The 57,671-nt window shown below is 38.1% G+C and carries 47 protein-coding genes and 2 tRNA genes (1 of these 49 running past the window's edge); 26 read left to right on the top strand and 23 right to left on the bottom strand.

Annotation, left to right across the window (positions count from 1 at the left end):
- On the top strand, positions 1-511 hold the 3' portion of the coding sequence (locus B1C82_RS02265; RefSeq protein WP_086446003.1) for a glutathione S-transferase family protein. 107 nt of this gene lie to the left of the window's left edge; 511 of the gene's 618 nt are visible here — the last part of the coding sequence; its start codon lies off the left edge, out of view; the stop codon is at positions 509-511.
- A gap of 153 nt (positions 512-664) precedes the next feature.
- Here the strand turns inward: B1C82_RS02265 and B1C82_RS02260 are convergent, their stop codons facing one another.
- The 7 genes from B1C82_RS02260 to B1C82_RS02230 form a co-directional block, all read right to left on the bottom strand.
- Positions 665-2,566, bottom strand: coding sequence for a sensor histidine kinase (locus tag B1C82_RS02260; protein ID WP_086446002.1), 1,902 nt, complete (start codon positions 2,564-2,566; stop codon positions 665-667).
- 70 nt (positions 2,567-2,636) lie between these two features.
- Positions 2,637-4,748, bottom strand: a complete 2,112-nt coding sequence (locus tag B1C82_RS02255; protein ID WP_086446001.1) for an ATP-binding protein — start codon at positions 4,746-4,748, stop codon at positions 2,637-2,639.
- A gap of 147 nt (positions 4,749-4,895) precedes the next feature.
- The gene (locus B1C82_RS02250) at positions 4,896-5,624 is read right to left on the bottom strand and encodes a histidine phosphatase family protein (protein ID WP_086446000.1); all 729 of its coding nucleotides are present in this window, start codon (positions 5,622-5,624) and stop codon (positions 4,896-4,898) included.
- A gap of 3 nt (positions 5,625-5,627) precedes the next feature.
- Positions 5,628-6,023 carry a DUF6285 domain-containing protein gene (locus B1C82_RS02245; RefSeq protein ID WP_086445999.1) on the bottom strand — a complete coding sequence of 132 codons (396 nt, stop codon included), beginning with the start codon at positions 6,021-6,023 and terminating at the stop codon, positions 5,628-5,630.
- 10 nt (positions 6,024-6,033) lie between these two features.
- Positions 6,034-7,077: a phosphotransferase family protein gene (locus B1C82_RS02240; protein WP_086445998.1), complete on the bottom strand. Its 1,044-nt coding sequence runs from the start codon at positions 7,075-7,077 to the stop codon at positions 6,034-6,036.
- Between the two features lie 2 nt (positions 7,078-7,079).
- Positions 7,080-8,255, bottom strand: coding sequence for an acyl-CoA dehydrogenase family protein (locus B1C82_RS02235; RefSeq protein WP_086445997.1), 1,176 nt, complete (start codon positions 8,253-8,255; stop codon positions 7,080-7,082).
- A 21-nt stretch (positions 8,256-8,276) separates the two neighbouring features.
- Positions 8,277-9,497 carry an SMP-30/gluconolactonase/LRE family protein gene (locus tag B1C82_RS02230; protein ID WP_086445996.1) on the bottom strand — a complete coding sequence of 407 codons (1,221 nt, stop codon included), beginning with the start codon at positions 9,495-9,497 and terminating at the stop codon, positions 8,277-8,279.
- Between the two features lie 32 nt (positions 9,498-9,529).
- Here B1C82_RS02230 and B1C82_RS02225 point away from each other — a divergent pair, with 32 nt between their 5' ends.
- Both B1C82_RS02225 and B1C82_RS02220 read left to right on the top strand, forming a co-directional pair.
- A complete protein-coding gene (locus B1C82_RS02225) occupies positions 9,530-10,162 on the top strand; it encodes a Crp/Fnr family transcriptional regulator (RefSeq protein ID WP_086445995.1) in 633 nt (210 codons plus the stop codon).
- A gap of 3 nt (positions 10,163-10,165) precedes the next feature.
- The gene (locus tag B1C82_RS02220) at positions 10,166-11,365 is read left to right on the top strand and encodes an acyltransferase family protein (protein WP_086445994.1); all 1,200 of its coding nucleotides are present in this window, start codon (positions 10,166-10,168) and stop codon (positions 11,363-11,365) included.
- 30 nt (positions 11,366-11,395) lie between these two features.
- On the opposite strand, the gene B1C82_RS02215 is transcribed toward B1C82_RS02220, so the two are convergent.
- Both B1C82_RS02215 and B1C82_RS02210 read right to left on the bottom strand, forming a co-directional pair.
- Complete coding sequence (locus tag B1C82_RS02215) at positions 11,396-11,638, bottom strand: hypothetical protein (protein ID WP_086445993.1); 243 nt, start codon at positions 11,636-11,638, stop codon at positions 11,396-11,398.
- Positions 11,631-12,239, bottom strand: coding sequence for a zeta toxin family protein (locus B1C82_RS02210; protein ID WP_411550354.1), 609 nt, complete (start codon positions 12,237-12,239; stop codon positions 11,631-11,633). The genes B1C82_RS02215 and B1C82_RS02210 overlap by 8 nt, the downstream gene beginning before the upstream one ends.
- A 311-nt stretch (positions 12,240-12,550) precedes the next feature.
- Here B1C82_RS02210 and B1C82_RS02205 point away from each other — a divergent pair, with 311 nt between their 5' ends.
- Complete coding sequence (locus B1C82_RS02205; protein ID WP_234008512.1) at positions 12,551-13,204, top strand: response regulator; 654 nt, start codon at positions 12,551-12,553, stop codon at positions 13,202-13,204.
- On the opposite strand, the gene B1C82_RS02200 is transcribed toward B1C82_RS02205, so the two are convergent.
- Entirely contained in the window at positions 13,201-15,528 is a 2,328-nt protein-coding gene (locus B1C82_RS02200; protein ID WP_086445990.1) for a sensor histidine kinase, read from the bottom strand. The two genes, B1C82_RS02205 and B1C82_RS02200, sit on opposite strands and share 4 nt — an antisense overlap.
- A 104-nt stretch (positions 15,529-15,632) precedes the next feature.
- Here B1C82_RS02200 and B1C82_RS02195 point away from each other — a divergent pair.
- The 6 genes from B1C82_RS02195 to B1C82_RS02170 all read left to right on the top strand — a co-directional run bounded on the left by B1C82_RS02195 (position 15,633) and on the right by B1C82_RS02170 (position 20,509).
- Positions 15,633-15,706 (top strand) — tRNA-Ile (locus tag B1C82_RS02195).
- Between the two features lie 85 nt (positions 15,707-15,791).
- Positions 15,792-15,864, top strand: a tRNA-Ala gene (locus B1C82_RS02190).
- Between the two features lie 149 nt (positions 15,865-16,013).
- Positions 16,014-17,423, top strand: coding sequence for an SH3 domain-containing protein (locus B1C82_RS02185; RefSeq protein ID WP_086445989.1), 1,410 nt, complete (start codon positions 16,014-16,016; stop codon positions 17,421-17,423).
- A complete protein-coding gene (locus tag B1C82_RS02180; RefSeq protein WP_086445988.1) occupies positions 17,413-18,567 on the top strand; it encodes a multiheme c-type cytochrome in 1,155 nt (384 codons plus the stop codon). The genes B1C82_RS02185 and B1C82_RS02180 overlap by 11 nt, the downstream gene beginning before the upstream one ends.
- Before the next feature lie 74 nt (positions 18,568-18,641).
- Positions 18,642-19,898 carry a PQQ-dependent sugar dehydrogenase gene (locus B1C82_RS02175; protein WP_086445987.1) on the top strand — a complete coding sequence of 419 codons (1,257 nt, stop codon included), beginning with the start codon at positions 18,642-18,644 and terminating at the stop codon, positions 19,896-19,898.
- Positions 19,898-20,509, top strand: coding sequence for an FMN-binding negative transcriptional regulator (locus B1C82_RS02170; protein WP_086445986.1), 612 nt, complete (start codon positions 19,898-19,900; stop codon positions 20,507-20,509). The genes B1C82_RS02175 and B1C82_RS02170 overlap by 1 nt, the downstream gene beginning before the upstream one ends.
- On the opposite strand, the gene B1C82_RS02165 is transcribed toward B1C82_RS02170, so the two are convergent.
- Positions 20,506-22,050: a hypothetical protein gene (locus B1C82_RS02165; RefSeq protein WP_234008513.1), complete on the bottom strand. Its 1,545-nt coding sequence runs from the start codon at positions 22,048-22,050 to the stop codon at positions 20,506-20,508. The two genes, B1C82_RS02170 and B1C82_RS02165, sit on opposite strands and share 4 nt — an antisense overlap.
- 159 nt (positions 22,051-22,209) lie before the next feature.
- Between B1C82_RS02165 and B1C82_RS02160 the strand changes: the two genes are divergently transcribed.
- The 5 genes from B1C82_RS02160 (at position 22,210) to B1C82_RS02140 (ending at position 29,899) form a co-directional block, all read left to right on the top strand.
- Complete coding sequence (locus B1C82_RS02160) at positions 22,210-24,477, top strand: NAD(P)-binding domain-containing protein (RefSeq protein ID WP_086445984.1); 2,268 nt, start codon at positions 22,210-22,212, stop codon at positions 24,475-24,477.
- Between the two features lie 55 nt (positions 24,478-24,532).
- Positions 24,533-25,033 carry a TfoX/Sxy family protein gene (locus tag B1C82_RS02155; protein WP_086445983.1) on the top strand — a complete coding sequence of 167 codons (501 nt, stop codon included), beginning with the start codon at positions 24,533-24,535 and terminating at the stop codon, positions 25,031-25,033.
- 101 nt (positions 25,034-25,134) lie between these two features.
- Positions 25,135-25,494, top strand: a complete 360-nt coding sequence (locus tag B1C82_RS02150; RefSeq protein WP_234008514.1) for a hypothetical protein — start codon at positions 25,135-25,137, stop codon at positions 25,492-25,494.
- A 42-nt stretch (positions 25,495-25,536) separates the two neighbouring features.
- Entirely contained in the window at positions 25,537-26,826 is a 1,290-nt protein-coding gene (locus tag B1C82_RS02145) for a TolC family protein (RefSeq protein WP_234008515.1), read from the top strand.
- Positions 26,792-29,899 carry an efflux RND transporter permease subunit gene (locus B1C82_RS02140; RefSeq protein WP_086445982.1) on the top strand — a complete coding sequence of 1,036 codons (3,108 nt, stop codon included), beginning with the start codon at positions 26,792-26,794 and terminating at the stop codon, positions 29,897-29,899. The genes B1C82_RS02145 and B1C82_RS02140 overlap by 35 nt, the downstream gene beginning before the upstream one ends.
- A 28-nt stretch (positions 29,900-29,927) precedes the next feature.
- Here the strand turns inward: B1C82_RS02140 and B1C82_RS02135 are convergent, their stop codons facing one another.
- Positions 29,928-31,124, bottom strand: a complete 1,197-nt coding sequence (locus B1C82_RS02135) for a DUF3095 domain-containing protein (RefSeq protein WP_086445981.1) — start codon at positions 31,122-31,124, stop codon at positions 29,928-29,930.
- Between the two features lie 145 nt (positions 31,125-31,269).
- On the opposite strand from B1C82_RS02135, the gene B1C82_RS02130 reads away from it, so the two are divergent.
- The 5 genes from B1C82_RS02130 to B1C82_RS02110 all read left to right on the top strand — a co-directional run bounded on the left by B1C82_RS02130 (position 31,270) and on the right by B1C82_RS02110 (position 36,776).
- Positions 31,270-32,658: a proline dehydrogenase family protein gene (locus B1C82_RS02130; RefSeq protein WP_086445980.1), complete on the top strand. Its 1,389-nt coding sequence runs from the start codon at positions 31,270-31,272 to the stop codon at positions 32,656-32,658.
- A complete protein-coding gene (locus tag B1C82_RS02125; RefSeq protein ID WP_086445979.1) occupies positions 32,655-34,235 on the top strand; it encodes an aldehyde dehydrogenase family protein in 1,581 nt (526 codons plus the stop codon). The genes B1C82_RS02130 and B1C82_RS02125 overlap by 4 nt, the downstream gene beginning before the upstream one ends.
- A 67-nt stretch (positions 34,236-34,302) precedes the next feature.
- Positions 34,303-35,058 (top strand): alpha/beta hydrolase, encoded by a 756-nt coding sequence (locus B1C82_RS02120; RefSeq protein ID WP_086445978.1) that lies wholly within the window; start codon positions 34,303-34,305, stop codon positions 35,056-35,058.
- 63 nt (positions 35,059-35,121) lie between these two features.
- Positions 35,122-35,856 (top strand): hypothetical protein, encoded by a 735-nt coding sequence (locus B1C82_RS02115; RefSeq protein WP_086445977.1) that lies wholly within the window; start codon positions 35,122-35,124, stop codon positions 35,854-35,856.
- 68 nt (positions 35,857-35,924) lie between these two features.
- Positions 35,925-36,776: an alpha/beta fold hydrolase gene (locus tag B1C82_RS02110; RefSeq protein WP_086445976.1), complete on the top strand. Its 852-nt coding sequence runs from the start codon at positions 35,925-35,927 to the stop codon at positions 36,774-36,776.
- A gap of 1 nt (position 36,777) precedes the next feature.
- On the opposite strand, the gene B1C82_RS02105 is transcribed toward B1C82_RS02110, so the two are convergent.
- Positions 36,778-37,851 (bottom strand): winged helix DNA-binding domain-containing protein, encoded by a 1,074-nt coding sequence (locus B1C82_RS02105; protein WP_086445975.1) that lies wholly within the window; start codon positions 37,849-37,851, stop codon positions 36,778-36,780.
- 172 nt (positions 37,852-38,023) lie between these two features.
- Between B1C82_RS02105 and B1C82_RS02100 the strand changes: the two genes are divergently transcribed.
- Both B1C82_RS02100 and B1C82_RS02095 read left to right on the top strand, forming a co-directional pair.
- Positions 38,024-39,157 carry a DNA alkylation repair protein gene (locus B1C82_RS02100; RefSeq protein WP_086445974.1) on the top strand — a complete coding sequence of 378 codons (1,134 nt, stop codon included), beginning with the start codon at positions 38,024-38,026 and terminating at the stop codon, positions 39,155-39,157.
- A gap of 95 nt (positions 39,158-39,252) precedes the next feature.
- Positions 39,253-39,708, top strand: a complete 456-nt coding sequence (locus B1C82_RS02095) for a DMT family transporter (protein ID WP_086445973.1) — start codon at positions 39,253-39,255, stop codon at positions 39,706-39,708.
- A 146-nt stretch (positions 39,709-39,854) separates the two neighbouring features.
- On the opposite strand, the gene B1C82_RS02090 is transcribed toward B1C82_RS02095, so the two are convergent.
- Positions 39,855-41,351: an ABC-F family ATP-binding cassette domain-containing protein gene (locus B1C82_RS02090; protein ID WP_086445972.1), complete on the bottom strand. Its 1,497-nt coding sequence runs from the start codon at positions 41,349-41,351 to the stop codon at positions 39,855-39,857.
- A gap of 253 nt (positions 41,352-41,604) precedes the next feature.
- Positions 41,605-42,012, bottom strand: coding sequence for a GFA family protein (locus B1C82_RS02085; protein WP_086445971.1), 408 nt, complete (start codon positions 42,010-42,012; stop codon positions 41,605-41,607).
- Between the two features lie 516 nt (positions 42,013-42,528).
- Between B1C82_RS02085 and B1C82_RS02080 the strand changes: the two genes are divergently transcribed.
- On the top strand, positions 42,529-43,380 hold the full coding sequence (locus tag B1C82_RS02080) for a metal-dependent hydrolase (RefSeq protein WP_086445970.1): 852 nt from the start codon (positions 42,529-42,531) through the stop codon (positions 43,378-43,380).
- Between the two features lie 83 nt (positions 43,381-43,463).
- On the opposite strand, the gene B1C82_RS02075 is transcribed toward B1C82_RS02080, so the two are convergent.
- Positions 43,464-44,717: a hypothetical protein gene (locus B1C82_RS02075; protein ID WP_086445969.1), complete on the bottom strand. Its 1,254-nt coding sequence runs from the start codon at positions 44,715-44,717 to the stop codon at positions 43,464-43,466.
- Positions 44,718-44,862: 145 nt separating this feature from the next.
- Here B1C82_RS02075 and B1C82_RS02070 point away from each other — a divergent pair, with 145 nt between their 5' ends.
- Positions 44,863-45,369, top strand: a complete 507-nt coding sequence (locus B1C82_RS02070; protein ID WP_234008516.1) for a hypothetical protein — start codon at positions 44,863-44,865, stop codon at positions 45,367-45,369.
- A 50-nt stretch (positions 45,370-45,419) separates the two neighbouring features.
- On the opposite strand, the gene B1C82_RS02065 is transcribed toward B1C82_RS02070, so the two are convergent.
- Positions 45,420-46,844, bottom strand: coding sequence for an MATE family efflux transporter (locus B1C82_RS02065; RefSeq protein WP_086446320.1), 1,425 nt, complete (start codon positions 46,842-46,844; stop codon positions 45,420-45,422).
- A gap of 243 nt (positions 46,845-47,087) precedes the next feature.
- Here B1C82_RS02065 and B1C82_RS02060 point away from each other — a divergent pair, with 243 nt between their 5' ends.
- Positions 47,088-47,978, top strand: coding sequence for an HTH domain-containing protein (locus B1C82_RS02060; protein WP_086445968.1), 891 nt, complete (start codon positions 47,088-47,090; stop codon positions 47,976-47,978).
- 24 nt (positions 47,979-48,002) lie between these two features.
- Here the strand turns inward: B1C82_RS02060 and B1C82_RS02055 are convergent, their stop codons facing one another.
- The 6 genes from B1C82_RS02055 to B1C82_RS02030 all read right to left on the bottom strand — a co-directional run bounded on the left by B1C82_RS02055 (position 48,003) and on the right by B1C82_RS02030 (position 56,571).
- Positions 48,003-48,746, bottom strand: coding sequence for an ATPase (locus B1C82_RS02055; RefSeq protein ID WP_086445967.1), 744 nt, complete (start codon positions 48,744-48,746; stop codon positions 48,003-48,005).
- A 2-nt stretch (positions 48,747-48,748) separates the two neighbouring features.
- Complete coding sequence (locus B1C82_RS02050; protein ID WP_086445966.1) at positions 48,749-49,051, bottom strand: hypothetical protein; 303 nt, start codon at positions 49,049-49,051, stop codon at positions 48,749-48,751.
- A gap of 72 nt (positions 49,052-49,123) precedes the next feature.
- Positions 49,124-51,007 carry a restriction endonuclease subunit S gene (locus B1C82_RS02045; protein WP_157894090.1) on the bottom strand — a complete coding sequence of 628 codons (1,884 nt, stop codon included), beginning with the start codon at positions 51,005-51,007 and terminating at the stop codon, positions 49,124-49,126.
- Between the two features lie 26 nt (positions 51,008-51,033).
- The gene (locus B1C82_RS02040; protein ID WP_086445964.1) at positions 51,034-52,116 is read right to left on the bottom strand and encodes a Fic family protein; all 1,083 of its coding nucleotides are present in this window, start codon (positions 52,114-52,116) and stop codon (positions 51,034-51,036) included.
- A 76-nt stretch (positions 52,117-52,192) separates the two neighbouring features.
- A complete protein-coding gene (locus B1C82_RS02035; RefSeq protein WP_086445963.1) occupies positions 52,193-53,773 on the bottom strand; it encodes a type I restriction-modification system subunit M in 1,581 nt (526 codons plus the stop codon).
- Positions 53,773-56,571, bottom strand: coding sequence for a type I restriction endonuclease subunit R (locus B1C82_RS02030; RefSeq protein ID WP_086446319.1), 2,799 nt, complete (start codon positions 56,569-56,571; stop codon positions 53,773-53,775). The genes B1C82_RS02035 and B1C82_RS02030 overlap by 1 nt, the downstream gene beginning before the upstream one ends.
- 180 nt (positions 56,572-56,751) lie before the next feature.
- On the opposite strand from B1C82_RS02030, the gene B1C82_RS02025 reads away from it, so the two are divergent.
- Positions 56,752-57,537 carry a hypothetical protein gene (locus B1C82_RS02025; protein ID WP_086478633.1) on the top strand — a complete coding sequence of 262 codons (786 nt, stop codon included), beginning with the start codon at positions 56,752-56,754 and terminating at the stop codon, positions 57,535-57,537.
- Positions 57,538-57,671 lie beyond the last annotated feature (134 nt).

The following is a 57,671-nucleotide window of genomic DNA, read 5'->3' as shown; positions in this document are numbered from 1 at the left end:
GGAACAGAAAGAAGAATGGTATCTAAAAATCAATCCAAACGGCAGGATCCCCGCTATTATAGATAAGGACAATGGTGATTTCCCTGTTTTCGAATCAGGTGCCATCCTCATCTATCTTGCGGAAAAATACGGAAAATTTTTGCCTAAAGATCCTAAAGAAAGATCCATCTCAATCCAGTGGCTGATGTTCCAAATGGGTGGAGTTGGTCCAATGCAAGGACAAGCAAATCATTTCGTTAAGTTCGCTCCGGAAAAAATTCCGTACGCAATGAATCGTTATGTAGACGAAACAAAACGTCTATATTCGGTTCTGGAAAGACGTTTAAAAGAATCTGAGTATCTTGCGGGAAGCGAATTAACTATAGCAGATATCGCCACCTGGCCTTGGGTAAAAGCGAGATCTTATATTGATCTTTCACTGGACGATTATCCAAAGCTCAAGGCATGGGAAGAAAAATTAGGAGCAAGACCTGCTTTCATAAAAGGAAGCGAAGTCCCTAAAAAATCTTAAATAACAAAAGCCGCTCCTCGTAAGAGAGCGGCTTTTTAATCTTCAAGCGTGTTTGTCTATGGAAGCACCGATCGCAGCAGACACGAATAAGATCCAATTTTCGATCAGCCAAATCCCACCTATCAAAAGAAAAGTTTCGAATTAGGAATCCGTCTAAATCAGAATTTTTTCTGCCAAAGGTAAATAAACTCTGAATGTAGTCTTTCCTGGAGATGAATCAAAATCAATTTTTCCATGGTGTCTTTCTACAATTTTTCTGCAAATATCCAGGCCCAAACCACTTCCTTCTCCTTTTTCTTTTGTGGTAAAGAATGGTTCGAAGATCCGATCTTGGATCTCTTTCGGGATTCCTGGACCGTCATCAGTAACGGATACAATCAGATAATTATCCTTGATATGAGATTCAAGATCTAATCTTCCCTGATATGAAATCGCTTGAAATGCATTGTTGATCAGGTTCGCCCAAACTTGGGTCAATTGATCCGCTTGCCCTTTTACAAGTGAGTTGTCCGCAAAATTCCGTCGGATCTCCACTCCTTGCTTTACTTTATTATAATATATCGTTAAGACCAGATCCATTTGCTCTCGGATATCGATCAGACTAATACCCGCATGGTCTTGGTATACATAAGTTTTTAATGCGCGAATTACTCTGGCAGCCTTAGAAGCGGCCTCCCTTACCACATTACTATACCTTAAAATTCCAGAGAGATTATAGGCATTTGCTACTAAAGTAGGGAATTTTTCTTTATGAATCCCTTTCACTAAATCTGGAATGTCCTCTACCCTTATTCCTAATTCCGCAAGGTTTTCAGACAAAAATTCTGAAGACGGAAATCCAAGATTTTGTAAAGTTTCTCGGATGATCTTTCTATTCCTTCTTTCTTCAGAAGAATCATAGAAGTCCGGGAAAATACTTCCTTTTGTGAAAATTTTCTTCCATGTTTCTCTTTCTTGAGAATCTAAGTCTGCAAACTCGCAGAGTAATTTCTCCCAATCTTGGCGAAACACACTTTGTATTCCTTCGTTAGAAGAGATGATAGCACCTAATGGAGTATTAACCTCATGTGCAATACCTGCGATCAATTGTCCAAGTACTGCCATTTTTTCGGATTGAACTAGTTGTGCCTGAGTAGATTTCAATTCTTCCAATGCCAAAAGAAGATCTCTATTCGTATTTTCTAAATAAGTATTTGTTGCCTTTAACTCTTCAGTTCTCAGAACTACTTTTTGCTCCAGATCCTCATTTAGCTTTCGGATCTCTTCTTCCGCTCTTTTTCTGCCGGAGATATCTCTTACGATTGCTTGCAATAGAGCTTTTCCATTCAGAGTAACAGATGTTAAAGTCACTTCCGCATCGAAATTGGTTCTATCTTTTTTACAGTGTAGCCAATCGAACGTTTGAGGTTTGCCAGCAAAAGCAGCCTGGATTTTTTGAAATGCTTTTTGAGAAGAAGTGGAGCCGTCCGGTTGGAACTCAGGAGAAAAATCTACAGGAGAAGCGCCAATAATATCCCCTCTTGTACATCCGAACATCTCTTCTGTTTTAGGATTACATTCCAGAAAGATCCGATCGTCCATGAGAAAGATTGCCTCTCCCGCTGATTGGAATAATGTTTTAAATTTTACCTCGTGTTCTTCTAAAGCTTCTTGGGCAACACGGACGTCCGAAAGTGTTACCGCTAATTTTTCTTCTGTCTTTTTTCTTTCTGTCAGATCTTCAAAAATTAAAGTTACACCAAAAACTCCTGAGTCATCAAAAAGTGGATTCACTCTGATACGTACTTGCAGCAACAATTCGCTAACTGTAGTATTATAAGGCCCTTCATAATCGGAAGCTTCTCCCTTGAGACCTTTACCGATCAATGTGGAGACCCTTGTATCTTTTAAATTAGAATAAGAAAGTCCGATGATCTTGTCTTTTCCGGCTTTCAGAAAGCGCAAAGAAGCATCGTTTGCTTCTATTATTTTACCCTGCCTATCAAAGATCATGAGTCCGATAGGTGATTGTTCAAATAGATCGCGATATACGTTTTCGCTCTTAGGTCCGTTCATAAGAATCTGGAAAAAAAATTCGAAAGCTCACACAACTCTGTACGGGTAATTTTTCGCATCAACCTAATAATTAAGGTGAGGCAGGGAGGGTAACGTAGAATGTTGTGCCTGCCTCCGAACTGACAAATCGGATCGAGCCTCCATGTTCTTCTGCCACATTTTTGCAAATATCTAGACCAAGCCCCGTTCCTTCTCCAGGAGACTTAGTTGTGAAAAAAGGATCAAAAATCCTATCTTTGATATCCGAAGGTACTCCGCTGCCTGTATCTTGGACGGAAATTTCCCAGTATTCACCTTTTCGTTCCGCATCAACAAATATCCTTCCGGAATAATTCATAGCATGTAATGCGTTTGTGATAAGATTGGTCCAGATCAAATATAATCTTTCCGGATCTCCCATCACTCTTGCAGATTCAGGGATATTGATATCGACAAGAACTTTGTTTTTCATTTTAGAATAATATAATGTAATAATGTTTTCAATCTGCTCTTTAGGAGAAACGGATTCTGAATGAGGCTTCCAATCTCCTTCTCCAGAGGCATAACTTTTTAACGCCTGGATCACTCGAGACGCTTTGATAGAAGCATCCAAAATTAGCTGGCTGGATCTGGAAATACTAGAAAGTGCAGATGCATTACTCACAATTATCCACCCTCTTTCCCCTTTTGGAATCTTGTCTGCCAGTTCTGAAACTTGCTCGGGGGAAATACCTAAATCAGTCAAAGCATCCGCCATTACTAGAGAATTTTCTATTCCCGATTCTTTCAGAATAATATCCGATTTTTTTCTCTTAGATCGTTCTTCCTTGGAATCAAAATCAGGATTAACTGTTCCTCCCTTCTTGAATAAAATCCCCCAAAATTCTCTTTCCTCTTTGTTAAAATTTGAATATTCTGTTAATAGTTTCTCCCAAGGTTCGCTTAGAATAGAGCGAATCCCTTCCGTGGACGAGCGAATCGCGCCTAACGGAGTATTGAGCTCATGCGCAATACCTGCCATTAACCTTCCTAAGACTGCCATCTTTTCGGATCGGACCAGATTCTCCTGCGTTTTTTTAAGTTCGTCCATGGCGGATCTCAGTTTATCATTTGCAGTCACTAAATATGTATTAGTGGATCTTAATTCCTCTGTTCTTTCCGCGACTGTGACTTCTAATTCTTTATTTGCGTTTCGGATCACAAACTCTGCATTTGCCAGATCAGCTACAAGTAAACTTTGCCTAAGACTTGCGATCACAACCATTACTCCGGCAGAAAACCAAATAACTAATCGAATGATCTCAGGCAAACCTGGTAGAGTTAACGAAAGAACAATTGCTGCAGAACAAACGATAACTTCTAATAAAGGAAGAATTCTTAAGAGTCCACTTTCTGTTCCCGATTCTTTTTCTAAATCTCCCGAAGAACTTGGTACCCAGGTTAAGGTCCCATATCCTAAAAGAAGAAGACTCGCAGAAAATCCGGCATTGGTTAAGGTTCCATCTTCTGGAACAGCTATTAAAAATATAGAATTCCATTTCAACCAGCTGACCCCCATTCCTGCGAGTCCGATCACTAAACATAAAAAGGAGAAATCCGCCTTTAAACGTAGAGAAGGTTTCATCAAAACACCAATGCAGGCAGCAGAAAGAGTGAATACTGGATACGCAGATAAAGTCACCAACTGAAACCATGGCCTATCTTCTTTTTTAGAAAGATATAATACTAACGTAACTGCAAGAACTGCGATCGCTAGTCCTAAGGCGTCCATTACGGCCACCTTCATCCTGTTAGATGGAACTCTATCTTTTAAGAATCGAGCAAAGCCTATAGCGAAAAAAGGACCCAGCCAAGGATAGAATAAGTCGCTTGGTGCGGGAAAACTATAAAACTTAGCGATTGCTTGGATGTCCCAAACTACTTGGCCAAAAAAATATGTGAGAAGCCCTAAAAAAAACCAAAATCTAAATCTTTTAATTTCCCCTTCCGAGGACTTGTAACCAAACCAAGCGGTGATCGTAGCGATTGCGATAGATGAAGTCCAGTGTATATTATCGTAAATCCGTAATAATTCCGTTTCATCTGTGAAATATATGAGGATAAAGAATATAAGAACAAATGCTGATCCTAAGTATATAGAGAGAAATCCTAAATTTCTATCCTTTGAGGAACGAATTTCTAGTGAAGATACCAAGGAATTCATGCGGATCAGCGGGGCAGAATCCTACACCTTCAAAAATCGAAGTCCACACTTTTTTATTTCCAAACGGAGGGCCCTGCTGTTGGAGTTTCTGCAAGCGGATTACATAGAGGATCGAATAGACCTATCTATATTGGAACAAGTATGTATTTAATACAGTGTCCTATCAATCTTAGTCGGAATATGTGGAAGGAAATTTAAACTCACAGGTATATATCTACCTCTTACCCAACGAAACATACTTACTGAACTATTCCAGATCCAAGGCATCCAAGTAAAAACATCTTCATCTTGTCTAAGCATCTTCTTCAATATTAAAGAAATGGGAGTACCAGAAGTAAAAATAAAAAGTCTCTCGGCATCTGAAGGCTGGAAATACGTATCGCAAGCAAGATCCACTCTGGACTGAAAGTTTGCGAATGTTTCTATTCCTTCAGGAGTAAAATCTCCTTTTCTCCAAACAGATAAGATCTCTTCAGTCAGTTTAAAGAATAGAGCGGCAGAACGGATTCCTCCCTTCAATCGAACTTTAGAAAATTGTAATAATGATCTTTGGAATTCAGGCTTGATTCCGGAAAGATGTTCCGCATATTTTTTCCATAACTCAGAAGGAAATTCATTCCAATTTGCATCATACGAATGAAAATCAGATCCCGTCTTGAACTCAGAATGAATAGAACCAACCCCTTTCAGAAAGAATTCGGCGGTTTCCTTATGCCTTCTCATCGTCCCGGAGATGATCTTATCCGGAAAATCTCCATTCGAAGCCATATACTTTCCAAGGGCAAAGGCCTGTTCTTTACCCTTATCAGTCAATAGATCATAATCTTCTCCAGTGGAGTTCGCCTGCCCATGGCGAATCAGATATATTACGGACATATTTTATGATTCCGTAGTGAATCTTGGATTTACGATCTCTACTTTTTCGATAACGGATTCCTTTATATGTTTCCAGTATTCCGTATCTTCCAAAGATTTTTTATCCTTTCGGATAATATCTCTTAGTTCTTCGTTCCAAGAAGAAGTTAGATTCTTTTTTTCGTTCCAAGTTTTAGGAAACTCTGATTTTTTTTTAAGTAAAGAAGAAAGCCTCATTAGCTCTTTGTCTAAGGATTCTTCTCCGGAACGTATCTCCCTGGAAATTACTCCGAGCATATTCCAGCTTACTAATGTTTTATACGCGAGAAGGTCCTTATCTCTAAACTCAGGTAGGACTTCTTTCATTAGAAAATCCTGGATCGCTTCCAATAATTCCGTGGCGCTCGGTTTATCCTGCATTATGATTTCCTTATTTTACGGACTCTTCTATGAGTCTCATCGCCTCATATTCCATCTCGCAGGCCCTTCTTCCTATGGACGCGAGTTCTATTCCTTTATCCTTCCCAGAAAGATGACGTTCTGCTTGGCCAATACAACCGATCGCCCAACGAAGATTTCCCATCACTTCCCAATATCTAATCTTTATCGGATCTAATTTTACTCCGGAAGCTTTCTCGTAGATCTCATAAAACTCGGAACGATCTGCAAAGCCCCCCGCTTCTTTATTCAGTTTTCCGAATCTCCAATCTCTCATACACAACCAAGTCAGGTCTTCATGGCGATCACCCCAATGCGCAAATTCCCAATCCACAATTCCTTGCAGACCTTCCGAATTTACCATGAAGTTCCCTGTCCTAAAATCTCCGTGGATCAAGACAACTGCATCACTTTCAGGCGCATTCTTCTCTAACCAATTCAAAATGATTTCCATAGCTGGATAAGCTCCATCCATGGATTCTAATTGAGAACGCAAAGCTTGCACAGAACCCTGAGCTACTGTTTTGCCGCTCACATGTTGCCCAAGATTTAAAACTTCTTTTAGTTTTTCATCCTTACATTTTTCAGGAGTCACTGAATGGATACTCGCAAGATTTTCTGCAAGTTCTTGAGTAATTTGTTTACGAACCTTATTTAAACTTGGATCTTTTACTACGAATCTTCCCGTAGCTTTACCTTGGATCCTCTTCATAAAATAGAATGGATTTCCAGTGACTGAGTTATCAGACTCCAGCCAAAATGGTTCAGGAGTTTTAACACCCGCTTCGAATGCCATTCTACAAACTTTGAACTCATCTATTCTAGATAATGAAGCGAGTAAGGCTGCACCCTTGTCGGTTCTATAAACTGTTTGGTATTGGCCTGATTCAGGACCACCATTCACCTTGATATCAGCGGAAAAATTTTCCTGGCAGGCTCCTCCCGAAAGAGAAACCATATTAGCGATCTCTACTGTTCCTTGAAGCCTTTTTCCTAAATACGATTCCAGCCTTTCCTTCAATTCGGAATCTTTCACGATTAAAAGCTCTCCTTACCGGATATTAAATTCCTACCTATCACCATCTTATGGGTTTCGGTAGGTCCGTCGGCAATCCTTGCGGCCCTCGCATCTCTATAAAATAATTCTAATTTAAGATAACGACTAAAGCCGTGAGATCCGCAAATTTGAATAGCTCTATCGATACATTTATTCAATGTCTCGCTCACTTGCCATTTTGCTAAAGAGACAGCCTGTCTTGCGTCTCCACCTTTGCGAAGAATGTCGGCAGCCTTTAGTGTGAGCAGAAAACCTGACTCTATTTCTAAAGAGGATTCGGCAAACATCCACTGGATACCTTGGTGATCTGATAATTTCCCACCGAACAATTCTCTTTTGATCGCATATTCTCTTGCGATCTCCATAGATCTTCTGGCGAGACCAATCCATCTCATACAATGTGTAAGTCTTGCAGGCCCTAATCTTTCTTGGGAAAGTCTAAAACCTTCTCCAATTTTTCCTAATACTTGGGACTCATGCACTTTTACATTTTCGAATTTTAACTCGCAGTGACCGCCGGGGCCATGTGAACCTAAAACTCCAATTTCCTGCACCATTGTATATCCAGGAGCATCGGTAGGAACTAGGAACATCGAAGTTCTTCTGAAACTATCGTTTACCTTGGACATCACGATCAAAAAAGAAGCACCGTTTGCACCAGTGCAGTACCATTTATGACCGTTCAGAATATAATGGTCCCCGTCCTTCTCTGCGTTAGTCGAAAGAGTCGTAGGATCAGAGCCCGCACCTGGAGGAGGTTCAGTCATTGCAAACCCTGAGCGGATCTTTCCTTCCACAAGAGGATGATAATATTTCTTCTTTTGTTCTTCGTTTGCAGCTAAATGCAGAAGGTGCATATTTCCCTCGTCGGGAGCATCACAATTACAAAGATAAGGTGCGATAGGAGAACGTCCTAACTCGCTGAATACAAGTGCAGTTCCAACTAAGTCCAAACCGAGTCCGCCTTCCGACTTGGGAAGATGAGCGGTCCATAATCCTCTTTTTTTGGCTTCTTCTCTTAATTTTTGAACGATTGGCTCAGGCATTCTACCATGATCGTAATCGTAATGATCTTCTGCAGGAATGGCAACCTCGTCCACGAACGCCTTTGCTTTTGCCCTGATTCCGTCTAGTTCCTTAGGTATGGATAAATCCATGATATATTCAATTTTCCTTATTTATTCTTTTATTAATTCAGGAGGAAGTTTTAATTTTCCAATCCTGTCGTTATGAAGACTTCCTAAATAGATATACTCCCCTTTCCTTTTCACTGAGGTGATCTCTTTTAGATGTTTTCCTTTTGGCTCTTGGAAACTCGCTTCTACGACTCCATTTTCGTTCAGAATGACCGCAAAACCGTAAGGTTGAGGTTTAGGCCAAAGGAATTTTGGTAGCTTTGCTACGATTGATTTTGTCCAAGGACGAGGATGTAAGATCTTATCCACCATATTATTACGAACAGTGAATAACGCTAGATAGAAATGGCCCTTACGATCCGAAGAAATATTATCTGGAAAACCAGGAAGATTCTCCGCCCATATCTCGCTTGTCCCTGCCTTAGGTCCTTTGATCCAATATCTATGGATCCTATATTTATATGTTTCGTTTAATACTAAAAAATCCTCATTTTTAGAAAGAGCTACTCCATTCGGAAAGAAAAGATCCTTCATAAGAGTTGTGGTCTTTTTCGTATGAGGGTCGTATTTTAATAAACGACCATGAGGAACAGATTCCATTAGATCATACAAATATTCTGCTGAGCCGTATTTATCACTCGCATCTGAAAAATAGATCGTTCCATCTTTTGCGACATCTAGATCATCGGTGAATTTAAAAGGAATACCTTCCGATTCTGTGGTAAGAACTTCTACCTTTCCATCTTTGCTGATCTTTAATAAGCCTTTGATTGCATCCGCTACTACAATAGAACCATCTCCTAGTAATTTCATCCCAAGAGGTCTCCCCCCCGTGAATGCGTGCGCCTTCATTTCTCCGTCTTTGGAAATAAGATACACTTTGCCATCTTCACTCGCAGAGTAAATATTACCTTCATCATCCGGTTCAATATCTTCCGGGCCATGTATCTTTCCGAGTGCGATTAGTTCTGCGGATTCCAAAGCTTTGTTCTCTTGGAAGGCGCCGATTAACCCGGTATCAATAGGTGGTTGGTAGGCAATAGGTTGGATGGGAGAAGGTTTGAGTGCAAAACCTATTATAAAAATGATAATGAACGCTGCAGTGAGCAGGAGGATTTTTTTCGTGTTCACGATTCCCTCCTTAGGGAAAACGAATGAGACGCTACTTACGAAGGTCGGGCAGTCAACGTAAAATTCTAAGGTTCCAGCCTTCTTCCCAGAATAATTGATTGCGGCTCCCAACCAATCGCCGATATCGTACATGAGGACTAAAAACTTTTCCGGTCCGATTTAGCATGAAGATCTCTGAAGATATGGTAAACAAACACGGCCTCCGCTTTAAGGAATCCGCTGTTATTTTCGATGAGAATGAACCGGCGGATCAAATGTATCTGATCCTTTCTGGAAAAGTTGGAATCCATAAAAAAGTAAAAGAAGCATTCAAACTTCTTATAGAACTGAAAGAAGGGGACATGTTCGGCGAGATGGCACTAGTGGATCGTAAACCCAGAAGTGCAAGAGCCATTGCAAAAACCGATGTATTATTATTTGCGATCACTGAGAGCGTGTTCTATAACCTAATCCAGACAAATCCTTCTTTCTCTTTGAAGATGGTAAAAATGCTTTCTTCCAGATTAAGAGAGACCAACCAAACCATAGCTAGTCTTTTAAAAGGAGACAGAAAGAATATTGTAACTTCTGCACTGATCACTTTCGCACAAACGAGAGGAGAACAAGAAGACGGACAATACAAGGTACATTTGGCAGCATTTATGAAATGGGCCATTTTAAGAGTTGGATTAGAACATACGGATTTAGTATCCGCGATCAATCTTTTGGTAAAAGACAAATTGGTCGAACAACCTAAAAACGATCCCAGCCATATATTGATACGGGAAACGTTTTTTAAATACACATTGGACCAGTAATTCTTGGTTGAACAAAGCTCACCGGCCAAACAAAGCAGGCTGGATTATCTAGACAATCTTAGATCCTTCGCGCTATTATTGGGATTAGCATTCCATGTTGCGATCGTATATGCTGCAATCATTATATATCCATTAAGAAATGACGATAGATCCATAGCCTTCGATGTATTCGGAGAATGGGTGCATCTTTTTAGAATGCCGATGTTCTTTGTACTTTCTGGATATTTTACGGAAAGGATCTATCTTTCCAAAACATTAAAAGAATTCTTAAAGCTAAGAGCATTGCGGATCATTCTTCCATTGATCCCCGGGATCATACTATTTGCGCCAATGCAATATTATGTGAATGCATTACAAGAAGGTTACCAAGGAAACTATTTCAAATTTTTAGGTGAGGAATTTTTACTTAAGAATCCGGCTCCTTCTCACCTTTGGTTCATTCTATATCTAGCATTATATACATTTTTATATTTAGCCGTTCGCCCAATAGCCTCCAGGCTCGGAAAACTTATACTTCCTTCTTCCAGATATGGGGAAGAAGGATCCGAAAAAAGTCCTAGCGTAAAATGGGAAACATTACTTATAGCAGGAATTTGGTGTACCATCTGGACCTGCGGGATTAATTACTTTTTTTTAAAGGACGAAAAATACCTAAACATAGAACCGGTCCAGTTCATATACGATTTTAGTTTTTTCTTATTTGGTAGTTTTTTAATCGGTAAAGAAAGCACGATCTTAAAAGGAAAAACGGATCTGTCCGAGATCATGCTGCTCGGATTTTTATCGTTTTTGTTTTTCGGATTATTTTATTGGATCAGCACGATCGACCCATACTGGTCTTATTTCGGATATACTGGATACACGAATAGAATACTTCATATTTTTCTAAAATGTTTAGGCGGATGGATCTGGATCGCTTTTTTCATCCGACTCTTTCAGTTATTCTTTAATAAAACTAGTAAATTCAGTTCTTATCTAAGGGAATCCAGTTTACCAGTTTATTTGATCCATCATCCAATCTCGCTCGGGATCGGATTTTTAGTAGTGAGCACTGGTCTGTCTATCTGGATCAAATTTGCACTTCATATATTCTTAGTATATGCTGTAACTTTTTTGGTTTATCATTTCATCATCAGAGATTCAAACTTCTGGCTGACTGTGTTAGGAAATAAAGGAATCAGTTTTAAGCGAAATAAAGGATAGAAGATCCAAAAAATCCGATTCCTCGAATTTTTAAATTACCTTTAGTAGACGAAGTATTTTTCCAAAGGTAAGGGTAACCAGATTATCAGGCTTAGGCCTTTCTGACACGATCCTTCCGTCTGGCAAACGAAAGTATAATTCCCCGTTTTTAGAAAACACATTTGGAAGACCAAATTTACGATTTTCTTCCTGAGCCTTCTGAATGGCTCTTTCAAAAATCCGAGTAAACTCTTCGGCTTCTTCTTGGTAAGCTTTCTTATTTAATTTATTCATCTTCTTCAATGACTCGGAGAAAGACAGAAAGTAGCTCCGAGTTAATTGTATCATAACTACTTTTTCCGCCAAGCGCAAAACATTCCAGTTTTTCCCCTGCATTGAAATACGCTACCCAATTGTCAGCCAGAGAGCGATACAAACTCCAGAAATTCCTTTTACTCCTTGAAAATCTTCGAACAACTACATCGTCCGGTATACTATGACCACCCTTTGCAACTCTATCCCGAATCCTTTCAATACATTGTTTAGGAGTTTCCAATACAGTATAAAAGATCGAAATTTTATAACCGGATTTTCTGAACTTTTGAATAGTCCCTTTTAAATAATTTCCAGATAAAGTTGATTCAATAATTAGACTATTTTCCGATCTTAATTCTCTTTCTATAGCTTTGAAAAATAATCTTCCTGCTTCCAAGTGAGCACTTGTTGTACCTTTATTCTCTAAACCTTTTTCCATTTCATCTGCATTTAAAAAGTATAACCATAGGCGTCTCGATGTTCCAAGGCGAACGTTGTTTTTCCTGAACCGTTGGGCCCAGCAACAATGATCAGATGTTTCATTCCATTTTAGTTTTTGCTGAAGAGATCCTGAAAACAATCACATTAGGGGATTTTACAAATGCTTTGGGAGAAAATTAATTCCGCAATCCCTGTCCTTCGGTTTCTACCTATAAGTTAATTCAGATCTAGTAATCCTACGAATAGAAATTTATCAGCTTAAAGTTCATAATTTTCCTGTAAATGGCAAAGAAAGCATGAACCTAAATCGAAAAACTCGGATCTACCAACGAATCAGAAGCAATTTACGAATTCAATTGAGAAGCACCTTTCATAATTTCATAATATTTATAAGGATCTAGAAAATTTTAAGGATTGCCATCGGTGCTTTATTCTCTAAAATCCAAGAAAATGTCCGTCCGAACCCGCCCCAAAATCTTTTTAATAGACGATCACCCGATTGTTCGTTCTGGATTAGAATCCGAAATCAAAGCTTCCGGAGATTACGAATATTGCGGTTCTTCTTCTTCAATACGAGAAGGTACAAAAATTATGGGTTTCGCTAAACCGGATCTTTTAATCTGCGATGTATCTCTCCAAGAGGAAAATGGGATCAAAGAACTGGATTCAATTCGTAAAAAATTTCCGGATATGAAGATCGTATTTTTAACAATGCACAGGGATTGGTCTTATTTGCAGGATGCAATCTCTGCAGGTGCTGATGGCTATATACTAAAAAGTGATTCCATGGAATCCATTATGGCTTCCATTAAAAAAGTATTAAATAGAGGCAGAGTATTCCCCGGAGAGATTGCAAACTTCAACTATGACGAAAAACATATTAGAGATATTGCCGAGATCGTCAAAAAGCTGACTAAAAGAGAAAGTCAAATCCTGAACTTTTTATCCAAGGGAAAATTAAATAGAGAAATTGCCGAAGAATTAAAACTAAGCGTTAGAACAGTTGAAGCTCATAGAGCATCCATTTTCAAAAAGTTAGAAGTGGATAATATGGTAGAATTAACCAGAATCTTAGTCCAGCTTAAATCCTTAGCCTCCAATTAAGAACGAAGAAGTATTGTAAATCTCGTCCCCTTCCCTTCTTCGGAAGAAACAAGTATCTCTCCTCCATGTGCTGATACAATTTTACGGATGATAGAAAGACCAAGTCCTGTCCCATAAGGTTTCTTACTTCCAAATCCTGAATCGAAAATATATTTCTCCATATCCTTACTAAAACCTTCTCCATTGTCTTCGAAAATCAGATACACAACATCCTCTTCTCTTTCGATCCAAATAGAAAAGATCCCTTTTTCATTGGTTGCTTCCGTTGCATTTTTAGCCAGATTAAAAATCAATCTACGAATGCGAAGTGGATCCAGGCGAATATTCCCTTTCGCATTTATCTTGGTTATCAACTTCATTTCAGTAGATTGAAAGAAGGTTCCTAAATCCTCAAAAATTTCCTTAAAATAAGTTTTTATATCTACACTCTGTAAATCCAGAATAATCCTATTTTTAGAAAAATCTAATATATCTAAAGTAAGATTCGTAAGTGCATCCACCTCCTTCTCTGCTTGAAAAAGAAGACTGGTTGATTTACCTTTTTTAGATCCTATATTTTTCAGATTTTGACGGATCATCGCAATCGGATGCCCCAAATCGTGAACAATCTCTGCAGAAAGTTCTCCTATAATTGCTAATTTCTCTCTATCTTGTCTTGCAATATTACGCACTGAAAACGCAAGTGCATCCGCAATTCCTCTTACCCAATCCACTTGAGAATCCTCGGAATATACTTCGAAAGGAAGATCAAAAATCAATTTATATAACTGCTCATCTTGAACAGATACGATCAGTCTGTTATTTTGGACCATCGGTTCCGTCAGAGAAGAAGGGTCCAAGCCCAAAAGGTCCTGCACATCATATTTATAAACTTCTACAGTTTCTAAGTTTCCAGAGGAAGAGATAGAGTATCTTTTCCAAACAGATGAATTTGGCTCTTCTAAATACACATATACTATTTGTTCTTTTCCATTCTCATGAAGTATCTTTAAAACAGTATCTGCGGCCTTATCATAAGAAGAAGATTGCATAATCTCTCGAGTAGAGAACACAAGAGATTTCATTTTGGTGCCCAGGATATCGGAACGTCGAAATGCTTCTGAGAATATTTTGGAAATAAGAATGGAATATGCGAGTATCAGTGCAACTTCTCCATATTGGATCAGGTAATCACCCTTCCAAAATCCAAAAAATAGAATAATATCATTCAAAGTGCATAAACTGATCACTACATAACCTGCGAAGAGAATAAAACCTCCCTCTATTCTTCTTTTTAAACCTATCGCAAGTAGAACGAACCAAATCGGCATTGTAACCAAAGGCATGTATAATGCTACAGGAAGAAGTGTAAGCGTATAATACTTATTCGGAAAAAATAATACTATAAAGATCGCAATATAATAAGGAATACAGATATATTGACCAAACCTTCTCCAAAAATCAGTCTTACAATATCTATACAAAAACGCGTATAACGTAGGGCCAGAAGCATATACACTGATATATTCCAATCGATTTGGTAGTTCCCAAGAAATCCCTTGCAGAAATTCGTAAGCAAGTCTGGAATCTCCGTTTGTCAAAGAACGGATCATGATCAGAAAACAATGAAATGCGAATAATATATGTGCGGATTCGTTCCTTCTGAAAAAATAAAAGAAGATATTATAAAAGGACATCGTAGCAGCAATGAGCACCAAAGCCCATTCAAGATCTCTACGTTTCCGGACATTATGCAAAACGGTTTCCCATTCTCCTAACTGTATGGAATTCCAAATTCCTCCCCATCTATTTTGAAAATTGGATACATGAAACACTAACTCCAGATTTTCCGAATAAGGAACCAAAGAAATTTTTAATTCATACTTTGCTCTCGCTTCCGATTTAGATTTTCCGAGATCACCTACACTTGCGATTTTCTTTCCGTTTGCAAAAAGTATGTAAGAAGTTCCTAGATCAGGGATCTTGAGAGCTAAGGCTTGCCTTCTCTCACCCAATTTTAGCTTAAGTCGATAGGTTGCGTAACCTTGACCAGGCTCTTCTGGATTTTTCGAAAAGCTTTCAATCCAAACTGAAGGAATAGTTACTATTTTTCTTTTGGATCTAAATTTCGGATCTGAGAAGTCACCGGGAGAAATAAATTCTTCCCAATAAAATTCCCATTCTCCATCCAAAGAAATGATCTTACCATCTTCGAAAGGATACTCGCTTAAATCCAGAGTTCCATTCTTTGCAAAAGAATGTTCTGAACCTGATCCAATAAGACCGCATTGAAAAAGAAAAGAAGAGATTAGGAGGGTAAAGAAGGTTGTTTTTCCGAATCTCACGCGGCAAATCTAAGGTGAATCTTGAAATCCGCAAATGCAAAACCTGTCGGTTATTCTAAAAATCCCTTGCCAGAGAATCTCGAATAAAAATCATGTCTCTTACCGGGCCTGTAGCTCAGCTGGTTAGAGCACACGCTTGATAAGCGTGGGGTCATAAGTTCAAATCTTATCAGGCCCAGGTAAAACGGTTTAGATAGAGTGGGTAGTCAGATTTCTGACAAACTTCTAAACTGTTCAAAAGCTTCCACTCATCCCTGAAACAAGGGGCGTTAGCTCAGCTGGGAGAGCATCTGATTTGCATTCAGAAGGTCATCGGTTCGATCCCGATACGCTCCATTCTTCTTTTTTCAAATAACCCTCAAATCGTAACTTAAATTTCATCCTATGGCATTTTACCGCCAAATAAGGCTCGTGGAAAAAGCTGGACCTTTCCCCTTAAGATAAAAAAACTCAGTCCTTAAGAATTTACCTTCTGTTAGGATTGTATGAAACTAAAACGGATATTAACTCTTCTCTTTATATTCCTCATATTCAGTTTTTGTAAAAAAGCTGAACCGATTGGAAAAGGTTATGTTTTACAATCCGGACTATGTTTACATAGCTCTCACCAATTACAGTCAGAATGTTTAGAAAAATTAGAAGCAGGCAGTGTCGTTCAAATTTTAAAATATAAAGTTCCTGATTCGGAATTAGGAGAAAACTTATTCTGGTATCTGGTTAGCTCAGGAAAAAGCCAAGGTTATGTTTCTATGAACGAAGAAGTTTCCAGAAATATGTTTGCTAGTATTTTTCCAAGTACATCTGAAAATATGATCGTAAGTGCAAGCTCATTAAGACTTAGAGCAACCCCTTCTCTTTTAGGCGAAATTTTAGAAATGCTTCCAAACGGAACGGAAGTAACTGCCTATGGAAAAACACCATTTAACGTAAAAATTGATGGAAAATACGATGGTTGGGTGGAAATTGTTTCGCCATCCGGAAAGAGAGGTTTCAGTTTTGCAGGATTTCTTAAACACTCGCCTGAAACGTTAGGAGATGATTCCGAATTCACCGGCGATCCCATCACTGGCTTTATTGTTATCCGAAATCCAAATGCTACCCTTTGGGAAATTCCTGAAAAAACAAAATGGAAAGGAAAAAATTCCTGCGACAGGGGTGATGAAGAGCGAAAACTAAATATCCAAGATATGTATTTAGTTGCGGTTGAAAAAACTAAATTGAATGGGACCGTATATTATAAAGGAAACCGACATTTTTATGGGTATACAGAAGTATCCCAAGACGATTACGGATGTGTCAGTTTCTGGGTAGCCGAACCGGATTTGGAATATTCTAACGAAACTATGTTTGAATGGTCCAAGAAAAAATATGGGATCAGTTTTGATCAAAAATTGCTCCAACATCTTTCAAAACAAGAAAATCCATTAGAAGATGTATCTACTCTTTCCGTTGCAGAAGTAAATCAACCTTCAATTTCCGGAGAAACATTATACGAAATATCCTATGACTCCTATGATGATAATTTTAATAAAGGAAGAGATACTATCCAACAATTATACCTGAAAAATTCTTCAGGATACTTTCTTCTATTGGATAATATCCAGCCCTCTTCAAAAATTGATCTCGATGGAGATGGGATTTATGAATGGAAGGTCGTAAACGCTTTTAGATCAAACAGTGAAACAAAATATTATTATCGATCCGGAAATACTTTAAAAGAATTTTTCAGTATGACCCAGTCGGACCTAACAGACTGTAATGGGGTGACAAGCGACGGTAATTCAAATATTGAGTATTGTCATCTGGAAGAATCTCCTCCCTATATCATAATTACCCAAGGAAAGAAAATTAAAAAATATAAATATTCCAAGGGAAAAGTAACTCTTGTCAAATAGGTTCGAATTCCTTTTTCTTTATATTTTTGTATTTAGCCTTTTTTTCGGATGCAAGAAGAAAAATGATTTAGAGACTTTACGTTTTTCGAATGGAGTTTATCCGATTTATTTCGATTTAGACTCCGACTCAGCCCGAAATTCTAAAAATGGCAACCTACTAGAAAAAAGTTCCGACTGCGGGACCTGTCATAAAGCGATTTTCGAAAATTGGAAAACTTCAAGACATAGCCAAGCTTTTACAAATCCATTATACAAACAAAGTCATGAAAAAGAGCCGATGAGTTGGTGTCTAAATTGCCACGCTCCCTTTCTACAAGCAAACTCAGATCCTAAGGATCCAAACCAACGACTCCAATCCGAGGATGGAGTGTCCTGTATAACATGCCATGTAAGAGAAGGCAAAATACTCGTTAGCAATTTGCCTACACAAACCGAAAAGGTTCATGAGTATAAACAAACAGAACTATTAGCCTCCGAGGAATTTTGCGGGAACTGCCACCAATTCAATTTTCCAGACAAAGACTCCATTTCGAAAAAGAAAGATTTCGTTTCTTATTCAAAGACTCCCATGCAAAATACTTTGGAAGAATGGAAACAATCCGAGTGGTACGGCAAAAAAAATTGCCAATCTTGTCATCTTCTCCCGAACACTTCGAAATCTCATACTTTTCCTGGTGGACATAGCCATAAAAAATTGGAGGGCTCTTTTACGGTAAATATAGAAAGAAATTCTAAATTTACATATATAGTTTCTATTTTCGCAAATGGAATTGCCCACTCCTTTCCCACAGGAGACCTTTTTAGGTCCTTGAGGTTTCGCATCCTAACTAAAGAAGGAGCTTTTCTCCAAGAATGGAAATTGGGAAAAACATATGAAGATAATCTTTATGCTAAATCGTCTGACGCGGTAAAATATCTTTCGAAAGATGATGTGTTTCTTCCTCCCAAACACAACTCTAGAAAAAGTAAAAAACAATTCACATTTCAATATGAAAAAGAAACGGATATTTTTCGTTACGAACTCTTTATGGATTATGTAAATCCAACCACTCATGTATTCGGCAAGCTACCATCTGAAATAACGATTCAAAAATTCAAATCTGAAGAAATAAAAGTTTCGGTTTGGAACGGTTCCAACGGCTAATTGGAGATCTCAGTCGGATTGAGGTCTGATAAAAAAGGCTGGATCTAATCTGATTCGAAGAAAGAATTCGGATCATGAAACTTTCCTTCTATAGATCCTTTCTAATCCCGGCGATTTCTCTAATATTCTTTAGCATCTCCTGTGACGATATACGACGCCTATTGGTAGCCAATGTAGATGATATGGCAAAATATAAGGCAGAAGGAAAAGAATCCGGCCTGGTTGCAGTATTCAATCAAAATGACGAAAAAAGAAAGAAGATCAATATCAGCCTTACTACGATCGGAAAAGGATTTGAACAACCTGTAGATCTGCTTATGATCCCTGGTCCGGATATCTTCTTGGTAGCGGAAAAAACAGGAGCATTAAAATGGCTGGACCCAAAAGACGGAACTTCAGGTATATTAATAAAACTTGATGGTATTTCAACTGACTCGGAACAAGGACTCTTAGGTGTAGTATTACATCCAGAATTTCCAGAAAAACCTCTTCTTTATTTGAACTATGTTGCAAAGAAAAATGGAGAAACCAGTAGAGTTTCAGAATGGACCATAGATCTTCCTAAAGATCCTAAAAAAGCGAAACTTTCTAAAGAAAGGATCTTGATGGAGGTTAAACAACCTTACGGAAATCATAACGCAGGGCAATTGGCATTCGGAAAAGACGGAATGTTATACATCGCCTGGGGAGATGGAGGATGGATGGGTGACCCGAAAGGGAACGGACAAAATCCTTCCACATTCTTGGGCTCCGTGTTAAGAGTAGATGTGAATTCTAAAGATCCAGGTAAAGAATATTCCGTTCCAAAAGATAATCCTTTTTTAAAAGAACCTTCTTTCAAACCAGAAACATTCGCTTATGGTTTCAGGAACCCTTGGAGATATTCTTTCGATCCTTCCGGAAGATTAATCATCGCTGATGTAGGACAAGATCTATTCGAAGAAATTGATATAGTAGAAGCAGGAAAAAACTACGGTTGGAACAAAATGGAAGCTACTCATTGTTTCGAGCCTAAAACAGACTGCGATAAAAAGGGATTAACAGATCCAGTTTATGAATATGGAAGAGAAGACGGAAGTTCCATTACCGGCGGTTATGTGGTAACTAACGATCGTATTGGAGATCTTCATGGTAAATATGTTTTCGGAGACTTTGTATCCGGAAGAATTTGGGCAATTGACCTTCCTAAACACGGAAGCCCAGTAAAAGAGGCATACTCTCTCGGTAAATGGCCCGTATTAATTTCTAGTTTCGGAAAAGATGCAAGAGGTTCCGTCTATATAGCGGACTTCGGAGCAGGACAAATACTTAGGATTGATCCTGGTAAATAATGTATACTCCGGAACATTTTAAATTAGAAAATTTTGATATAATTCATGAGATCATCGGCAAATATCCGTTTGCCGTTTTGATCTCAACAAACGGAGAAGGATTAGAAGCGACTCACCTCCCTCTCCTTCTCTCCAAAGACAAATCCAGCTTGATCGGCCATATGGCCTCCGGGAATCCGCTCTTACAAGAGAAATCAAAAGTTTTAAGTGTGTTTCACGGCCCACATGCTTATATATCACCCAGCTGGTACGAGTCGGAGCAAACTGTTCCTACATGGAATTATATCTCAGTACATGTAAAAGGCACATTGCGGCTTTTAGATAGGGATCAAACCGAAAAAGTTTTACAAGATTCTATTCAATATTTCGAATCAGAAAATTCCGGATACAACTACCAATCTCCGAAACCAGAGATCAGAAATTCTCTTTTAGGGAAAATAAAAGGATTTGAGATCTATAATCTAAGTTACGAAGCAAAATTAAAACTTAGCCAAAATCATTCTTTAGAAAGGAGAAAAAGAGTAATAGATACTCTGGAACTTTCTAAACAAGACGAAGATCGCAAATTGGCAGAATGGATGAGAAGGATAAACAATATCCAGAAATCTTAATATCGATTTGTAGAAAATTTCCAGATATCGATCTTACCTCGATTTTCTTTTACAAATTCCAAACTCTTGTCCGGATTTGTAAAAGAATAGATTGGGGTTTTATTACAATATGAAATTGAAATCGGTTCTCCTAATTTTTTCCTTACAATCTTTTCATCCACATCATCTATAATCGCAAAAGTATAAGGTGGATTCTCTCTTTCGAACCAGCTTAAATTATTCTGCCAATAGAATAACATTAGATCGTTTAGATAATCGTCAGGCTCCAATTTCTTTTTGGAGAAAATCCGAATCGGTCTTACATACCAAAAACTGGCAATTCCCCTCTTCCAATGATGTTTATCTGCAAGTTCGTCTATACAAGCCACTTTTTCTGGATAATGTGATAACCCAAGGCCTTTAGAATAAGAAGAATAAATCCCGACAAGAATCCCAAGAGAAAATACACAGCCCAATGCAAACTTTGCTATTGGAATATTTGTAATTCTTAAAATACTAACTGCCCCAATTCCTAAAAACCCAAGAAGGATTTCTCCGAAATAGCGGTCTATTCCGTGAATACCAGATTGTCCTGTTAATCCAAAAATAAATCCATATAACAAAAAAACAATAGGAACGATAATCCCAAGGATGAAGAAAAGATGAATCGGTTCCTGCAAAGTTGCTTTTTCTTCTTTCTTGGTTAACAATTTCAGGATACCAAAAAAGAGAATGATTAAAGTTAGATAGATCCAATTCTCTCTACATAAATGTAAAAATGGATCGGAGAAATTTTCCCATCTCCAACTAGCAACTGCATCTCCTAATTTTTTAGGTGCAGCAGTTCCAGGAAAAAACACAAAACTGCTCTTGCGTAAAATTTGAAAAACAATCCTGGATATTACTATTCCAAGAACCACAGGAAAGTAAGTGTAAGCAATTTTTTGGAGTCGATGGACGGACCTTCCGTTAATTACCCAATCCAAAAGATGCAAACCTAATGAAGGAATTAGAAAGTATGGAATAAAAAGCAGATCACTTAAAGAAAATAGAAACACAACTCCAGTGACTAAAATAAAATGTTTTTTAGAATTATATTCTTCCCATTGGTAGAAAAATCCCCAGGCCCAACATAAAACCGCCAAATTCCCGCCATGAAATCCGGGTAAAAAAACAAACAGATCTTGTTTAAATAAAATTAATATGACTCCGGTCAAAAAACCGAAAGCCAAAATTAGGCTCAATATCTCATAAGAAATTTTTTCTTTCGTTATCTTCTTCAAAAGGAATATAATCCCAAACAGAAGAAAGGTCCACTGAAATGCAGAGTAAGTTAAATGGGTCAATTCCCAGCCGTTATTCTTTAGTAACAAGAAAATGGTTCTAAGTCCAAAATACTGGACTAAATCTGGGAAAAAATATAGGGCGGGAGTCCAACCAAAACCATCTAAGGATATTAAAAAGTTTGCTCCGGGTTTTAGAAAAAGTTCCTGGTAAATTACTGAAAAAAAAAGAGAATCAGAGTTATAAAAGAAATCAGCGAGTCTTGGATCGACTGCCACTCTTCCTAAAGAGATGCAGAATCCGGCAAGACCAAGGGCCGCTATGGCAAAAAAGAAATATCGGTTTTTTGTATTGAGTCCTTGCAAAAAATCCACCTATCAGGAATTTTCTTTTTAGATCAGAACGGGCAAGTCGATTTCTTAACATCTGTAATAGTTATGAGCCTATTATCCTTCGTTCCAAAATATTTTGATTGGTTAAATAACAACGCTCCTCAAGGTGATGCCGAAAAATATCCTGAAACGAATTCGGAATTTGAGAGCTCCATTCCTGGTATTTATATCTCCGGCGATCTAACCGGTATCCCACTTTTAAAATATTCTGTCCAAAGTGGTATTTCTGCCATCCGTAATATTCTACAAAAACCTAAAAAGAAAGCCAAGGGCAACCTTGATGTTTTGATAGTAGGCGCAGGACCTTCAGGAGTTGCTGCAGGAATCGAGGCTAAGAAGAATGGTCTGGATTTTCTTATCTTAGAGGCAAACCAGCCATTTCATACGATCACAAGTTATCCCAAAGGAAAACCAATCTTTGCAGAACCCTCCGATCTGGAAGTTGATTCTCCCATCCAGATCAAAGACACAACTAAGGAAGATCTTTTGGAGTTGCTGGAATCAGTATTAAAAAACCATAAACTCCCAATACTTAATGGGGAGAAGGTAGAATCAATTCTTCCTTCAAAAGGACCTGAATCTGGATTTACAATCCAGACTGAATCAGGTAAAAAATTCAATTCTTCTTATGTTTTACTTGCGATCGGGAAATCAGGAGATAGTAGACGTTTGGGAATCCCGGGAGAAGGTCATGAAAATGTTTTTCATAGATTAATCGATCCGCAAGACTTCCAAGGACAAAACATATTAGTGGTGGGAGGAGGAGACAGCGCTATAGAAGCCGCCTTAACCTTGGTAGATGTTTCTTCTTCCGTTACTCTATCTTATAGAGAGTCTGAAATTTCCAGACCAAAAGAAGAGAACAAACGTAAATTCAAGAAAGCGGTCCAAGAAAATAAGATCCATTTTTTACCGAATTCTTCTCCTGAAAAATTCGAATCTAAACAAGTTTCCCTGAAACAAGGATCTAAATCGAAAAAAGAAAAAATAGATTCTTCTATAGTATTGATTGGTTCGGAGGCACCAATTTCTTTTTTGAAAAAATTAGGAATAAAAATCAGGAATTCATTCAATTCCAAAGAAATCCTTGGATTTGTTTCTTTATTCTCTTTTGCATTATTCTTATACTTCGGAAAGGCATCCTTCTATGCTTCTTATTGGTATTCTTGGGTAGCATTAGCCTCTGGGATTGTATTTGCTCTTTCTTCCATTCGATTTTTATTTTCCAAAGAAACTTTCTCCTATTGGAGATGGAAAACATTCAAAAATCTTTATTTACTTTCCGCAGCAATTTACTTCTCTTCGGTCTATTTATGTGCAAAATACCTGGGATTTTATTTATTCGGAAAATATCCAAACTTTCACTATACTGTTCTCTATTCCACGACCATACTATTTTTCGGGATCAGAAGAATGTGGGTAAGACCCACTCAATACATAAAATTACAGACAACAACTCTGATACTAATTCAGATTTTTCCGCTCTTCTTATTACCTGAGATCATTCTTCCTTTTTTGGGAGATAAAGGATTATTAGGACCTTCTAATGGATTCCTTCTCACTCAAGTTTTCCCAAATGGTGCTTATTGGAAAGCATATGGATTCATTCTTGCCTGGCCCTTGAATATGGGAGTTCTTTATGACGGAGGGATCACTACTTTCTGGCTAGTTTATGGATTTTTAATGAGTTTTGCACTTATACCGTATCTAGTCTATAAATATGGAAAAGGTGCGTATTGTGGATGGATTTGTTCTTGTGGTGGTTTAGCGGAAACCCTTGGTGATGAATATAGGAACAGAATGCCTCACGGGAAATTGGCATATAAATTAGAACATTCGGGTCAATGGATCTTGCTCATAGCCGCGATCCTTACAATTGCAAAACTAATAGGAAGTTCCGCACAAATTTTTTGGCCTTTGGAATATGGCGCAGATTCAGTAAAAGTATATTACGATTTGATTGTGGATCTTGGACTTGGAGGAGTTATAGGAGTCGGGGCTTATTTTATGTTCTCTGGGAGGATATGGTGTAGAATGTTTTGCCCACTTTCTGCACTCATGCATATCTATGCCAAGTTCAGTAAGTTTAGGATCTTCTCAGAGAAAAAGAAATGTATCTCTTGTAATATTTGCACTTCCGTTTGCCACCAAGGTATAGACGTGATGAATTATGCAAACAAGGGAAAACCAATGGACAGCGTCCAATGTGTCAGATGTTCTGCCTGCGTGGTAAATTGCCCCACCCAAGTTCTTTCTTTTGGAAAATTTGAAAAGAGCGAACAGGTATTAGATAAATTAAAAGCAGTTTTATAATCACAACGGATTTTCTTCTTGTCAATTTATTGTGATAGGAGACAATCCCCTGCTTATGAGTTCTTTTCTTACACATGTCCAAGATAGATTAAAAGTCTGCGGTCCATTATCTTATAAAAATATGTTCGGAGGTTTCGGAGTCTATTCCGGAGCTCAAATTTTCGCAATGGTCATCAAAGACCGTTTGTATTTCAGAGTAGGACAATCCAACCAAGCAGAGTACGAATCCGCAGGAATGTCACCGTTTACCTATGCTGGCAAAGACGGAAAACTTGTAAGAGTTTCCTATTGGGAAGTCCCCGAAGAAGTTTTAGAAGATGACGAAGACCTTATTTTCTGGTTCAGAAAATCATTGGCAGAAGCAAACAAAGCTTCTTCTTTAAAAAAGAAAACAGTTCCGAAGAAGAAGATTACAAAATCAAAAGTCTCATCATCCTCTAAGAAGGCAGTCGCAAAGAAAAAAGCAGCTCGCAAAAAAGTGGTTAAACGTATTGTTAAAAAAACAACCACCAAACGTAAAGTCGCGGCAAAAAAGAAGAAGGCCCCTTCCCGCTAAGACCTTCTCTTCTTGAGAAAAATCAAGTCTTCAAAACAAGGTCAAGGTCTATCCATAGTTTTTTCAATTTACTTTATTAAGGCAACTGTTACTCTGGAAGAATGAAATCGAGATCCCTGAAAGTCATGGTGGCCTGTGCCTTACTTTCTATTCTCGTGCCTGCATTTAACTGTGGACCATTCTGTGAGATCGAAGCAAGTGCTTCCGAAACTTCCCCCTGCCATCAGGATCAAAACCGCGATAGCGGTCCTGTATGCGATTGGGATCTTGTTTCTATAAAAAAAGAACTGGAAGACTCTCGTTCGATTCTATCCTTTCCTATCCAAGTTTTTGAACATTTTAGAATGAGTTTTGAAGATCTAATCCAGATCTTATCTTTACATACTCTTCATATCGAATTCGAAAAAATTTCCAGCTCCGAAACACTTACACACCTTTCATTTATCCGAATCCTAATTTAGATCTCACATTATAATTTTCTGTTTTTATAATGTGAGGTTATTGTGCATTTTCGTTATACACTCGTATTTTTATCTTTCTGTGGAATATTCTTCATTCCTGCAATAGCATCGGAGAATGATGCTCAAAAGGAATTAGATCTAAATTCTATCATGGCAATCGCGGAGAAAAATTCTCCTTTGCTAACCGCGATCCATTCCGACTTAGAAAGTCTTTTCTATAAAAGAAGGCAGGAAGGCAAAACCCAGAACCCATCCGTCTATTTCGATTATGGTCAGAGAAAGGCAGCAGACGAATCCGGAGCGGAATATGCCGTTCAAATAGAACAGCCTGTGTATTTTCCCGGCCGGAAGGAACTCAAACAACTTTTGGTGGATAACGATTCCAAGATCAAAGAGATCCAACAGATCGAAGCATATAACTCCATCCGACTCAGTTCCATTAAATTTGCGTATCGCTATCTTGTGGCGGCGGATAAAAAGAACCATGTTAAAGAAAGACTCAAAAGACTTTCCTTGATAGAAAATTATATAAAAGCTAGACCATTCTTCACTCCTCAGGCCAAGACGGATCTGTTTATCATTGAAACCAAAATTTTGGCTCTCAGAAAACATTTTAATGATCTTGAATTGGGAGCCGCTAAAGATTATGAATCTTTAAACTTGTATTTAAGACAAGAATCAATCCCCAATCTGAAAATTCCTTATTTCAAAACTGGAGTGAAGTTCGATCGCAATGAATTAGAAAAAAAGGCAGTTTCACAAAATCCTTCCATTCTTGCTGCTAAAGGAGAATTGAACAAGGCGAGAACAGAACTTAGATTGGCAAACTTGGAAAAATATCCAGATTATTCTATCACTAGTCAAATCGGAGAAGATAAGTCAGGGGTTGCAAACAGATTTTACGATTTTGGATTGAAGTTCCGAATTCCTGTTTGGGACCAATTCCAAAACAAAGTTGCCTCGGCAGAGACTAATATGAAGTCAAAGCAAGACAGGCTAACATATCAGGAAAACTTAATACAAACATCTTTTAATCAGGCATTCTTGGATTACGAACAATCTAAACAAAACCTGAAACTTTATGATCTAACACAGTTAGATCGGATCGACAGAGATCTGAATTTTGCAGATTTGGAGTTCAAAAGAGGAAGGATATTACTCATCAGTTATCTGGAGTTAGAAAATCAACTACACGAGACACATCACGCTGTTCTGGATGCTCAAATCTCTCATTTAGAAAGCCTTCTGAATCTGCTTTATATCACAAACGAAAAAGACATCTTAGGAGTAATGGGCAATGCTAGCCAGACTTTTGAATACCAGCCTAAATAACCCATTCTTATCAGTAGGACTGGTTTCGTTTTTATTAATATTCTCATTTTATACATTAAACGAAGTTCCTATTGACGCGGTGCCGGATATCACAAACGTGCAAGTGATTGTCACGACCAATACAGGCTCCTTGGACCCCGAACAAGTAGAGAAGGTCATAACCTTTCCTTTAGAAACAGAACTTTTAGGACTTCCGAACTTAATAGATGTACGTTCTGTATCCAAATTCGGTTTGTCTAATATATCTTTAATCTTTAAAGAAACAACCGACATCTATCAAGCAAGGGCAATGGTAGCTGAAAGAATTTCCAGCGCAAAGGAGAGGCTTCCACGTGGAATTGCTCCTGTAATCGTTCCCAATACGACAGGTCTTGGAGAGATCTTCTTTTACTCTGTAGAGGCAATCCCTGATTCGGAATTAGACCGAATTCCCGAAGAGAAAAAACTTTTGTTTTTGAGAACCGTTCAGGATTATCTAGTCCGCCCTCAGATCAAAGCAATGGTTCCTGGAATTGTCGAAGTAGATTCCAACGGGGGTTATGAAAAAGAGATCCATATAGATGTCGACCCGAATCGAATGAAACGATGGGGACTTTCTATTGATCAGATTATCCGAGATATTTCTACAATAGGAGAAAGTTTCGGCGGAGGATTCATAGAGAATGCGGGAAAAATTTCTATCGTAAGAGCTTATGGACTCAAAAAAAATCTGAATGAGATCTCAGCAATTTCTGTAAGAAGGACTCTCACAGGTGCATCCGTAAAAGTTTCGGACATAGCAGATGTAAATGAACATGGTACACCAAGACTAGGAGGAGCAAGTTCCAACGGGAAAGAAATTGTTCTTGGAACTGCTTTGATGTTAAAAGGAGAAAACAGTTATAAAGTAAATGAAGATCTCCATAAAGCTATTTCAAATCTAACTCTTCCTGAAAACGTAAGGGTAAGAATTTTATTAGAAAGATCCTTCTTGATACAATCCACTATCAAGACGGTCTTAAAAAACCTGGGAGAAGGTGCGGTCTTAGTTATACTTACACTTTTTCTAATATTATTTAACCTAAGAGCTTCATTGATCGTAGCATTGATCATTCCTGGTTCTATGTTACTCGCTTCTATTTGTATGAGATTTTTCGGAATCTCTGCCAACTTAATGAGTTTAGGAGCGATCGATTTTGGACTACTTGTCGATGCGTCCATAGTAATTACTGAAAATGTTCTCTCTAAATTTGAAACAGGAAAGTTTACGAACAAAGAAGAAAAACGTAAAGTCATCCTGGATTCTTCCTTAGAAGTTTTAAAGCCTGTATCCTTCGGGATTTTAGTGATCATGTTAGTCTACGTTCCTATTCTCACTCTAGACGGAATTCCTGGAAGAATGTTCCGACCTATGGCGGAGACAGTATTACTTGCTTTAGGATTTAGCTTATTCTTAGCGGTGTTCCTTCTCCCTCCTCTTTTGTATTTTTTTCTTTCACCCAAAAACTTAGGAGCACACAGCAAGAAGAAGGATAGCAAGATTGTAAATTGGTACGCGGAAAAATTGCCTAAGATTTTAGATCAACCTCGCAAGATCATTATATATTCTTTAATATTTTTCGTCGTTACACTTCTTATATACTTCAGAATGGGAACAGTATTCCTCCCTAAATTAACTGAAGGCGATCTAATGTTGGTGATCGTTCGAAATGGAAACACAGGATTAGAAGAAAGTTTAAGAGAACAAAAAGAATTAGAACTTTTTCTTGGAAAAATGCCAGAAGTGGAAAGCGTATTTTCCAGGATCGGAACAAGTTCAGTTGCAAACGATCCAATGGGTCCATTCAATGCTGACACATTCATTATCTTAAAAAAGGAACTTCTTTCAGATCTTTTAGAAAAAAATACCTGGGGAAATTTTTTAGACAGAATAGAGGCATCCGTAAAGGAAAAATTCCCAGAATCTGAACTTACCTTAAGTCAACCTTTAGAAGCCAGATTCAACGAATTACTGGAAGGAAGTAGAGCAGATATCAGCGTACGGATCTTAGGAAAGGATCTAAACGTTTTACTCCAATTACAAGAAGAGTTAAAAAGTACTTTGGAGAAAATCCCGGGCGCCGCAGAAGTCGAATTGGATCCCATAATGGCATTAAGAAAATCGAATGTAATTGATGTGATCCCCGACAGTACAAAACTCAAATATTATAATATATCCTTACCTCTATTTAACTCAGTCTTAGAAAGTTCTATGAGTGGTTTCGAATTAGGAGGGTTCTATGAAGAAGAAGTTAGATTCCCAATTAAAATCAGGCTCTCAGAAGAATTTCGGAACAGAGAATCTGAAATAGGAGATATTAACGTAGGAACGGAAGATGGAGGAACAGTACCTATCCGGCTTTTAGCTTCCATCCAAAAAAGAGAGAAGGTAATGACCATCTCCAGAAATAAATCCAGAAGATTTGTAGCGGTTTCCGTAAACTTAAGAGGAAGAGATCTAGAAGGATTTTATAAAGATGCCAAATCGAAAGTCTCTGAATTAAAAATCCCTAACGGATATTCCATTTTTTGGGGTGGGCAAATAGAAAATCTTTCGCAGGCAAAAGAAAAACTTGGAGTGATAATTCCTGCAACGTTGTTCATGATATTCACTGTTCTTTATCTTGGACTCAGATCTATCAAACAAGCACTACTAGTATTCTTCTGTGTTCCATTCGCTTTAACAGGCGGGATTTGGTTTCTCTTCTTAAGAGGAATGAACCTAAGTGTGTCTGCATTTGTAGGGTGTATCGCTCTCTCCGGGATCGCGGTTTTAAATGGACTCGTAAAATTATACACGATCGACCGGATCCGAGAAGAAAGTAAACTGAGCGTCAGAGAGGCAGTATTAGAAGGTGCGGTCAGCAGAATCCGACCGGTTGTCATGACCGCGTTAGTCGCATCTTTCGGATTTATTCCTATGGCATTTGGAACAGGGTTGGGAGCAGAAGTACAAAAACCTCTGGCGACAGTAGTCATCGGAGGAATTTTTTCTTCCACAATACTTACACTGGTATTATTACCTGCATTCTACTATTGGTTAGAAAAAGAATAAGTCTCGTTCATCAACCTGCTGCCCTTAATCAGGCAGCAACAGCCTGTAATTTTTTCTTAAGAACTGTTGCGGCTAATGCATATCCTCCGCCTGCTCCATCTATAAAATGAACTTCTCTTTCTGTTCCTGCATGTAATAAGCAAGTCATTAAGGCTCTGTCAGAAATATGGATACCAAAATGTAATTTGCCGGACTTCTCCGCTTCGTCCAGGCTGGACTCTAATTTTTTTCGATCCATAGTATCCGTTGCGAATACCATTTTGAAAGTCCCATCGAATTTTCTGGAATCGGAAGAGATAATCTGATAATTCTTTAACCTATTCAATTTGTAATGAAACGCTTTTAAAGGAAGATTCCATCGGATTGCAAGCTCAGCGCCGTAAGTCTCGAATTTGATCTTCCATAGATACAATTTTTTTAATATACTATTTCCTTTAGACGAAGCAGTAGCTTCCTTATTCAAAGCAGAAGAGGAATGTTCTATCACCAAATTTTCTTCTCTTAAAGGATGATATTCCCTTTCAGAACCATACAAAGAGTCAATCATAGACAATAGACCAGAAAGAGTTTTTGTAGCTTCCGCATCGGAATCCGAATTGATCTTTACAATAAGTGAAACCATCTCTCCCTTCGGACTTTGTATATCTTTCCATCTGCATGTAAAACCGGAAAAATCGGCACGAATCTTGGGAATATAAGAATTATCTGTTAGATATTTGGAGTTCGGCTCTTTGATTTTATTCTCCGCGTAAGCTACGCCAGTTCCGCCTAAAACAGCCTGAGTATAATGTTTAGAGATCCTAAGCTTAGCCATAGTCAGACTATAACCTGCCTCATAAATCGCGGAAACAGGTACGAATCCGATCCGAAGATCCAAGTTAAAGTAGTCTCTTACAAATTCTCTTGTATCGGCAAGGATATCTTGGATCTCCTTCAATCGCGAACTAGGGAGTAGAATAGTCACCCCATCTCCTCCGAAGAAAAATGGAAACTCCATATCCTTCAGAAGATTCGTGATCCCCATCAACGTCAATCCCCCAGCCATATTTACATCTTTGTATCTACCTTCTAAAATCGCTTCCGTAGATTTTACTATGTCAGTTACGATCACGATCCAATCATCCGGAACCTTTCTATAATGTTTACTATCAGTAACTTCTGAAAATTGGGAAATCTCAGGAAGCTCCTTATAAAAGTTTGTGGTAGAATGTGATAGGATATTCATTAGGTGGCCTACCGAACTTTGACTGTCTATTCTTCCAAAAGGCAATGCTTTTTTCCAACTCGTAATATTTGATTTGGGAATAGTGGATGCAAAAGCCTTTCAAAAAGGTTCGCATGGCAAAACCGCTTGATTAGAACAAATTAAAATGAAGGCTCCAAAAGAAAACGAACCCCAAATAATAACTTCTTCTTCCGAACTGCAAACTAAGATCTTGGAAAAAGGAAGGGAATTATTTCGTTTAAGCGATTCCTTTGAAGATGGTTTTTTTAGCTCATACAGATTATTTTCCAAAAGCCTTTCATTCTTAGATAACCGCCCTCTTTTAAAATTGCAGGCATTTAGGTTTGCAGATCTATTCCCAAGTTTGAACTCCCTTTCGTCTATCTCTCGTTATATCCAGATCTACTTTGTTGAAACTCCTACAGAACTCCCGAAATGGATTTTGATAATTCTTTCCATATTCTTATCAAATCGAATAAGCTCCATCTTAGTTGCATTAGGTGCCAAGATCGGAATCAGACTCACTGCAAAATTTTTTATATTAGGAAGAACCTACGGTTCTGATCGCAAAAAGATCATAAAAAGATATAAAAATGGAATCTGCTCCACCATTGATATATTAGGGGAAGCAGTACTTTCCGAAAAAGAAGCAGAACGTTATATCTCTGAATATTTACTTTTATTAGAAGAAATTTCCAAAGACAGAGAACTTTTAAAGATACGCAGCTCCAATTTTCCCGGAGAACCTACGGGGAATATTTCCGTAAAATGTTCATCTCTCTATTCTCAATTGGATCCTCTCGCACATGAATCTTCTGTACTTCATTTAATGGACAAATTAAGACCGATCCTTCGTTCTGCTGTTTCTAAAAATATTTTTATCAATCTAGATATGGAACAATATGATACAAAGGACATCATAATGGACACAGCATTCAGGATTTTCGCAGAAACAGAATTTCAAGATTATCCGCATTTCGGCATCGTGGTCCAAGCATATCTAAAAGCCTCTCAAAAAGACCTACAAAGAGTAATAGAATATTCTAAAAAACGAAAATACCCTTTGACCGTTCGTTTGGTAAAAGGTGCTTATTGGGAATACGAAATGACCCAATCCGCTCAAAAAGGGTGGGATCCTCCGGTTTATCTCATAAAGTCCGATACTGATAGAAATTATGAAGAATGTTCCGAACTCTTACTTAGCTCCTTCCCTCATATAAGACCTGCATTCGGTTCTCATAATATAAGAAGTCTCTCTTCAGCATTTGTCAAAGCGGAAAAATATTCGGTCCCGGAAACTTTCTTTGAAGTGCAGATGTTGTACGGGATGGGGAACTCCTATAAGCAAGCAATTCGTAGCTTAGGAATTTCAGTTAGAGAATACTCTCCTATTGGAGAAGTAATCCCCGGAATGGCTTACCTAGTAAGAAGGTTGCTTGAAAATTCCACTAACGAAGGCTTTTTAAAAAACATTAATGCGAATAGTAAAGATAGGGAACGATTATTGTATCTGGAGAATCCGAAATCAAAATGAACTATCATAATAATTCAATTTTTCAAAACGAAACCCTAAGAGATTTTTCTAAAGAAGAAGAAAGATCCATCTTAAGTAAAGGATTCGTTTCAATCAGAAAAGAATTCCCGATACAAGTTTGTCCGATCATCTCCGGAAAAGTAAAAAAAACTTCTTTTGTAGTTACAACTTTCAACCCAGCGAATACGTCAGAAAAAATCGCGGAGATACATTACGCTTCCATAACAGACGCCGAAGAAGCTGTAATAAACTCAGTCCAATTTTTTGAAACTTGGAAAAGTATGAAACCCGAGATCAGGATCGGATTCTTAAAGAAAGCAGCCAATATTCTACGCTCTCGAAAAACAGAACTCACTGTATTAATATCTTTAGAAGTAGGGAAAGGGATCAAGGATATAGACGCGGAAATTGCGGAAGCAATCGACTTCTGTGAATTTTATGCGAAAGAAGCTGAGACTATTTTTCAACCTAGAAGAAGAGATCTTTTGGGAGAAGAGAATATCTACACATACATACCAAGGGGAGTCACATTGGTAGTCTCTCCCTGGAATTTTCCTTTGGCAATCCTTTGCGGAATGACTGTGGCTCCTTTAGTTGCAGGAAACCCGGTCATTATGAAGCCAGCAGAACAATCTTCCGCGATTGCATTCAAACTTTTTAATATATTAATAGAAGCAGGAATTCCCTCTTCGGCGCTCCATTTTTTACCTGGCAAAGGAGAAGAGATCGGAGCTTATTTTGTCAAACATCCAGAAATTCATACCATTAATTTTACAGGCTCCAGGGCAGTTGGATTAGGAATGATCAAAGAAGCAGCTTCCCAAAATCTAAAATTCGTTAAGAAGGTAGTTGCCGAGATGGGTGGCAAAAACGCACTAATCGTCGATGAAGATGCAGATCTGGATGAGGCAGTGATAGCATCTATACAATCTGCATTCGGATTTCAGGGACAAAAATGTAGCGCACTTTCTCGAATTATACTTTTGGAATCTAAATACGACACATTCAAAAATAGATTTATGGATGCATTACAATCTCTAAAACCTGGATTACCGGAAGATCCTTCCGTAAAAGTTGGACCAGTAATCGACTCAGAATCTAAAATAAGATTGGATGGAATTGCCTCTCAGTTTTCTTCTAAAGTCCTAAGCAAACTTAAAATAGAAGAAAACCAAAAACATTCAGGCCATTTCGTAGAACCTATCGTTTTTGAAAGTGAAGATCCTTCTTCTCCTTTAGGGCAAACTGAATTTTTCGGACCTTATGTTACTTTATTCAAAGCCAAAAATTTTGAAGACGCTATTAAGATAGCGAATAACGTAGATTATGCTCTTACTGGCGGGATCTTTTCGAGAAACCCGAATAACATTCAATATGCAAAAGAAAAATTTGAAGTCGGGAACCTGTATATCAACAGAGGGATTACTGGAGCAGTCGTAGACAGACAACCTTTCGGGGGCTATAAACTTTCTGGTGTAGGAGCAAAAGCGGGTGGTCCAGATTATCTAAAACAATTTGTAGAACCGATCAGTATCACTGAAAATACAATGAGAAGAGGGTTTATTCCGGAAACTTAGGACCTTCTTCTTTTTTTCTTGATTCTATTCGTAAGATGCCCTTCAATTAGGACCCCCGGATTCGCATATGAAGATCGTCTTATTACACGGAATGTGGTCTAGACCCGACACTCTAGACTCAGTTAGAAAAGTATTAGAAGAAAAAGGTCACGAAGTTTTTGCTCCTACGTTACCATTTCATGTATTAAATAAACCACCTGATCCAGCATTAGGAAAGTATAGACTAGTCGACTACGTTGAATTTTTAAAAAAGGAAATTCAAAACAAAGGTTGGAACAAACCTACATTAATCGGACACTCTATGGGGGGATGGTTAGCACAAGCATTAGCTGCAGAAGGTTTTGCTTCCAGAATCGTATTATTTGCTCCAGCCGCTCCCTCTGGAATTTTTCCACTCGGACCCTCGCCTTTATATACTTTATTGGAAGTTCCGTTTCGCTGGAAATTTTGGGCTAAACCATTCAAACCAACCTACCGTGGGGCAAATTTCGGATTATTCAATCGAATTCCAAAAGATAAAAGGAAAGAATATTATACTTCTTTAAATTATGAATCGGGAAGAGCACTTTTCGAGTTAGCATTCTGGTTTTTCGATCCTTATAAAGGAAGCAAAATCCAAGCAGAAAAAGTCAATTGTCCCGTTCTAGTCTTGGCTGGGGAGAAGGATAGGATCATCCCCATACGAGTCACAAAGGCAGTCGCGAGAAGATACGAAAACTCGGAATTTGTTGCCTTGCCTAACCATGCTCATTGGCTCACAGACGAACCCGGTAAGGAAAAAATTTTTGAGATCATGTTCGATTGGCTAAAACAAAACAGCTAAAACGATCAAAAAAATCGTGCGTCGGCCGTTATTAATAAGAAATACATATCCGGAGAAATATTAATGAAAGAAGAGATCGGAACATTCGTAAAAACTGCAGTCAAAAGTTCTGCAAAAATATTTTTACTCTCTTCCATAGCACTCTTTCTAGGTTTTATTTTTAATCTATTTCTATTAGCCTTCTGTTTTCCTGAAATGAAAAGTATAGCCTCCAACTTAGGACCAATGCCTATCGCTAGAGCAGGAGGGATAGGGGCGATACTTGCATTAATCGTAATAGTCTTAGAGTTATGGCCGATCGTTTTATTAGTAATCGGATTTGCATTTATATTCCCTTTCCTATACTTCCTCGGGATCAAAAAATATCTTTTAGGAAGAGAATTAGGCAATCTAGTTTCAGAGAACAAAGCCTGGTTCACTGATAATATCTCAAAAACTCTCTCAGAAATGATCAAAAAAAGAGTTGGGTCTGAAAAGATTGATAATTGGGGTAAGTTTATCTCTTCTAAACTTAAAGATCTGCCAACGTTTTTACAGGAGAAGGAAAACTTACCTAAGGTTCTTCGATTCATTCTACAAACCTTCTTAAAAAAGATCAGAATCGCTGAATTCGCAGAAGAAGTGGCAGCCGCTTATGAGCAAAAAGGAACTCAAGACATTTCAGTCTTAGAAGAGATCGTAAAGGTTAGCTTAAACAAGGCGATAGACAAACAAATGGAACCTTCTCCTCCATTATTTTTCTATATAGTATTTGGAGCAAATTTCGGGATCTTTTTGCTTATCAAAATTTTCGTTTAAATACCTAATTAATCGTAACGATTTCAAGATGGGACGAACTTTAATTTAATTCTTCTCGGTTCTCGTATATGAAAGAGTTAAAACTTCTTCTTCTATTCTTATTTTTTTCCTGTTGCAGCAGTTATGAAGAAATGAGTATGGAAGAAGATAAAGCCTTTCAAAAACTCAAAGAATCCGACACTAACTACCGAGAATATTTAATCCAAAACAAAAAAGAAGAAGATATTGTTCATTGGGTGAGCACTGGATGCAAACCAGATAAGAACAAAATTCTAATATTTATTCATGGATCTCCTGGAACATGGTCAAATTATCTCAGATACTTAAAAGATCCTGAATTATTAAGAATTTATTGTATGCTTGGATTAGATCGCCCGGGTTTCGGAAAATCCACAGGAGCAGCTGCAGACGTAAACACTCAAGCGGAAATAATTTTAGAAACACTATTAAAACTTCCAGAAATACAAAAAGGAAAAAAATCGATTTCTATATTAGGACATTCTTATGGGGGACCAGTTGCAGCAAGAATGGCCTCAATATCTCCTCAAAAATTTCAATATTTGTTTTTATTAGCGGCCGCAATGGATCCTGAAACGGAAGAAATCAAATGGTATAATAAAGTCGCTGATACCTGGATCGCGAGTTGGATCTTACCAAAAGAATGGATTCATAGCAATTCGGAAATGTTACCTTTAAAGGGACAGTTAATAGATTTAGTTGCAGAATGGAAAAAAATAAAAGCTACAACAATTGTAGTCCAAGGAGAGAAAGATGGACTCGTAGATCCCAAAAATCTTGAATTTGTTCAGAAAAATTTTACTACAAAAACAAAAACATATCTACTTTCCAGAGAAGGGCATTTCCTGCCCTGGAAAAACTACGATCTAATTCATAATTTATTAATAGAGTTCTCCGACTAAGTTAAACTTCTAAAACTAAATTTTTCCCGAGATATTTTGCGTATACTTCGGTCGCTTCTTTCAGTTTCTTTTTGAAATTAGCATTTAGCGATTTATATGGATTCAATTTTAAGATAACATCTTCCTTTTTAAATTCTCTTTGCCAGATTCCACTCACCCAACCATTCATTACCAATATGGGCCTAAAAAGATCATCCGCGGGAGTTAAAAGTCTCTTGGGCGGAGGATCCATACAATCCTTACGATCAGTATAAGCTAATAAGAACTCATCAAATGCAGGAAGAAGAAATAATGTATCTGAACCCTTGTCGATTAGATCCATCTTCTTGGGAATATAGTAAGTCTGATCTTCTTTTTGAAAACTGGTCAATGTAGAGCCTAAACTTTCTATACCGGCCTTTGCGTCCTTTACGCTCAAACCAGACCACCATACAAAGTCTGGCAAGGTAGCAGGAGCCCTAGTATCAAAGTATTTTTTAGTAATTTCATAAAGAGCCTCTTCTTTTGGCTTTTGAATTCTTTTGATCTTTGGAATCCATTCTTCTAATAATGCGTAAGTAAAATCTTTTTCCCTTCTCGGGCCAAAACAAATCAAACCTTCCAAGCCAGCTCTTTGCAGAATATGAGATAATCTGGTAGTATTTGTGATAATTCCTGATCTTTCTAAAATAGAAGAAATTTCTTTTCTGGTAAGGAAGGTTTGGTTAGAAAGATTTTTAGAAAGAATCGAATAACATTTTTTTAATACTTTAGGATCTAATTCTATCTTTTTGTAATGAGCTGCGTTTTTAGAGATGGTAGGTGGGCCTAGTAAATCCAATAACCAATAAATATCCTTGGCAGAAACAACATGTAATGTCCCTCTCAAGGGCCAAGATCTAATGATCTTTTTCTCCAGAAAGGCGGACTCAATATCTTCTTCCTTCAGACCTGGGGTTCTAAGTCCTATTGCCCATTTAGAAGCAGCATAGTCTTGTCCTTGGATAGCGCCCAAATCCTCTACAACCTTTTCCGGAGATGAGAATCTAGGATTCAAAACATGCAGATGTTTCAGTCTTGTTAATGCGATATTCACGTAAGTGTATTAATCTATAAAATATAGATTTTCGGGAATCATTTTACCAATTCATAAAACAAACCGACGTAGGTATCGATAGTAATTATTTTTACTGGCATAAAGGCTTTTCTTAATAGAATGATGAAAAATACTACCTATACGAACTAGTAAATGAATCATTACAAAGTTTATGGCGGAAGCTCTTAAGAATTTTTACGATGACAAGGCTCTCTTGGAGATAGGTACTCAATTCTCAAAGGTATTATCTTCGAAACGACCTCAAGATTGGGTCCAAGAGATCAAACGTAAAGATTGGAAGACATTAGAACTCAAACAAAGGATCAAAAGAATTGCGGAGGTCTTATCAAACTCCCTCCCTAAACCATTTCCAAAAGCAGTTTCTCCTCTATTAGATATTTCGAAAGTTCTGGAAGAAAAATTTTCAGGCACAGAAAGGTTTTATATCATCTTCTTGGGAGAGACAGTCGAAATCGCAGGCATTGATTATCCAGAGGAATCCCTATATTGTATGGAAAAGATCACACAGATTATTTCCTGCGAATTCGCTATTCGCGAGTTTTTGATCCGATATCCAGATATCACGTGGAAAAAAATGTTAGAGTGGTCTAAACATTCTCACCCGGGGACAAGAAGGTTAGCAAGTGAAGGATCTCGCCCTAGATTGCCATGGGGAAAAGGAATCCCAGGATTAAAAAATGATCCTAAAAAAACCCTCTCCATTTTGGAAAATTTAAAAAAAGATCCGGATGAAGTAGTACGCAGAAGTGTAGCCAACCATCTGAACGATATTTCTAAAGATCATCCGGATTTAGTGATATCTATTGCAAAAAAATGGATGGGTAAATCGAAAAATACAGATCTTCTATTAAAGCATGCACTAAGGGGTTTGTTAAAACAGGGCAACTCAGACACACTTTCTATCTTTGGGTTTTCTAAAAGTAAATCTGCTAAAATTTCCAGGTTGGAATTTCAACCAAAGATCGTAGAGATCGGAAAACATCTGTCCTATCGGTTTGAAATGAAGTCCGAAGCAAAAGAAACAACATTATACAGATTAGAATCTAAGATCCATTATCTTAAATCTTCTGGAAAATTTTCCATAAAAGTATTTCAGATAGAAGAAAGAGAATTTTCCCCCAAAGAAACAAAAGTTTATGAAAGAAAACAAACTTTTCAGCAAATGACTACCAGAACACATTTCCCTGGAATCCATAAACTGGAAATCATTGTGAATGGGGAGACAAAAGCAACGGCAGAATTCAAAGTTTCTTACCCGAAATCTTCCAAAGGCAATAAACGTTAAGTTATTCTCAAATAAACTTTTCAGTTTTTTGAAATTCTCTCATTTCATATTTCCAAACAGCTCGTAAAATAATAAGGGTGAACTAAGATCAACATATGAATCTATTATTACCTGTTATCTTTGCACTGCTCTCCGGGTTCGCGATGTCTATACAACCAGGCATCAACTCCATATTAGGAAAAAATATTGAAAACCCGTGGCTTGCTTCTACGATTTCATTTTTCGTAGGAACTATCGCACTAGGTATCATCACATTTGCCTTAGGAGAAATGAAATCCACTTCATTCATACTACAAACAATCAAGGAACAACCTTGGTGGATCTGGATCGGGGGATTTTTAGGAGCAATTGTAGTTACCTCTTCTTTGGTTTTCGCACCGAAGTTAGGAGCCACAAGTTGGATCGCGTTATTCTTATTAGGCCAAGTGGTAACTTCTATTCTATTAGAAAAATGGGGAGTATTAGGATTTCCCGAAAAACCGATTTCAGTTCAAAAAATGATCGGCTTAGGACTGTTGGTTTTGAGTGCGTGGTTGGTTAGGAAAGGCTGATAATTATTCGAAATGCCGCGGTAGTGATGCGAAGGACTTTAGTCCGGGCGAAAGCCCGGATGAGCGATAGCGAATCCGTAGCAGCACGCCCCCCGCGAAGCGGGCGGGACCGCCCAAATAATCATAAAAAAGAAAATTATCTTTTCTTAATAATCTTCATCGGACCAGCCGACATCCTTGAGGAAATCTTCATAGGATCCGTCAAAAATTCGGATCGTGTCATTATCAAAAACGATCAACTTGGTAGCGACGGCTTTAAGATGCATCTCATTGTGAGTGACCATGATGAGAGAACCTTCAAACTCATCAATAGCCTCGATCAAAGCATCACAAGATTGCATGTCCAAGTGGTTGGTAGGCTCATCTAAAAAGAGGAGATGGCAAGGAGTTACTAATATTTTTCCAAGCATCACCCTACTCTTCTCGCCACCCGAAAGGACTTTGATCTTTTTCAAAGACATATCGTCTGAGAACATCAATCCACCCGCGATAGTTCTTGCGAGCCATTCGGTGCATGATTTATCTGCACTCATAATTTCTTCGGTGACAGTCGCGTTCTCGTTCAGATTCAATTTATTCGTCTGACCGAAATAACCTTCTTTTAATGCAGGATGTTTTTGAATTTTTCCGGCACTTGGTTGTAGTTCCCCTGCGAGAAGTTTTAGAAGAGTGGACTTACCCTTACCATTTTTACCAATAATACAAATCCGATCTCTTTTACCAACGCTCAAAGAAAAATCGGAAATTAAAAAGGGTTCCTGTCCTGAATAAGAAAAAGAAATATTTTCCGCAGACAACATCTGGCTTGCGGCGAAAGGTGCGGAGTTAAAGTATAATTCTAAACTTTCAATTTCTTCTAACGCCTTCATCTCACCTTGCTTTTCCAGTTTTTTCACTCTGGACTGAGCGCGACTTGCAAAACTTGCCTTCGCTTTAAATCGAGCGATAAAGACCTCTTCTTGTTTTCTTTTTTTCGCCTCGTTCAAACGAGTCCTTTCATAAATTTCTTCGGCCTGATTGATCTGATTATAAAGTTTATCAGTATCACCTTGGACCTTGATCGCTTTAGTACGATGTATCGCTGCAGTATGAGTCACCACACTATCCATAAAACTTCTATCGTGAGTGACTAAAATGATCTCGCCTTCCCACTCTCGTAGGAATTCCTCTAACCAACGAATCGTAACAATATCCAAATAGTTGTTCGGCTCGTCTAACATAAGTAAGTCGGGACCGGACACTAAAAGTTTTGCTAAATTCATTCGGATCTGATAACCGCCCGAAAATTCTTCGGGACTTCTTTCCAGATCAGCTTCTGAAAAACCTAAACCTGACAAAATTTTTTCAACCTGCCAAGTCTCGTATTCTTCACCTTCAGGAAGACCAAGCGCGCATTCTTCCAACACAGTAGGTTTAGTAAATTTCAAGTGCTGCTGTAAATGTCCGATCTTATAACCCTTTGGAAAAGTGATAGTTCCAGAATCCGGTTCCACATTCCCCAAAATCATCTGAAACAAAGTAGACTTACCGTGACCATTTCGCCCGACAAGACCCAATTTTTCGCCCCGATTTAAACTCAGATTCAGATCATCGAACAATAAGTTAGAAGTATAAGATTTATGAAGATTAGAAATTTTGATCATCTTTAAGTGCGCTCTTTATAAACCAAAGTTTTCCAAGGGTCCAAGATTTCACCTAAAATTGACGTAGGAATTCCAACAGATATAAGGATTCGGACGTTTCCCGCGAGCAGGAGTTCCTACAACGCAGACTCTTTCGTGAGAAACCTCGCGGGCCGGGCTACTCCAGGCTTCGCTATCGCTTCGGACGCCTCGCCTTTCGGCTCGGGGTCCGCTTCGCGCCTTACGTATCCCTAACGCAGATCGAGATCGAAAATTATAAATGTCTGATCTCTACAGGTTGATTATGCCAATTATTATTCAAACCGTCCGCATACCATACTGGCGCTTCAATCAATTCGTTTAGGTCGGCATTATCTAAAGTAGAAATCGCAACACTTACAAACGCTCCGCCAATTTCTTCGATATATCCTTTTGAGAAAGTTCTAACACCACAGTTTTTACAAAAATGATGTTTGCTACTTTTTGTATTAAATTCGTAAAAGCTGAGACTATCTTCTCCACTCAATAAACGAAATGATTCAGGTTTAACTATGATGGACCAGTTTCGGACTTTTCTGCAGAAGGAACAGTTACATCTGCCTGTGCCAGCGCTTAAATCTAAATCTGCTTCGTAACGAACTGCACCGCAATGACAACTTCCAGAATATTTTTTGAGGCTCATATATAACTCCTTTTCGGACCATGTATCTAGATCGAAATCTCCGATCCGTATACGAGTAATAATACTATCTAAACATGACAGAATTTGTCATATTTAGAAATTGAATTCAGAAAAAATTGAAACCTCTCTGATTCAGATCCTTGGATCAATCGTGCGAAAATCAAAAGATCCAATATCCATAGAAAGAAAAGACAATTGATCTTGCGGTGTAAACTTTAACTCCAGTAGGTCTTAGAATCTCCCAAATTCCGAGCAGTGTTTACTTGTTTTCGGGCAGCCTATCCAGTTTGGCCAAGTTATTTTTCCAGGAATAGGATTGACCTAATTTTGTAGCAATCGTTACAATGATTCAAAAGATAACTATTCCACTGAGATCGGACGATAGCTCAAGGAATGGATAAATAGTCCGAATCGATATATAATATCTTTTTTATATTCTCTAATGAGCGGTGAAAATCAAAAGGATGGAGAAAGAAAAATCGAAAATCCAGATCGATTTTATATTAGGAGAATATTATGGGCCAAGCGACATCCACTAGAGTCCAGCCAAAAATACGTAAACCGAAATTCCCTTTGGAAGATATTGCAAAGGAAAGAGGTTTCGGCAAAAACATCCCATTCTTTACGGCATTTCTTTCCAGCTTAAGTGTATTATTTCCGGAAGGAGAACGTTTCTTTATACGTTCAGTAAAAGCATTCAGCGAAGTTGTTGATCCTGCGTTAAGAAATGAAATCAAAGCATTTGCAGGGCAAGAAGCAGTCCACGGAAATGTTCATGATAAAATGAATGAAAGATTTGTGGAGATCGGTTTAGATTTCCGCAGTCATGAAAAAATGTTTTGCTGGTTATTCTTTGACGTATTAGAAAAAAATATTCTGAAACTTTTTCCTGTTTGGGGTAAAAGACTTGCTCTATCGATCACTGCAGCAGCGGAACATTTTACTGCAACTCTCGGAAGATTTTTACTTTCTCTCCCTGAAAAACGTGTAGCTTGGATCGATCCGATTAGCTGGAAAGTAATCGAATGGCACGCATTGGAAGAATTAGAGCATAAAGCTGTGGCATATGACGTTTATCGTGCTTCCGGAGGAGGGTATTTTACTCGGATTCTTGGAATGACTATCGCAGTTCAACTTCTGGGCCTGCTTGCCATAGTTGGCACAATCAGAGCTCTATTCTATTTTGGTATTCCAAATCCAAGCCAAGTCGTTAGAGACATTCGTTTCTTCTTCGGTTTTCCAGGCTTTGCTTGGGCTGTGATCTTTTATATTTTAGAATATTATATCCCTGGATTCCATCCGAACGACCAAGACGATCACAAACTTCTGGAAAAGTTTGAAAAAGTCATGACCGCTCACGGGTATTAAAAATTAATTCATATTATTCTTTCGGAATATAAATTAAACATTCTGAAAGAATAATATTCCTGGCCTAATCGGCCCTTCTTCCTTTAAAACTCTCCACTTTGTCTCAATTTTTCGATCAAAGCTTCCGTAGCAATTTTAAACATTCCTTCTGATATATTCGTATCATTGTCCAAATACCGATCCGAAATGGAACTTTCTATCTTTTCCGCCCAAATGATCTTTCCGGTTAGAACGTCTGTACATCGAACGGAAAAGAAAATATCCGCCGGTTTACCCTTCCCCAACAATTTAGCTGAAAAATCTTCCACAAAGATCAAACGATCCGCTTCTAATAATTTACCTAATTTTAGTCTGGTATTTTCGGTAATTCCGGAATTTGATAATTGGATCTCGGAAATTACCTTATCCAGGCGCTTTCTCTCAACCAAGGATAATCCATTCTCCAAGAAACCGCTTTGCAGACTTGTATACAGAAGATTATTCCAATTTTGCGAATCGTTAACCCGCTGATCCAAAAATAGTAATGCATAATTGTGATTCCGAGTCCGAAAAAACCGGGAAGCCAAATTTGTAACTGAGGAAACTTCATTAATGAAATCGTATTCGAATTGAGAATAAGCCGCCCTCATTATCGTAAAAGTTTTTGGCGAAGTGGAATGATCGATCTTATCATTAAACAGAGAAAGTATCGGAGCCAAAAGGATAGGATACCATCCCATAAAGGAACGATGCTCCACCGGATATTTATAAATTTTTAATACTTCTTCCTTCTCAGTGTCTACAATTTCAAAATATATGGTTCCGTATGTGCGATAGATAAACGGCACAAATCCGAACGTTAGAATTCCGGCAATCATAGTAACGACTGGGCTTTTCACTTCATCAACGGTAGATCTGATCCTGATCTTTATATTTGCATTCGGGTCCACTACGAACTTGGAACTTCTGCGAAACTGCGAAATAATCTCTTGAGACGAATATCCGGCGATATCGTCCGCTTTTACATTTACCCCTGTTCCTTTCTCTCGAAGTTGTTTTACCGCTTCTACATAAGTTTGAGGTCGAAATTCCAATCGAATTGGTAGGACTTCCAACTTCTTGTCGGAACTACGAAAGATCGTTTTTACTCCATACCCGTCTCCCTGGACATTAGAATGGTGCATATAACATGAGCAGAATAAAATCGAGAGCCCAAATAGAATGATCAATCTTTTCATTACAATCCTTTCTAATACACGAGCATCTAACGTATCTAGTATATCCGATTTTGCATCTTTTCGGACAAATCTAAGGTTAAATCCCGAACGACAACGTATTGAGATATAAAGGGATAACAAGCAATTTTCTCGGAAATAAATTATAAGAACTCGTTCAACTCGATTGAAAATGCCTTATACAGTTCCATATTCCTAATACACCAAAAATCCGCCTTGCACGAAATATACGAACATGGTAAGATCAGCTTCATTCTGGAAATTTAAAGTGAAACGCGCATCTATTATCTTCTCTATCTTACTCATATTCTTACAAGTCCAATGCGGGACTTATTTTTTATATGATTCTGCGCAAAAAGATAAAGCTGACAAATCGGATAATAGCCCACTGCTTGCCTTATTAGGAGGATCGACCCATTTGATAGTGGAACCGGTAAGTTGGCTAGGTTTTCCTTCTTCCCCGGTAATTTTTAAAGCAGGTGCTACCGGTAGCTATTCTGTTGGTATCCAATATCCGTATTCCGGTTGCCCTACCTCTCAAACGTTCAATATTGAAACGATTACCAACGGTGTTCCTTTAGATTTTCTTAGCTGTCCAATTTTTTATTTCGACGGTTGTGGTATCTTAAATCCTACCATTTGTAATGTTTCAGGATCCACGGCTGGCAAAGCAAATGTAATCTATCGAATACCATCCTATCAAGATACGGCTCCTTTTCCAGGAGTGCATGTGAACCAAATCATAGGAGTTGTGCAAGTTCAAGTAATTCCATAAGAAAGGTCTGGCGTTCCCGCGATTAGGAACGCCTAAAACAAAGCCTATAATCAAACCTTCGAAGTTTTCCATCCACCTTTTCGGAATAACCAAAGAGTGAAAAGTCCGACAGAAGTTTCTGTGATCATACTTGCCCAGAATACTCCAGAGTATCCGTATGAAAGAACCTTCGCCAAAACATAAGCGAATGGAATTTGGAACATCCAAAAAAAGACCAGATTGATTAATGTAGGAGTCATTGTATCACCTGCACCATTAAACGCCTGAACGCTTACCATCCACCAAGCATATACAAAATAAGAATAGGATACTATCCCTAACCATTCAGAACCGATAGAGATTACTTTGGCATCATCAGTAAAGATCGATACAAGAGATTCCCTGAAAATAAAATAGCAGATGGAAACTCCGATCAGAAAAACCATATTCCATACACCTACAATCCAAACGGATTTTTCAGCACGATCAGGTCTTCCTGCACCTAAGTTTTGCCCAACTAAAGTCGCAACAGCGTTGGACATTCCCCAAGAAGGCATGAGAGTAAACATCATGATCCGAAGAGCGATTGTAGCTCCAGCTACTGCTTCACTTCCGAATTCGGAAATAATTCTCACAAGAAAGATCCAAGAAGTCATTCCTATAATAGTTTGCCCAATCCCGCCAAGAGAAGTCTTAACTATATCCGAAATGATTTCCCAATGAACGCTGATCTGAGAACGAAGCACTCTAATATGATTTCCACCTTTTAGAAGAAGATAGATTTGAAATAGAACTCCGACTCCCCTTCCGATATTTGTGGCGATGGCAGCACCTTCTATCCCCATAGCCGGAACTGGACCAAAACCGAAGATAAAGATCGGATCCAGGATCATGTTTAGACCATTAGAAATCCATAAAACTCTCATTGCGATCGCTGCATCCCCCGCGCCTCTAAAAACCGCATTGAGTCCGAACAAAAGCATGATTACGATATTTCCGCCGAAGATCCATTGTGTATAACGGGACCCATGCTCCACGACCCAGGGATCTCCTCCCATGAGTATAAGAAGATCTTTCGCAAACCAAACTCCGAAGATAGCGAAAGGTAATGAAACAAGTATAGAAAGGAAAACAGATTGAACTGCGGCAATCCCAGCTTGCTCCTTATCTCCTTCTCCGATCCTTCTTGCGATAATCGCGGTCACTGCAGTGGACATTCCAATAGCGAGAGAATAAAGAAGGAACAAATACGTTTCCGTAAGCCCAACCGCAGCAACAGCAGAAGGACCTAAAGAACCTACAAAATAAATGTCAACGACTGCAAATGCAGACTCCATGACCAATTCTAAAACCATTGGAACAGAGAGTAAAAAAACGGCCTTACCAAGCGAAATTTGAGTATAATCCGCTTCTGTTCCAGTAAGTGCTTTTCGTAATTCCCGCCAAAGTGAAGTTTTTTCTGATTCTAACTTTGAGTTTTTTTGTATAGCTTCCATCCAAGTACCTTTGCAATCAATGTGTGATTGATCTGCAAAGAAAAGCAAGGCACTTTATAGGAGGAAATGATTCAATTGTGTTTTCTAGATTGTGGTCGGGCTACACAAAGTCACATCTTCAGCTTTAACCGATATCACAGCTCATCCTACTTCAAAATTTAAGGTATGCCCGAAAAATAGAAAATAAGCCTTTCAGTTTAAATTATTTACGAAATTATATTTCTTTAAAATATTCTTCTTCAAATGTCTCTTTCCTTCCTAGAGGTAGCCGAGCGAGCCTTGCACGAAACAAAACAGCCGATGACTGCGACCGAAATGTGGGCGCATGCAGAAAAGAAAAAATGGAAGACTGATTCGGTGGGAAAGACCCCAGAAGCTTCTATTTCTGCACAAATCTACCTTAGTCTCAAAAACAACCCACGTTCTCCGTTTCAAAAAGTAAGTAAACATCCAACTCGATTTGCACTTACTGGATGGGGTGATATGATACGTACTCAAATCCTAAAATTAGAATCTTATGCTTTAGAAGATGAAAATTCGCCTTTAAATGAGCGTAGTCTTCATCCTCATTTAGCCAAATTCGTTTACTCAAACTCACATTTTAATGCTTACGTAAAAACTATTCATCACGAAATTTCAAGTAGAAGCCCAAAAGGTGCGAATAGATGGCTTCATCCGGATTTAGTTGGAGTTCATTTTACATTTGAAGATTATGAAACTGAAACACAAATCATTCAATCCTTAACTAAAGCTCCACTTTGTAAGTTCTATTCATTTGAAATGAAGATAAGGCTCGAATACAGCAATTTAAGAGAGGCTTTCTTTCAAGCCGTCTCGAATTCTTCATGGGCTAACGAAGGCTATTTGGTTGCTACGAAAATAAACCAAGAGATTGATTTCAAAGACGAACTTGCAAGACTGAATAAAGCATTTGGAATTGGGATAATCTTACTGGACACAAAAAATCCCGAAGACAGTGAAATCCTTTTTTTGGCTAATCGAAAAGACGAAATCGACTTAGATACCGTTGATAGACTTGCCTTCAGTAACAAGGATTTTAGGGAGTTCCTGAAAAATGTAGAAGAGGATATTAAATTAGGAAAAGTTAAAAGCGAATACGATAAGTGGGATTAATGGATTAGGTCATATCCAATTAAATCATCCAGGTCCCAATGTATCAGAGAACCAATTTGGGACTTTATTTACATCGAAAATCTTCACATGCTTGCCATCCGTGATTTCAGAAAATAAGTAAGCATATTGTTCCGTAGAATCAAATAGGTAAGTACGATCAGATAAGGATACTACTTCCTTTAGGTTTCCTAAACTTGCCTTATACCTACTTCGAATCTTATCTTCCGGAACTCCATGCCCATTTTGGCCTACCCGATTTTCAACTCGATTGATATTGATCTCCGGATCTTCCGTGCAAAAGTAATACAAATATATCTTATATCCATTTGATTTAGCATACTTAATTAAATCGATTTTTCGGTGATCACTCATAACGGTTTCGAATGAAAAAGAAATTTTATTTTTTATCATGGTTAGCCTAAGGAATTCTGCAAGATCTGCTGCAATATATGAATCAATAATCTGACTTGGAATTACTTCTAAGTGTCCATCTCGACATTCAAATGATTCCCATAAATTTGGCTGACTACTTTTGATTGGTGAAAATTGAGATTTTTTAAAGTAATCCTGTATTTCCTCGGTCGAAACAGAAATCTTATAATGAGCGAAATTTAATATTCGGTCTTTTTTAAGAAGGGCTTCAATATCATCGGCGTTGATATAAACTCCTAATTTTATATTCTCTCCGAATTCCGGAAAATTTTGAATGAATGTTGTTTTACCCGATCCATTAGGCCCAGCAAAAATGCGAAGTCGAATTTTCGCCATTTTTAAGAAAGATCGTACTCTGCTGGAAAATTCAATCTTCTTGGTGGGAGCGATCTTACGAAAATTTCTCTTCCATCTGGAGTTCTGCGAAAAAGCTCATTTCCTCTGCGAATAAGTACATCTTGATTATTTTCTTTTGCTTTTTCTTTCGCATTCACAGAAGCCAATACAACCGCACCTAGAAGTGCTCCTAAGGCAATCTCTGTATTATTTGCTTTGCGATCTTTTAAAAGAGCTGTTAATCCCGCTCCTAAAAGACCACCTGCTATAATATTCTCAAGAATTTTGTCGTCTTCTTGGTCCATACTTCTAAGCTTCCAACTTTTAGACGAATTGTCAAGCGAACATAGCTCTATAAGCAAAGATTATCAAAAGCTTTACTCCGCCTTCTCGATGAGTGGCCCCCAACCATCGGGAAGAATACCTTTTTCGCGCATCCAAGCCAATGCTCCATCCACACGATCTTTGTATTTTATCTTTTCAGGCGCCCAATTCAAAAAATCTTCTTTTAAAAGTGTATCTACAATTGGCTCGGCTTTGATAATTCGGTTATTCCATACTGCATACAAAGTCGAAACAATCTCAACTTGCTCGAAATCTGCTTTTCTAAATAATTGAATCAAGCCATTGATACCGCTCAATTCTTCCTTAGAAAAATAATTGTAAGTCTTTGTAGAACTATCATGCTTCTCTCCAGGCTTGAAGAAAAACTGTTTTCCTTTTTTCAATCTTAGAAACCAACGATCTCTCTCGATTTGCTGGAAAAAATTAATAGTAAACTTATTATCATAAGGTCCAGCTACCTTCTGAATGTAATGTTGACCAAAGTTTCTTTTGAGAACATGGTATTCGCTTAAATGTAATAGTTTTTCGAATTTCACGTCTCCCAAATTGGAGTCTTCTAAACTTTGGTTGATGATATAGGACCCGAGGACTTTGCGCTTAAGGAAAAATTTTTCTTCTTTTTCCAGATTCAATGAGATTGAATTAACCTTTGGTTTTTTAGATTTTTCTGTAGTTCGTCTCTTTTTCGATATAGTTTCTGGAGCTATATCTGATCGCAATGATTTGGATTCACTTAATATAACAGTTTCTTTTGCAAATGTCAGTTCTCCTCGGAATGCTTTCTGGCTTAAGGAGAAATACAAGGATTCAAAATTCCGGAGACTTTCAATATATTGAACCTTTTGTTTATTTAGATTTATAACAAAATCAGCAAATTGATTTTGTTCGGAAATCTCCGGAATTCCTAAAGTCAGATCCTCTATTTTACTTGGTGAAGTATGTCGTACTTTGGTACCTGTGGCTTTGGAATGAATCAAAGTACGAACCTTGTAAAAATTAAAGAGGTGAAAAAGGAAAATCTTATTTGCTTTATCACCCTTAAGCTCAACCAATCCCAACCGTTGATTATGTAAATAGACTCCCGGACCTGGCACAATCAAAGGGCTACCGAGGAGTCCGGACGTCTGTTCAGTCATCGCGATCAGCAAATCTCCTTTTTCCAATATGTAGCCGCTAGGAATAGGTCCAACATAATATTTCTGCTTATCACCTCTGTCTCGATATCCACCACTTTCAAAGAAATTACCTGGCGTCAATAAGACGTATTCGCCGCGATCAGAGAAATATTCACCCTGGAAAGCATGACCATGTTTAATTTTTAAGACTTCCCCTAACCGCTTCACCTCCCATCCCTTCTCATTCTTCACAGGATCCCCGAACATCTCCAAAAACTGGCTCTTGACCAGCTCATCCAATAAACGAATGCTTTCTTTGCGTTTTGCAATCAAAGTCTCAGCTTGGCTGAGAATCTCAGCGATTTGGATTTGTTTGGAGAGAGGCGGGAGAGGAATTGCAATTTTCTCTACTTCTTTTTTAGAAATTCCCTGGATAGTGGCACCACGAGTACGGCTCCGAAGCTTAGGAAGCTCTTCTTTCAACATCCTTATACAATAATTCACATCCACAATTTCTTCGTTGAGTATTAAACCCAGACAGTCTTGGCTAAAACATAAATCGAAAGGTGCAATTGCCGCCTTACCTACGCCAACTCGATTCACGATAATCAGGGAACCTCTGGGAACAAGTTTGGCAGCCGAGTTTTTAAGCCCTTCCTCAGTAATATATCGAGTAATACTTATGCATCCAAATTCATCAATGTCGGCACTGCTAATCCATGGAATATTTCCATTCCAATATGAATGAATTTCTTTGGAAGGCGTTCCTCCATGATAAATCTTATCAGATAATTGAGACAAACACGCGAACTTCATTTTAACAACATTTACCCAACCAAAATCCTAAACAACTTTAGATTAATATAATAATTCGAACGCCCTAACTTTTCTTTTTTGAGAAAACCTTTCTCGCAAAGTTCATCTAAATACTTAGAAGCAGTTATCCGATTTACTTTTAGATCCTTCTCAATGAATTCGATCTTCGTATAAGGATGATAGAATAGATTATTGATCAGGTCCTGGCTATAAAACTTACAAGAACTCCGGATCCTTTGTTTATAATCCTGCATTGCTACTTTGATCTGCAGAATAGTTTGGATGGTTTGTTTAGAAGTTTCTTCTATTCCTTGGACCATATACAAAATCCATCCTTCCCAATCTCCTCTGTCTCGTACTGCCTGAAGTCGGGTATAATACTCCGATTTATTTCGAATAATATACCGACTTAAATACAAGATAGGCAGGCTCAATAAGTCTTTTAAAACTAAATATAGAATATTCAAAATTCTTCCCGTTCTACCGTTCCCATCATAGAACGGATGAATACTTTCAAATTGGTAATGAATGACCGCCATCTTGATTAAAACATCAACCTCGGACAAATCGTCATCATTGATATATTGTTCCAGATTTTTCATGAGAGTCTGGATCTCCTCCAAGGTTTGGGGAGGAGTATAAACAATTTCTCCTGTAGATTGGTTCTTTAAGGTAGTCCCCGGAACTTTTCTATATCCCGCCGAATTATTTTCCAATTCCTCTTGGATGTTTAGAATATGATTTTCCGTAAGGATTTGATGAGTCCTTACAAGCTCGAATCCTTTTTTCAAAGCGGAAGCATATCTTGCGACCTCCTTTGCAGAAGGATGAGGATCTCCGTCCAGAAATAATTCTTCCTTAAAAAGCTCGTCATGAGTCGTGATGATATTCTCTACCTCGGAACTATCCTTAGCCTCCTGTAGAGATAGAGTATGGATCAGAATATTCTGATTCGGAATACTCCCAGACACCCCCTTTAATTCCGCCAGATAACGCTGTGCCTGGGAAACCGCACGGAGAATCGGCTTTGTTTCCAGATCGATTTTCGGAGGAAGGATCGGGAGCAGAAATGGCTGTTTTTTATACGCTTCCATTTAATATGTATAAAATATGCATTTTTTTATACATATTGAGAATGATATGTAAACATTTTTTGAAAAAACGAACATATTAAAGCCTGGATTTGAGCTCTTTTAACCCGGTTTGGATCTGCCCTTCTAAGATCTCTAGCTTTTCCAGGATCAGCTTGGGGGATTCGTATTCGATCTCTTCGTAGACTTCTTCCTTATATTTGTTTAAGGAAAGATCGTATTTACTTTCCTCCGGTTTAACTCCTGTGATTTCCTTTTTTGGAACAAAGAAAGCTCTTTCGGTTCGTTTTGTATCTTTCTTTGGATCCCTAGATTGGAATCGAGCAACAATGTCCATGAGATCGCTTTGTTCGATCTTGGTTCTCTTATCATCCAAACTATACCCGTCTGCCAGCATCTCATAGAACCAGGTATGTTCCGTTTCTCCACCCTTGGTAAAAATTAAAATAGCGGTGCTCACTCCGGCATAAGGTTTAAAGACGCCACTCGGTAATGTGATTACTGCTTTTAGCTCAGATTCTTCTATTAGCTTTTTACGAAGAGCTACAAACGCCTTTCCACTTCCGAAAAGTACACCTTGAGGAACAATGACTCCTGCAGTTCCTCCCAATCGAAGCATATTAAAAATTCTTTCTACGAATAAAAGTTCCGACTTGGTCGTCGGCAAGGTAAGATTCTCATTAATATCTCCCTTATCTATATTTCCCGTAAAGGGAGGGTTTGCGAGTACGATATCATATTGTTTGTCTTCATTGAATTTTTTACTCAATGTATCTTTATAATCAATATGGGGTTCATCAATTCCATGCATCATGAGATTCATTAAACCGAGTCGCACCATAGTGGTATCGATATCGTATCCGTAAAAACTATCGTCTAAAATGGATTTTACTTTTTTATCTACAGCAGAACTTAAAGCCCCTCTCTCAAATCCATCCTCATCTTTTACAATTTTTTTCGGATCTTTCTTTCGAATATAATCCGTGAGCATAAATTGGTATGCTCCAAGTAAAAACCCTCCTGTTCCACAGGCTGGATCTGCAACTCGTTGCCCAAGCTGAGGAGCAACAAGTTCCGCAATCAATTTGATGATATGCCTAGGAGTTCTGAATTGCCCGTTCTTTCCAGCAGTTGCAATTTCACTCAATAGCATCTCATAGACATCTCCTTGGATATCCTGAAATGCATGTCCTCCTTCATTAGCGTCCTTTTCGATCTCAGCGAAAATGGATTCTATGATTTGGATCGCCTCCGTCAACAGGGAAGCCTTTGGCATAATGAAAACTGCATTTTGCATATGATGCGTAAACGGAGACGCGTCTCCATTCAGCTCTTTTAAGAAGGGGAAAACTTTGGTTTGGATATGAAGAAGAGTTTCATCCGCAGTAAAATGTTTAAATTCACTCCAGCGAAGCTTTTTCTTATCAATGAGCTCGTTACTACCTGGAACCTTAAACTTTCCGCTAAATCTGGATTTATATTTTTCTCCTGTAAATTCTGCATCTCTTTCTCGCTTGGTCTCCAGATCATCCAAACGTTTCATAAATATTAGATAAGTGATCTGCTCGATTGCAGTTAATGGATTACTGATCCCTCCGCTCCAAAAATTATTCCAGAGCTTATCTATGAGTGATTTTAATTGGGGATTATTTTGTAACATTAAGCGGCGATTACCTTATCAGCTAATTCCAGGATTTCTTCGATCTCTTTCGGATCAAAAATTCCACGTACCCCTTCCGGATGCAGAAGTGTAAAAGGAGATTCGATTAGATTCCTTTTTTGAAGTTCTCCTTTTTCCAGGATATAACTTTTCAAAAGATCCATAAACTGCAACTGACGACTCGTTAAATAACTGTGGTTTTGGATAAAAACTTCAAAAGCTTTAGTTACAGTTTCTGAAAAACTCTCTAGAATTTCAATCCCAAGGATATGTTTAATAAATTGTACTAACTCCGCTTTTCGGTGATTATAAACTCTTCTCAACAAATCAATCGTGATATGAGGATGCTCATTATAAAGCTCTTCCGCTAAAATCTCCGTTTCTTCGTCCGAGATCTCCTGGCCCTGTTTGATCTTTTTCAAAATAGGACTTTTAGAAACCAGTTCATTCACTTTTACTTCCACAAGTTCCCGGTATTTCGCAACGCTCAATGCCTCATGGGATGGACCGAACTCTACAAATTCCTTTTCAATAACGATATCTTTCAAATCGAACTTGGCAGGCCCTAATATAGGGACTTTTTCAATCTGTTTCATTAAAGGGGATAGGTGATGGATAAGAAGGTCGAATTTCTCTTCGTTGATCGTAATCCAAAAATGGTTCGTTTGAGCAGTTCGAATCAATTCTTCCTCTTTCGCAACCGTATTCACAGTAAGAGGTAATCGTCCAATTTCCTCCACGATCGAAGACTTTAATGTCTCAAATTTATCCATTTCTGCGGAAAGAAAAGAAAGAGAAGCTTCCACAATATCCTTTTCAAATCGCATTGCCTTGAAATCTGCATCCGAAACCGTACGGAATAACGGTTGTACAATCGAACGTAAAAATTCTATTTTTTCCGGACTCAAATGATTCCAAAAATTCTTATCTTCCAGTCTCTGAAGTTCATTCTGAGCTTCTATAATGACGACGGATGATTTTGGAAGAGAGGAAATTTGCTTTCGTAAATTGTGGATTTCATTTTTCAGAATCGAATTCTCGCCTAACTCAATTGCTTTTGCAATCTTATCTAATCGAAGTCCAAAAAGCCGGACTGGCAAAGGAATTTGAGGATTCCCAGTCTTTCCTTTTGGATTTAGCTTAAAGTATTCGAAATTATCCCAACAATCTAAAACCAAGAAGGACGATTTTTCAGGACACCATGGTTTGATCTTATCATTTTCTAAAAGGCGGGTTCCACGACCGATCATTTGCCAGAATTTTGTATAAGAGTAAACAGGTTTTGCAAAAACAAGATTCACAATTTCTCTTACATCGATTCCTGTATCCAGCATATCTACACTGATCGCAATCCTTGGCATATTTTGACGAGTAAATTGATCGAGTAACCCACCGGTTCCATGAACTCTTGGATCATCACTGACTAAAACTTTCGCGATCTCTCCTTTGTATTCCGGATAAAGAGAGTCGAAAATTTCCTCAATCCTTCTCGCATGAGCCTTTGTCATGCAAAAGAAGATCGTTTTCCCTGGAAGGACCCCATCCGGATCTTTGATACATTCTTCCATGAATTCTCTAACGATCAAAGAATTGGTCCCCTTATTAATAACCTTTTTTTCTAGATCCGTCCCTTCAAAATTGATTTCGGCTACTTCTTTTCCTTCTATGATTAACTTCCGCTGGTCTTCCAAAGAAATAGTTCGCTTGCTTATACCTTCCGTTTGAAATTTGGATTTAATTTTCATTACCTGAAAATCGCATAAGTAAGGAGGAATATGATTCACTGCTTCCTCGTAGGAATAAGCAAATGTGGGAACCCCATCTTCACATTCAAATAACTGAAATGTATTATGATCAATTACATCTGTTGGAGTTGCAGTAAGCCCTAATGTAATCGTATTAAAATAATTTAAAATTTCCTGGTATGTATTGTAGATACTACGATGGCTTTCATCTACAACGACTAAATCAAAAAAATGAGGGCTAAGACTCGTATTTTCGTCACGAATAATATTTAACATCGTTGGATATGTAGAAACATAAATCCTACGGTCTGCAGAGATATCTTGCTCTCCTTCTTTTGGCCAAAACGGCTCATTAGGAAGATATTCTTTAAATGCATCCAAAGTTTGCTTCCGAAGCGCAATCCGGTCCACAAGAAAAAGAGTTCTTTCTACCCAACCGAAACGCATAAGAGCATCAACCAATGCCACACAGGTTCTTGTCTTACCAGTACCCGTAGCCATTACCAAGAGAAACTTTCTTCGCTTCTTTTCAACGACCTCCATCACCGCTCGAATCGAGGCTATTTGATATTCCCGACCAGCAATTTTAGTATTAATGGATTCACTCGCCAATGGTTTACGAGCTTTTCTTAGGTAGGAGTAACGCTCTAGATCATCTCGAGATGGGAAACCATAAACTTTCTTGGGAGGGTAATTTTCTAAATCCCAGAAATAAATATCATAACCATTTGTGTAAAAGCAGAATGGGAGTTCTCCTCCATGCCTCTCGCGAATATTATAACAATATTGTTTAGCCTGTTCTCTTCCTTTTGCTGCATCTGTGGAAGTCCGTTTGGCTTCTACAACTGCCAATGGTTTACCGTCTTTTCCAAGTAAAACATAGTCGCTAAATTGGTGGCCTGCATACGAAGATTTCGCCTTCAATGAAGAGGAAGGTTTCACAACTGCAATATCAAACTCCTCTATAACTTGGGTCTTATCGGAAAGATTCCACCCAGCATTCGCTAAGCGAAGGTCAATTATTTCCTTTCTGGTTTGTTTTTCAGTTTTCAAAGGTAAATACAATTCCTCAAACGCAAAGAATCATAACGCTTTCCAAAGTCAAAATTAAGGAATTTTGACATATTAATACAATGTCCCTAAATTCAACTTCAAAATGTAATTCCAAAATTACCAATTAAGTCAATCCTTAGCCCTCAAATGCAAAGTTTTGCCTCTATAATCGAATTAGTAATGGATATACTTTTCGAATCCCAGAAGAGTCTGAATCCTCCAGAGATTCTGGAATATGCTAAGAAAAGGAACTGGATCGCTCATGGCATAGAGGAACTTTCTCTCAGGCAAGTTTCAAGAGCTATTGCAAACGAATTGCTTAAATCAAAGCATCCACTGATTCAGAAAGTAAAAAATGATCCCGATCGAATTTCTTTATCGAAATCGGGAAAATCTGCCTTAAAAATAACACGGAGTTTAAGTTCATTTGCAAATCCACCTCATAAAGAAGAGAGAAATCTCCATGCAATATTTGCTGAGTATGCTAAAAGCAAACTCTACATTGAAAATTTATATACAATTCATCATGAACGATCAACGAAAGAGCGAAGCGGAAAACAAAAATGGTCTCACCCGGATATGGTAGGTGCATTACCATTAGATTCAATACAAGGAAAACGATCTAAAAAACAATCTTACAGAATATATTCCTTCGAATTAAAGATAAATTTAAAATTCAACAATATCAAGGAATCTTTTGCTCAATCGTTTTTCAATTCTTCATGGGCGCATGAAGGATACCTAGTTGCCTCTGATATCGATAGGGAAGAAGAATTTTTTAGCGAACTGCAATTACTTCATAGCGTTTTTGGGATCGGCGTCATTGCGTTAAATCGTTTTGATCCGCATAAAAGTGAAATACTTATTCTATCTGAACAAAGGCGCGAACTAAATCAAATATGGATTGGAAAGATAGCGTCTAAGAACCAAGAATTTGCTCATTTCATTCAGAAATTTTATCCTTAAGTTCGAAACTCCTTTTCCTCCCCTTATAAAACAAAAAAGCCAGAGCTATTAACTCTGGCTTTTTAAATAAACTTCAACAATAGAATATAACTGTGAATTGAGCTGTTGCTGATCATCATATGGATGTTCATGCG

The organism is Leptospira venezuelensis (assembly GCF_002150035.1).
Lineage (GTDB): Bacteria > Spirochaetota > Leptospiria > Leptospirales > Leptospiraceae > Leptospira_B > Leptospira_B venezuelensis.
The sequence above is the reverse complement of the archived record's forward strand: the minus strand, read 5'-3'. Positions and strand labels throughout refer to the sequence as shown.

Coding starts and splice junctions, on each gene's coding strand:
- B1C82_RS02260 (WP_086446002.1), bottom strand. CDS start 2,566: ATGAACGGACCTAAGAGCGAAAACGTATATCGCGATCTATTTGAACAA.
- B1C82_RS02255 (WP_086446001.1), bottom strand. CDS start 4,748: ATGAATTCCTTGGTATCTTCACTAGAAATTCGTTCCTCAAAGGATAGA.
- B1C82_RS02250 (WP_086446000.1), bottom strand. CDS start 5,624: ATGTCCGTAATATATCTGATTCGCCATGGGCAGGCGAACTCCACTGGA.
- B1C82_RS02245 (WP_086445999.1), bottom strand. CDS start 6,023: ATGCAGGATAAACCGAGCGCCACGGAATTATTGGAAGCGATCCAGGAT.
- B1C82_RS02235 (WP_086445997.1), bottom strand. CDS start 8,255: ATGGATTTATCCATACCTAAGGAACTAGACGGAATCAGGGCAAAAGCA.
- B1C82_RS02230 (WP_086445996.1), bottom strand. CDS start 9,497: ATGTACGATATCGGCGATTGGTTGGGAGCCGCAATCAATTATTCTGGG.
- B1C82_RS02225 (WP_086445995.1), top strand. CDS start 9,530: ATGAAGATCTCTGAAGATATGGTAAACAAACACGGCCTCCGCTTTAAG.
- B1C82_RS02215 (WP_086445993.1), bottom strand. CDS start 11,638: ATGAATAAATTAAATAAGAAAGCTTACCAAGAAGAAGCCGAAGAGTTT.
- B1C82_RS02205 (WP_234008512.1), top strand. CDS start 12,551: ATGTCCGTCCGAACCCGCCCCAAAATCTTTTTAATAGACGATCACCCG.
- B1C82_RS02185 (WP_086445989.1), top strand. CDS start 16,014: ATGAAACTAAAACGGATATTAACTCTTCTCTTTATATTCCTCATATTC.
- B1C82_RS02175 (WP_086445987.1), top strand. CDS start 18,642: ATGAAACTTTCCTTCTATAGATCCTTTCTAATCCCGGCGATTTCTCTA.
- B1C82_RS02170 (WP_086445986.1), top strand. CDS start 19,898: ATGTATACTCCGGAACATTTTAAATTAGAAAATTTTGATATAATTCAT.
- B1C82_RS02160 (WP_086445984.1), top strand. CDS start 22,210: ATGAGCCTATTATCCTTCGTTCCAAAATATTTTGATTGGTTAAATAAC.
- B1C82_RS02155 (WP_086445983.1), top strand. CDS start 24,533: ATGAGTTCTTTTCTTACACATGTCCAAGATAGATTAAAAGTCTGCGGT.
- B1C82_RS02150 (WP_234008514.1), top strand. CDS start 25,135: ATGAAATCGAGATCCCTGAAAGTCATGGTGGCCTGTGCCTTACTTTCT.
- B1C82_RS02140 (WP_086445982.1), top strand. CDS start 26,792: ATGCTAGCCAGACTTTTGAATACCAGCCTAAATAACCCATTCTTATCA.
- B1C82_RS02135 (WP_086445981.1), bottom strand. CDS start 31,124: ATGAATATCCTATCACATTCTACCACAAACTTTTATAAGGAGCTTCCT.
- B1C82_RS02130 (WP_086445980.1), top strand. CDS start 31,270: ATGAAGGCTCCAAAAGAAAACGAACCCCAAATAATAACTTCTTCTTCC.
- B1C82_RS02125 (WP_086445979.1), top strand. CDS start 32,655: ATGAACTATCATAATAATTCAATTTTTCAAAACGAAACCCTAAGAGAT.
- B1C82_RS02120 (WP_086445978.1), top strand. CDS start 34,303: ATGAAGATCGTCTTATTACACGGAATGTGGTCTAGACCCGACACTCTA.
- B1C82_RS02115 (WP_086445977.1), top strand. CDS start 35,122: ATGAAAGAAGAGATCGGAACATTCGTAAAAACTGCAGTCAAAAGTTCT.
- B1C82_RS02110 (WP_086445976.1), top strand. CDS start 35,925: ATGAAAGAGTTAAAACTTCTTCTTCTATTCTTATTTTTTTCCTGTTGC.
- B1C82_RS02100 (WP_086445974.1), top strand. CDS start 38,024: ATGGCGGAAGCTCTTAAGAATTTTTACGATGACAAGGCTCTCTTGGAG.
- B1C82_RS02095 (WP_086445973.1), top strand. CDS start 39,253: ATGAATCTATTATTACCTGTTATCTTTGCACTGCTCTCCGGGTTCGCG.
- B1C82_RS02090 (WP_086445972.1), bottom strand. CDS start 41,351: ATGATCAAAATTTCTAATCTTCATAAATCTTATACTTCTAACTTATTG.
- B1C82_RS02085 (WP_086445971.1), bottom strand. CDS start 42,012: ATGAGCCTCAAAAAATATTCTGGAAGTTGTCATTGCGGTGCAGTTCGT.
- B1C82_RS02080 (WP_086445970.1), top strand. CDS start 42,529: ATGGGCCAAGCGACATCCACTAGAGTCCAGCCAAAAATACGTAAACCG.
- B1C82_RS02065 (WP_086446320.1), bottom strand. CDS start 46,844: ATGGAAGCTATACAAAAAAACTCAAAGTTAGAATCAGAAAAAACTTCA.
- B1C82_RS02060 (WP_086445968.1), top strand. CDS start 47,088: ATGTCTCTTTCCTTCCTAGAGGTAGCCGAGCGAGCCTTGCACGAAACA.
- B1C82_RS02055 (WP_086445967.1), bottom strand. CDS start 48,746: ATGGCGAAAATTCGACTTCGCATTTTTGCTGGGCCTAATGGATCGGGT.
- B1C82_RS02050 (WP_086445966.1), bottom strand. CDS start 49,051: ATGGACCAAGAAGACGACAAAATTCTTGAGAATATTATAGCAGGTGGT.
- B1C82_RS02040 (WP_086445964.1), bottom strand. CDS start 52,116: ATGGAAGCGTATAAAAAACAGCCATTTCTGCTCCCGATCCTTCCTCCG.
- B1C82_RS02035 (WP_086445963.1), bottom strand. CDS start 53,773: ATGTTACAAAATAATCCCCAATTAAAATCACTCATAGATAAGCTCTGG.
- B1C82_RS02025 (WP_086478633.1), top strand. CDS start 56,752: ATGGATATACTTTTCGAATCCCAGAAGAGTCTGAATCCTCCAGAGATT.